Source organism: Bartonella birtlesii IBS 325, from assembly GCF_000273375.1.
Lineage (GTDB): Bacteria > Pseudomonadota > Alphaproteobacteria > Rhizobiales > Rhizobiaceae > Bartonella > Bartonella birtlesii.
Genome location: NZ_CM001557.1, coordinates 1,680,222 through 1,737,892, shown reverse-complemented (window position 1 = coordinate 1,737,892; position 57,671 = coordinate 1,680,222). Strand labels below are relative to the sequence as shown.

The 57,671-nt window shown below is 37.0% G+C and carries 44 protein-coding genes, 1 tRNA gene and 1 other RNA gene (2 of these 46 cut by a window edge); 30 read left to right on the top strand and 16 right to left on the bottom strand.

Annotated features, from left to right (window positions below):
- On the top strand, positions 1-500 hold the 3' end of the coding sequence (locus QWU_RS08320; RefSeq protein WP_006590196.1) for a glycosyltransferase family 4 protein. The gene continues 559 nt to the left of window position 1, outside the view; the window shows 500 of its 1,059 coding nt (coding positions 560-1,059); its start codon lies beyond the left edge, outside the window; its stop codon occupies positions 498-500.
- Between the two features lie 663 nt (positions 501-1,163).
- Here QWU_RS08320 and QWU_RS08315 read toward each other — a convergent pair.
- Positions 1,164-2,558: a TrkH family potassium uptake protein gene (locus QWU_RS08315; protein WP_006590197.1), complete on the bottom strand. Its 1,395-nt coding sequence runs from the start codon at positions 2,556-2,558 to the stop codon at positions 1,164-1,166.
- A 311-nt stretch (positions 2,559-2,869) separates the two neighbouring features.
- Between QWU_RS08315 and trxB the strand changes: the two genes are divergently transcribed.
- Complete coding sequence (trxB, locus tag QWU_RS08310) at positions 2,870-3,823, top strand: thioredoxin-disulfide reductase (protein ID WP_017196582.1); 954 nt, start codon at positions 2,870-2,872, stop codon at positions 3,821-3,823.
- 37 nt (positions 3,824-3,860) lie between these two features.
- Entirely contained in the window at positions 3,861-4,766 is a 906-nt protein-coding gene (locus tag QWU_RS08305) for a LysR family transcriptional regulator (RefSeq protein ID WP_006590199.1), read from the top strand.
- A gap of 603 nt (positions 4,767-5,369) precedes the next feature.
- Here QWU_RS08305 and QWU_RS08300 read toward each other — a convergent pair.
- The 4 genes from QWU_RS08300 to QWU_RS08285 all read right to left on the bottom strand — a co-directional run bounded on the left by QWU_RS08300 (position 5,370) and on the right by QWU_RS08285 (position 12,342).
- Positions 5,370-6,572 carry a pyridoxal phosphate-dependent aminotransferase gene (locus QWU_RS08300; protein WP_017196581.1) on the bottom strand — a complete coding sequence of 401 codons (1,203 nt, stop codon included), beginning with the start codon at positions 6,570-6,572 and terminating at the stop codon, positions 5,370-5,372.
- Positions 6,573-7,259: 687 nt separating this feature from the next.
- The gene (locus QWU_RS08295; protein WP_006590201.1) at positions 7,260-7,469 is read right to left on the bottom strand and encodes a cold-shock protein; all 210 of its coding nucleotides are present in this window, start codon (positions 7,467-7,469) and stop codon (positions 7,260-7,262) included.
- 257 nt (positions 7,470-7,726) lie between these two features.
- Positions 7,727-11,212 (bottom strand): carbamoyl-phosphate synthase large subunit, encoded by a 3,486-nt coding sequence (gene carB / locus QWU_RS08290; RefSeq protein WP_017196580.1) that lies wholly within the window; start codon positions 11,210-11,212, stop codon positions 7,727-7,729.
- Positions 11,213-11,490: 278 nt separating this feature from the next.
- A complete protein-coding gene (locus QWU_RS08285; RefSeq protein WP_017196579.1) occupies positions 11,491-12,342 on the bottom strand; it encodes a DUF1460 domain-containing protein in 852 nt (283 codons plus the stop codon).
- 632 nt (positions 12,343-12,974) lie between these two features.
- Here QWU_RS08285 and QWU_RS08275 point away from each other — a divergent pair.
- Positions 12,975-14,195 carry a tetracycline resistance MFS efflux pump gene (locus tag QWU_RS08275; protein ID WP_026017344.1) on the top strand — a complete coding sequence of 407 codons (1,221 nt, stop codon included), beginning with the start codon at positions 12,975-12,977 and terminating at the stop codon, positions 14,193-14,195.
- A gap of 207 nt (positions 14,196-14,402) precedes the next feature.
- Here QWU_RS08275 and carA read toward each other — a convergent pair whose 3' ends face one another.
- From carA to QWU_RS08240, 5 genes are all read right to left on the bottom strand, one after another.
- Complete coding sequence (carA, locus tag QWU_RS08270) at positions 14,403-15,599, bottom strand: glutamine-hydrolyzing carbamoyl-phosphate synthase small subunit (RefSeq protein ID WP_026017343.1); 1,197 nt, start codon at positions 15,597-15,599, stop codon at positions 14,403-14,405.
- Positions 15,600-16,473: 874 nt separating this feature from the next.
- Complete coding sequence (gene ubiC / locus QWU_RS08260) at positions 16,474-16,989, bottom strand: chorismate lyase (protein WP_006590207.1); 516 nt, start codon at positions 16,987-16,989, stop codon at positions 16,474-16,476.
- 766 nt (positions 16,990-17,755) lie between these two features.
- Positions 17,756-18,007, bottom strand: coding sequence for a GlsB/YeaQ/YmgE family stress response membrane protein (locus QWU_RS08250; protein WP_006590208.1), 252 nt, complete (start codon positions 18,005-18,007; stop codon positions 17,756-17,758).
- A 534-nt stretch (positions 18,008-18,541) separates the two neighbouring features.
- Complete coding sequence (locus QWU_RS08245; RefSeq protein WP_006590209.1) at positions 18,542-20,233, bottom strand: Na/Pi cotransporter family protein; 1,692 nt, start codon at positions 20,231-20,233, stop codon at positions 18,542-18,544.
- A gap of 71 nt (positions 20,234-20,304) precedes the next feature.
- On the bottom strand, positions 20,305-21,522 hold the full coding sequence (locus QWU_RS08240) for a mechanosensitive ion channel family protein (RefSeq protein ID WP_006590210.1): 1,218 nt from the start codon (positions 21,520-21,522) through the stop codon (positions 20,305-20,307).
- 133 nt (positions 21,523-21,655) lie between these two features.
- Between QWU_RS08240 and dnaG the strand changes: the two genes are divergently transcribed.
- The 3 genes from dnaG to QWU_RS08225 all read left to right on the top strand — a co-directional run bounded on the left by dnaG (position 21,656) and on the right by QWU_RS08225 (position 26,944).
- The gene (dnaG, locus tag QWU_RS08235; protein ID WP_017196575.1) at positions 21,656-23,593 is read left to right on the top strand and encodes a DNA primase; all 1,938 of its coding nucleotides are present in this window, start codon (positions 21,656-21,658) and stop codon (positions 23,591-23,593) included.
- A gap of 339 nt (positions 23,594-23,932) precedes the next feature.
- Positions 23,933-25,948 (top strand): RNA polymerase sigma factor RpoD, encoded by a 2,016-nt coding sequence (gene rpoD / locus QWU_RS08230; RefSeq protein ID WP_006590212.1) that lies wholly within the window; start codon positions 23,933-23,935, stop codon positions 25,946-25,948.
- A 522-nt stretch (positions 25,949-26,470) separates the two neighbouring features.
- Positions 26,471-26,944, top strand: a complete 474-nt coding sequence (locus tag QWU_RS08225) for a YcgN family cysteine cluster protein (RefSeq protein WP_006590213.1) — start codon at positions 26,471-26,473, stop codon at positions 26,942-26,944.
- Positions 26,945-26,983: 39 nt separating this feature from the next.
- Here QWU_RS08225 and QWU_RS08220 read toward each other — a convergent pair whose 3' ends face one another.
- Positions 26,984-27,721, bottom strand: a complete 738-nt coding sequence (locus QWU_RS08220) for an SIMPL domain-containing protein (RefSeq protein WP_006590214.1) — start codon at positions 27,719-27,721, stop codon at positions 26,984-26,986.
- A gap of 170 nt (positions 27,722-27,891) precedes the next feature.
- Between QWU_RS08220 and QWU_RS08215 the strand changes: the two genes are divergently transcribed.
- Both QWU_RS08215 and QWU_RS10445 read left to right on the top strand, forming a co-directional pair.
- A tRNA-Ile gene (locus QWU_RS08215) sits at positions 27,892-27,968 on the top strand.
- A 1,085-nt stretch (positions 27,969-29,053) separates the two neighbouring features.
- Complete coding sequence (locus QWU_RS10445; RefSeq protein WP_006590215.1) at positions 29,054-29,236, top strand: hypothetical protein; 183 nt, start codon at positions 29,054-29,056, stop codon at positions 29,234-29,236.
- On the opposite strand, the gene QWU_RS08210 is transcribed toward QWU_RS10445, so the two are convergent.
- Entirely contained in the window at positions 29,160-29,474 is a 315-nt protein-coding gene (locus QWU_RS08210; RefSeq protein WP_006590216.1) for a helix-turn-helix domain-containing protein, read from the bottom strand. The genes QWU_RS10445 and QWU_RS08210 overlap by 77 nt on opposite strands.
- Before the next feature lie 467 nt (positions 29,475-29,941).
- Between QWU_RS08210 and QWU_RS08205 the strand changes: the two genes are divergently transcribed.
- Together QWU_RS08205 and QWU_RS08200 are read left to right on the top strand one after the other, a co-directional pair.
- Positions 29,942-30,808 carry a hypothetical protein gene (locus tag QWU_RS08205; RefSeq protein ID WP_006590217.1) on the top strand — a complete coding sequence of 289 codons (867 nt, stop codon included), beginning with the start codon at positions 29,942-29,944 and terminating at the stop codon, positions 30,806-30,808.
- Positions 30,805-31,119: a hypothetical protein gene (locus QWU_RS08200; RefSeq protein ID WP_006590218.1), complete on the top strand. Its 315-nt coding sequence runs from the start codon at positions 30,805-30,807 to the stop codon at positions 31,117-31,119. The genes QWU_RS08205 and QWU_RS08200 overlap by 4 nt, the downstream gene beginning before the upstream one ends.
- 616 nt (positions 31,120-31,735) lie before the next feature.
- Here QWU_RS08200 and QWU_RS08195 read toward each other — a convergent pair.
- Together QWU_RS08195 and QWU_RS08190 are read right to left on the bottom strand one after the other, a co-directional pair.
- Entirely contained in the window at positions 31,736-31,915 is a 180-nt protein-coding gene (locus tag QWU_RS08195; protein WP_006590219.1) for a YegP family protein, read from the bottom strand.
- 412 nt (positions 31,916-32,327) lie between these two features.
- The gene (locus QWU_RS08190) at positions 32,328-32,867 is read right to left on the bottom strand and encodes a helix-turn-helix domain-containing protein (RefSeq protein ID WP_006590220.1); all 540 of its coding nucleotides are present in this window, start codon (positions 32,865-32,867) and stop codon (positions 32,328-32,330) included.
- A gap of 355 nt (positions 32,868-33,222) precedes the next feature.
- On the opposite strand from QWU_RS08190, the gene QWU_RS08185 reads away from it, so the two are divergent.
- Positions 33,223-34,275, top strand: coding sequence for a DUF475 domain-containing protein (locus tag QWU_RS08185; protein ID WP_006590221.1), 1,053 nt, complete (start codon positions 33,223-33,225; stop codon positions 34,273-34,275).
- Between the two features lie 43 nt (positions 34,276-34,318).
- Here QWU_RS08185 and pncA read toward each other — a convergent pair whose 3' ends face one another.
- Both pncA and QWU_RS08175 read right to left on the bottom strand, forming a co-directional pair.
- A complete protein-coding gene (gene pncA / locus QWU_RS08180; protein ID WP_006590222.1) occupies positions 34,319-34,927 on the bottom strand; it encodes a bifunctional nicotinamidase/pyrazinamidase in 609 nt (202 codons plus the stop codon).
- Positions 34,928-34,987: 60 nt separating this feature from the next.
- Positions 34,988-35,512 carry a hypothetical protein gene (locus tag QWU_RS08175; RefSeq protein ID WP_006590223.1) on the bottom strand — a complete coding sequence of 175 codons (525 nt, stop codon included), beginning with the start codon at positions 35,510-35,512 and terminating at the stop codon, positions 34,988-34,990.
- 239 nt (positions 35,513-35,751) lie between these two features.
- Between QWU_RS08175 and ettA the strand changes: the two genes are divergently transcribed.
- From ettA to QWU_RS08080, 18 genes are all read left to right on the top strand, one after another.
- Complete coding sequence (gene ettA / locus QWU_RS08170; protein WP_017196571.1) at positions 35,752-37,401, top strand: energy-dependent translational throttle protein EttA; 1,650 nt, start codon at positions 35,752-35,754, stop codon at positions 37,399-37,401.
- Between the two features lie 474 nt (positions 37,402-37,875).
- Positions 37,876-38,814 carry an ArsR/SmtB family transcription factor gene (locus QWU_RS08165; protein ID WP_017196570.1) on the top strand — a complete coding sequence of 313 codons (939 nt, stop codon included), beginning with the start codon at positions 37,876-37,878 and terminating at the stop codon, positions 38,812-38,814.
- Positions 38,815-40,099: 1,285 nt separating this feature from the next.
- Complete coding sequence (locus QWU_RS08150; RefSeq protein WP_017196567.1) at positions 40,100-40,477, top strand: hypothetical protein; 378 nt, start codon at positions 40,100-40,102, stop codon at positions 40,475-40,477.
- Between the two features lie 723 nt (positions 40,478-41,200).
- Positions 41,201-41,710, top strand: a complete 510-nt coding sequence (locus QWU_RS08145) for a lytic transglycosylase domain-containing protein (protein ID WP_017196566.1) — start codon at positions 41,201-41,203, stop codon at positions 41,708-41,710.
- Between the two features lie 86 nt (positions 41,711-41,796).
- Positions 41,797-42,189, top strand: an RNA gene (gene rnpB / locus QWU_RS09570) — RNase P RNA component class A.
- Positions 42,190-42,414: 225 nt separating this feature from the next.
- A complete protein-coding gene (gene rsmH / locus QWU_RS08140; RefSeq protein WP_006590228.1) occupies positions 42,415-43,413 on the top strand; it encodes a 16S rRNA (cytosine(1402)-N(4))-methyltransferase RsmH in 999 nt (332 codons plus the stop codon).
- Positions 43,410-43,814 carry a cell division protein FtsL gene (ftsL, locus tag QWU_RS08135; protein WP_006590229.1) on the top strand — a complete coding sequence of 135 codons (405 nt, stop codon included), beginning with the start codon at positions 43,410-43,412 and terminating at the stop codon, positions 43,812-43,814. Before rsmH ends, ftsL begins: the two co-directional genes overlap by 4 nt.
- Positions 43,814-45,556 carry a peptidoglycan D,D-transpeptidase FtsI family protein gene (locus QWU_RS08130; protein ID WP_006590230.1) on the top strand — a complete coding sequence of 581 codons (1,743 nt, stop codon included), beginning with the start codon at positions 43,814-43,816 and terminating at the stop codon, positions 45,554-45,556. The genes ftsL and QWU_RS08130 overlap by 1 nt, the downstream gene beginning before the upstream one ends.
- Positions 45,557-45,579: 23 nt before the next feature.
- The gene (locus QWU_RS08125; RefSeq protein WP_006590231.1) at positions 45,580-47,031 is read left to right on the top strand and encodes a UDP-N-acetylmuramoyl-L-alanyl-D-glutamate--2,6-diaminopimelate ligase; all 1,452 of its coding nucleotides are present in this window, start codon (positions 45,580-45,582) and stop codon (positions 47,029-47,031) included.
- Positions 47,028-48,449, top strand: a complete 1,422-nt coding sequence (locus QWU_RS08120) for a UDP-N-acetylmuramoylalanyl-D-glutamyl-2,6-diaminopimelate--D-alanyl-D-alanine ligase (protein WP_006590232.1) — start codon at positions 47,028-47,030, stop codon at positions 48,447-48,449. The genes QWU_RS08125 and QWU_RS08120 overlap by 4 nt, the downstream gene beginning before the upstream one ends.
- A 22-nt stretch (positions 48,450-48,471) precedes the next feature.
- Positions 48,472-49,542 carry a phospho-N-acetylmuramoyl-pentapeptide-transferase gene (gene mraY / locus QWU_RS08115; protein ID WP_006590233.1) on the top strand — a complete coding sequence of 357 codons (1,071 nt, stop codon included), beginning with the start codon at positions 48,472-48,474 and terminating at the stop codon, positions 49,540-49,542.
- 4 nt (positions 49,543-49,546) lie between these two features.
- Positions 49,547-50,947 carry a UDP-N-acetylmuramoyl-L-alanine--D-glutamate ligase gene (gene murD, locus QWU_RS08110; RefSeq protein WP_006590234.1) on the top strand — a complete coding sequence of 467 codons (1,401 nt, stop codon included), beginning with the start codon at positions 49,547-49,549 and terminating at the stop codon, positions 50,945-50,947.
- 132 nt (positions 50,948-51,079) lie between these two features.
- A complete protein-coding gene (locus QWU_RS08105) occupies positions 51,080-52,231 on the top strand; it encodes an FtsW/RodA/SpoVE family cell cycle protein (RefSeq protein WP_017196565.1) in 1,152 nt (383 codons plus the stop codon).
- Complete coding sequence (locus tag QWU_RS08100) at positions 52,224-53,360, top strand: UDP-N-acetylglucosamine--N-acetylmuramyl-(pentapeptide) pyrophosphoryl-undecaprenol N-acetylglucosamine transferase (protein WP_006590236.1); 1,137 nt, start codon at positions 52,224-52,226, stop codon at positions 53,358-53,360. Before QWU_RS08105 ends, QWU_RS08100 begins: the two co-directional genes overlap by 8 nt.
- Positions 53,344-54,771: a UDP-N-acetylmuramate--L-alanine ligase gene (gene murC / locus QWU_RS08095; RefSeq protein ID WP_017196564.1), complete on the top strand. Its 1,428-nt coding sequence runs from the start codon at positions 53,344-53,346 to the stop codon at positions 54,769-54,771. Before QWU_RS08100 ends, murC begins: the two co-directional genes overlap by 17 nt.
- Positions 54,749-55,726, top strand: coding sequence for a UDP-N-acetylmuramate dehydrogenase (gene murB, locus QWU_RS08090; protein ID WP_017196563.1), 978 nt, complete (start codon positions 54,749-54,751; stop codon positions 55,724-55,726). The genes murC and murB overlap by 23 nt, the downstream gene beginning before the upstream one ends.
- A 241-nt stretch (positions 55,727-55,967) precedes the next feature.
- A complete protein-coding gene (locus QWU_RS08085; protein ID WP_006590239.1) occupies positions 55,968-56,888 on the top strand; it encodes a D-alanine--D-alanine ligase in 921 nt (306 codons plus the stop codon).
- Positions 56,876-57,671, top strand: partial view of a cell division protein FtsQ/DivIB gene (locus tag QWU_RS08080; RefSeq protein WP_006590240.1) — the 5' portion only. The gene runs 113 nt beyond the window's last position; 796 of the gene's 909 nt are visible here — the first part of the coding sequence; it begins with the start codon at positions 56,876-56,878; the stop codon falls past the right edge of the window. Before QWU_RS08085 ends, QWU_RS08080 begins: the two co-directional genes overlap by 13 nt.

Below are 57,671 nucleotides of genomic sequence, written 5' to 3'. Positions count from 1 at the left end.
AGGCAATGATAACATTGTTGCCACGTTATCCTGAGTGGACAGCGCTTATTGCTGGTCGAACAACAGAACAATATTATAACTTTGAAAAAAAATTACGCCAAAGGATTACTGGAGCGGGCTTGGATAATCGTATTATTTTTCTTGGTGAATTGCTTAATACACCTTTGTGGTATCGTCGCCTATCGCTTTATGTCGCACCTTCGCGTACAGAAGGTTTTGGTTTGACACCCTTGGAGGCAATGGCATCACAGACAGCCGTAGTTGCGAGTGATGCGGGAGCTTATAAAGAATTGGTGGTGGAGGGAACAGGAACGGTTGTTAAAGCAGGGGATAGTGATGCTTTAACGGCAGCGATTGAACCTTATTTTGCTGACTTAGAAAAAACAATAGTGGCAGGAGAAAAAGCTTTAGCGCATGTGCGTGCTCATTTCCCTTTGGAAAAGGAAGCAGCAGAAATCGGAAATATTTATAAAGAAATGTTTTTTGAAAAAACACTTTGAATATATTAGAAATCTTCTTGAGAAGGGGAGAGAATGTGTCATCTTTAAAAGTTTCCACAAATAAATATTGCAAATGAATGGCTTAATAATACAAATGTTATTTCGTAGAATCTAGCATGTTTTTAAGGTAATGTAACGATGAGTTATAAAAATCTTTGATAAAAGACTAAAATTTTATATTTTTAGAGTGATGTAAGTACAGGGAAAGGATGATCGTTTCTTACTCAGGTAATGTTTTGGGGAATATAGTGTGATGTTTTTTCTATAAATACTATACTGTTAAAGCTATTCATGTTGCTTTAGTGGTGGAAACGATTATGTATTTTGCAATAATAAAAGTATAAGAAGGATATTGTAATAGAAAAAAATATTTTTGCTAGAAGCCCTTTATGTTTTTTCTTAATTTAAAGACTGTTGATAAGATATATTGAAATATTACATGAAGTCTTTCTGATGAGGAAGGCGCATAAAACAAGAATGCTATAAGCTCCTGTTTGAACGTGAAAAATCTGATACTTGAGAATTCTTGGTGTGTTGTATATTGTAAACAGTTAATACGCCCAAGAATAGAGGTGCAGGTTCCTACTTTAGGGACTATTTTATTAGTTATGTTATAGTATTTATATTGTAAATTTCTTATCGTTTGGAATTAAATGTTATGCATTAAAATTGTTCGCGCCAAAAAGCGGGGATAAAAAGCACGAATATGGTTATAATTTCAAGACGCCCAGCGAGCATGAGAAAACTCAAAATCCATAAAGCGTTATCATTGATTGTAGAGAAATTTCCAGCAGGACCAATAATGTTGCCAAAACCCGGACCGATATTGGAGAGGGCGGTTAAGACACCGGTGAAGGCAGAAGTAAAGTCAAGTCCGGTTGTAAGCAAAAGTGCAGTGCCAATGAGCAGACAAAACATGTAAAGACAGACAAAAAATAAAACTGCTTTTGCAACATCGCTTGAGATGTTTGCATGATCATAGCGCGCTTTTACAATGACATTGGGAAAAAGGAGTTTTTCTATATTTGTTTGTGTAATGCGCCAAAGGATAATAAGGCGATTGATTTTCATTCCACCAGAGGTAGAACCAGCACATCCTCCTGTAAACGAAACAATGAAAAAAATGCCAAGTGCAAAGGGGCCCCAAAGTTGGTAATCTTCGGCGCTATAACCGGTAGTACTAATAATAGATGTGAGATGAAAAATGACATCAAGAAAAATGAGGTGGAAAGCGCGATGGTCATGAAATCTAAGCCATGCTGCTAAGGAAAAGCTGAAAAGAAAAACAATATAGAAAAAAACAATGACTTGTGAATCAATAAAACGTTTGGAGCGTCCAGGAAGTACTAATTTAACATAAAGCACGAAGGGAAGTGCCGAGAGCAACATAAAAATTGTTGAAATGATCAGGATGGCTGGTTTATCAGAAAAATAGCCAAAAGAGGCGTCGTGGGTTGAAAAACCAGCGGTTGCAATGGTGCTCATTGCATGATTAATGGCGTCAAATAAACTCATGCCTGAAGCAAAATAAGAGAGCATACAAGCCAGTGTTAGTCCAACATAAGCTATGATAATTCCGTTGGCAATCTGGTTGATGCGGGGCAATATTTTTTCAGATTTATCTGATGATTCCATATGAAAAAGTTGCACGCCACCAACACGCAAAGAAGGCAAAAGTAAAAGAGCTAAACCAATAAAGCCAATGCCTCCAGTCCAGCATATGAGAGAGCGCCATAACAAAATACTTCGCGATAAATTGTCAAGACCATTAAGCACTGTGGAGCCTGTGGTTGTAATTCCAGAAACTGATTCAAAGATTGCTCCTGCGAGAGAAATTGGAAGAGGAGAAAGATAAAGGGGAAGGGCACCAACAATGCTGCCTGTTAGCCAAAGACAAACAGTGAGCATAAAACCAAGCCGTGCTGAAAAACGACAGGTTGCCCCCTTGGTTGCTAAAAGTATCAGTGTTGCTAACATGGTGGTTATGGCACAGGAGTAAAGAAAGATTATCCAATGATAGTTGTGGTCGTGTAAATCAACCAACATCGGTAGAAGCATTGCTCCTCCCATGATTAAGGCAAAACGCGCACAGACATTGATAATAAATTGAAAAATGACCGTTTCCTATCTTTTGATTTCTTTTTGTTATGATTTTTCGCTTATTTTAAGAGTTTACGTTTTTGGGTTTATACGATAAAGATCAACCCCTATATTAAGCATGCTTTGGTAAATTGACAATTGAACCTTTTTATTAAATTTGAAAAGAGGTACATATACACCATAATTTAGGTTGTTGAGAAATATTTTTTAAAGTCTGCATTTTGTTATAATTTATAGAATAGTTTAAGTAAGAAAAAGAAGGGGACTTTATGCTAGAATCGCGTATTCGCCTGCTTATTATTGGCTCAGGTCCAGCTGGTTATACAGCGGCGATCTATGCGGCAAGAGCAATGCTAAAGCCGGTTGTGATTACTGGCTTGCAACAAGGGGGGCAGTTGACAATTACGACTGATGTTGAAAACTATCCAGGTTTTTCTGATCCAATTCAAGGACCATGGTTAATGGAACAAATGGCAAAACAAGCTGAAAATATGGGGACAAGAATTATCTATGATACTATTACAAAAGTTGATTTATTGAAGTATCCTTTTGTTTTATATGGAGATTCTGGAACACAATATTGTTGTGATGCTCTTATTATTGCAACAGGAGCACAGGCACGTTGGCTTGGATTGGAAAGTGAAAAAACCTTTATGGGAGGAGGTGTTTCTGCTTGTGCTACATGTGATGGCTTTTTTTATCGTGGGAAGGATGTCATTGTGGTGGGAGGAGGAAATACAGCTGTTGAAGAGGCTCTTTATTTATCGCATTTGGCCAGGAGTGTCAGCGTAGTTCATCGACGCGATTATTTTCGGGCAGAGAAAATTTTGCAAGATAGATTGTTTGCTCATGATAATGTGCGTATTTTTTGGGACCATGTGGTAGAAGAAATTGTTGGTTTGCCAGCACAAGATTCAAGAGGAGCTGTTGTAACAGGCGCGCGTCTTAAAAATACTAAAACTGGTCAAGAAATTAAGGTGAATGCGGAGGGGATATTTATTGCTATTGGGCATGACCCAGCGGTTTCTTTGTTTGCAGGGCAATTGAAACAAAAACGAGGTGGTTATTTGTGGACAAAACCAGATTCAACGGCAACAAGTGTTGCTGGTGTTTTTGCTGCAGGCGATGTAACCGATGAGACATTTCGTCAAGCTATAACCGCAGCGGGAAGGGGATGTATGGCCGCATTGGAAGCAGAACATTTTTTAGAGCTGCAAGTGTAAAGTTTATCGAAAAAGTAAAAAAGTCAGAGGTGAAATTGTGTCATCGCCGTTAGATTGGGATAAATTAAGGGTTTTTCATGCTGCGGCAGAAGCAGGGTCTTTTACGCATGCAGCACAAAAGCTTCATTTATCCCAATCAGCAATTTCACGACAAGTTTCAGCTTTAGAACAAGAAGTTGGTGTCTCTCTCTTTCAGCGTCATGCGCGTGGTTTGGTTTTAACAGAGCAGGGTGAAACTCTTTATCGTACAACGCATGATGTTTTAATGAAGCTCGAAAATGTGCGTTCGCAATTAAGTGAAAGTTGTAAAAAACCAACAGGGCATTTGCGTATTACATCAACTTTCGGAATGGGAGCTGGGTGGATTGCAGAGCGTATGCCAGAATTTTTAAGTCTTTATCCTGATATGCAGATTCAGCTTTTGCTTTCTGATGAAGAACTTGATTTGACAATGTGTCGTGCAGATTGTGCTGTACGCCTTCATCAACCTCAACAGCCTGACCTTATACAAAGAAAACTCTTTACAATTCATATGCATGTTTATGCTTCGGAAAACTATATTGCAAATTATGGAAAACCAGAAAAATTGTCTGAACTTGATGCCCACCGTATTATTTCATTTGGTAAACCTGTTCCGCATTATTTGTCTGGTTTAAATTGGTTGGAAAAAGCTGGTAGAAATGATGGTTTCCTTCGTACTCCAGTGTTGCAAATCAATAATATTATTTCAATTAAGAATGCGCTTATGCGTGATCTTGGTATTGCTGTACTGCCTGATTATATTGTGAATAATGATGAACGCCTTGTGCGCCTTTTTCCTGATATGGTTGATATTCCTTCTTTTGATACCTTTTTTTGTTATCCTTATGCTTTAAAGAATTTGGCAAAGCTAAATGCTTTTCGAGATTATATTTTTTTAAAAGCACGCCAATGGTCTTTTTAGTAAAAGGACATTGAAGAGCTATGTGTTTACTGCATAGCAGATACGCATAAGTCTTTATTGTGCTTTTTCTTATAAAATGAGATAGAAAATTATCTCTTGATTATGCTGCCTCCCATTGCGTTTTCTTGAGTGTTCCCTTACGAAGATCTGTCAGATTTATTTTGTCTCTGAGGATTTTCCAAATTTGCCGGGCATTCGTCCGGCTTTTTTTTAAGTTTTGTGCATTGTATCTTAAAATACAGATCTTTTAGAAGATGGTAAAAAATTTAAGTTTTTTATGGATGTCTAACAGTTTTTAGCTCCTTTATGTATGACATAAGAAGCCTTGAAGAATATTTATATTACCATAGACCTTTCCAGAATCAAAAAGGGTTATTGGCTATAGAGTTGGATTGGTGATATAACTATAAGATGATAGAGATTTATTCTAAGGAAGTATCACTTTTTCAATTATTGCTATTTTATTGCTGGAATCAGATAGTTAACATTTTTGATTTTGTTCCCAGCATAGAACTTTTTTATTTGTGCGATAATCCAACAATCAAAAATTTTTCAGATAGACGGATTGGCAACAACATTGTACATATAAGCAAATATAGCGTTTTAACGCAGACTATTACAAAAGCGTTGAATACGTACACAAGCCTCTTCAAGTAGTTCTTCTGATGTTGCGTAGGAGATGCGAAAAGCTGGTCCAAGTCCGAAAGCAGATCCATGGACGACTGCAATTGATTCTGTTTCTAAAAGCGCCATAACAAAGTCTTCGTCATTCGCGATAACCTTGCCTTCAGGTGTTTTTTTCCCAATCAGTTCCGCACAGGAAGGATAAACATAGAAGGCACCTTCGGGTGTTGGGCAGTTAATGCCAGGAGCTTGATTTAACATGGAAACAACAAGATCACGGCGTTTTTGGAAAATACTTTTATTTCGAGCAATAAAATCTTGTGGACCATTGAGTGCTTCGACAGCTGCCCATTGAGAGATAGAGCTTGTACCAGATGTTTGTTGTCCTTGAATGGTATCCATAGCTTTAATCAATTCTTTTGGCCCTCCTGCATAACCAATTCTCCACCCTGTCATGGCATAGGCTTTAGAAACACCGTTCATTGTAAGTGTACGGTTGTAAAGTTTTGGCTCTATCTCTGCTGGAGTGAAAAAGGCAAAATTTTCATATGTTAGATGTTCATAGATATCATCGGTAAGGATATAAACATGAGGGTATTTCACTAAAATATCTGTTAGTCTTTTTAATTCGTCACGCGTATAAGCGGCACCTGATGGATTTGAAGGAGAGTTAAAGATAAACCATTTGGTTTTGGCGGTAATGGCAGCTTCTAATTCTTGGGGTTGAAGTTTATAAGAAAACTCAAATTTTGTTTCTACGAAAATAGGTGTGCCATCATTGAGGGTAACCATTTCTGGATAGCTGACCCAATAAGGAGATGGAATGATAACTTCATCTCCTTTATTTAAAGTTGCCATGAACGCATTAAAAAGGATTTGTTTGCCACCGGTACCAACAATAATTTGCTCTGGTTGATAGGTGAGATTGTTTTCTCTTTTAAACTTTGCCGCAATAGCCTGACGCAATTCTGGAATACCAGATATGGGAGTATATTTTGTTTCTCCACGGCGAAGAGCTTTAATGGCAGCATCTTTAATATTGTCGGGTGTGTCGAAATCCGGTTCCCCAGCACTTAACGCAATAACATCACGACCTAATGCTTTCAAATTACGTGCTTTTTGGGAAGCTGCAATTGTTGCAGAAGGTTTTATATGAGAAAGCCGGTCGGCAATAAAAGCCATAATTTCAAATCCTTATATGATATAAATAAATGATTGTTCATTTGAAAGTATTCTATAAGAGATTATGTTCTATGCAATAAGAAATTGTAGAAAAATTGTTAGGTTTTGTATAGTTAAGTAAAATTTAAGTTCAAAATGAAGAGGTGAAAATGCTACATTTGTAGAGATCTGGATATTACTATAGAGAAAATTTACATTAAGAAGCATTTTTACTGCTTTCTCAAACAGTTTTATTCATAGGCTAATTCGTTTGTGTTGTGTAAGGAAATGATTTTGATTGTTGCAATATAAGAGATCTTGAAATGAAAAAAGCTTACGATAGTTAGTTTTTGTGTTCGTGATGATATTAATAAATGTGTTCGTCGAATGCTCCTTCAACACAATCAATAATTCAGATATATTTTAATCGCGCTTCAAAGAATTTCTCTTCTCTTTTGGCTTAAGGTGCTAGGTGTGTACAGAGCTAAAAAGTTTTATTGCAAATCTGTAATCTCTCTTATTCTTTAAGGTTTTACAGAAAAAATAGTGCACAGTGGTTTTAAAAGATTTTAGGAGATCTTTTAAATTGTTGTACTAGAGTAGCAAATTAATGCCGTTTTATAAAAATTCATTCTATCTGCTTAGATAAAAAAACTCGCCTATAGGAGGCGAGTTTTTTTATTGAAAATGTAGCAGAGTTTAAAAAAATTAAAGCGCGGCAAGATTTCCAGCAGCAAATTTTCCAGAACGACGATCTTGAAGAACATCATAAGAGACTTTTTGCCCTTCATTAAGGTTGCTTAAACCAGAACGTTCAACGGCAGAAATATGTACAAACACATCTGCACTTCCATCACTCGGCTGAATAAAACCAAAGCCTTTTGTTGTATTAAACCACTTAACTGTTCCTGTAGACATAGGAAACTCCTTAGAAGATAAATTAATTATGCATTGAAGCCATAAAAGCCCTCAATACGGTTTTAGATCGAAATTAGGTGGGAGAAGTTTCGCCGAGAATGCAGAATGCACAGGAAAGAAAGTCACATAACCGAAAATTCGATAGCATGTAATATAAAAGTTTTTAGGATAAAAAGCAAGCCTCAATTGGTATTTTGTACAAATAAAAGACCTCAGAGGGTGCATGGGGGGATATGTTTTGCACCATAGTAAAAAATTCAAGTGAAATAACTTTGCAGTGAGCGTACTTCAAGGCAGTTATTTTTGAGTGCTTTGATCGCTTTTGTGGCAGCTTGTGCGCCAGCTATTGTTGTATAATAGGGAACCTTCTGCATGAGTGCGGCATGGCGTAATGATTTGGAATCTGATATAGCACTGGGGGTACTGGTTGTATTGAAAATCAATTGAATTTGTCGATTACGGATGGCATCTTCAATGTGAGGATGCCCTTCTAGAACTTTGTTAATTTTTGTCGCTTCAATATTATGTTCGGCAAGAAACTTTTGTGTTCCACTTGTGGCGAGAACAGAAAAGCCAAGTTGTGTTAAAAGTTTTACGGGATTTAAAATATGGTTTTTGTCTTCATCTCTTACAGAAACGAACAAAGTTCCCTCTTTTGGAAGTTCAACACCAGCTCCAAGTTGGGCTTTAGCAAAAGCAAGAGAAAATTCATAATCAAGTCCCATAACTTCACCGGTTGAGCGCATTTCTGGACCAAGAAGTGTATCTACACCTGAAAAACGGGCAAAGGGAAAAACAGCTTCTTTAATAGCTATATGTTGCTTTTTGGGCTGAGAAGGTAAACCACCATAAGCTTGAAGAGATTTTTGGAGTGTTTCTCCTGCCATAATACGTGCGGCTATTTTAGCAATAGGTAGCCCAATTGTTTTGGCAACGAATGGAACAGTACGTGAAGCACGAGGATTAACTTCTAAAACATAAATTGTGTTATCTTTAATAGCATATTGTACATTCATTAATCCACGAACATGAAGTGCTTGGGCTAATGCTTTGGTTTGACGCTCTAATTCAACAACTATTTTATTTGAGAGCGTATGTACTGGTAGGGAACACGCTGAATCTCCCGAATGGATACCGGCTTCTTCAATATGTTCCATGATGCCAACAACGAGTGTTTCTTCTCCATCGCAGAGACAATCAACATCAACTTCAATAGCTTCGGTGAGATAAGTATCAAATAACAATGGATTCTTATTAAGCAATATATTGATTTGTTGTGTTTTGTCGTTAGGATAACGAGCTTTGATATCTTCTGGAATTAATTCTGTCACACTCTCAAGCAAATAATTTTGCAAACTGCGTTCATCGCGGATAATTTGCATGGCACGACCTCCTAAAACATAAGAAGGGCGCACAACCAATGGAAAGCCTAACTCATGAGCGATGTGGCGTGCTTGTTCAATTGAATGGGCAATACCATTTTGGGGCTGAGTTAAGTTGAGTTTGAATAATAATTTTTGAAAACGATCTCTATCTTCGGCTAAATCAATGGCGTCAGGTGAAGTGCCTAAGATGGGGATATGATGTTTTTCTAGTGCACTTGCCAATTTTAGTGGTGTTTGTCCACCAAATTGGACGATCACGCCAACTAATTCGCCTTTTTTCTGTTCTGTTTTTAAAATAGCAATAACATCTTCTGTTGTTAAAGGTTCAAAATAAAGACGATCAGAGGTATCGTAATCTGTCGAGACGGTTTCAGGATTACAATTAATCATGATAGCTTCAAATCCTGCATCACGAAGTGCAAAAGCAGCGTGGCAGCAACAATAATCAAATTCAATACCTTGCCCAATACGATTGGGGCCACCGCCTAAAATAGCAATTTTTTTGCGCTCAGAAACTTGTGCTTCCGAGTGTTCTACACCTGCAAAGGGAACTTCATATGTCGAATACATGTAGGCTGTAGGTGAAAAAAATTCAGCTGCACAAGTGTCAATTCGTTTGAAAACGTGTTGGACATTAAGCGATTTGCGCAATGTGGCAATATCATCGATTTCTTGTCCTGTTAGGGTAGCTAAACGTGCATCCGAAAAGCCCATCGCTTTTAACATGCGTAAATTATCTGAGTCTTGGGGCAATCCATAGGTGCGGATGCGCTGTTCCATCTCAATAATGGAAGCTATTTGTCCTAAAAACCATGGATCAATTTTGCTAATTTGGTGAATTTCATTTAAAGGTAAGCCAGAACGCATTGCTTGGGCAATGTAGCGCAAACGATCAGGGCTTGGTATTGCAATGGCGGAGCGTATAGAACTTTTTTCATCACCTTCTGCATGTTCAGGAATAGCAATTTCATCAAGACCGGTAAGCCCCGTTTCAAGTCCACGGAGGGCTTTTTGCAACGATTCCTGAAAAGTGCGTCCTATTGCCATAACTTCTCCTACAGATTTCATCGCAGTTGTTAAAACGGATGATGAACCAGGAAATTTTTCAAAGGCAAAACGAGGAATTTTGGTAACGATATAGTCAATAGAAGGCTCAAATGATGCTGGTGTTGCTCCGCCCGTGATATCATTTTTTAATTCATCAAGCGTGTAACCAACTGCTAGTTTCGCTGCTATCTTGGCAATTGGAAATCCTGTTGCTTTTGAGGCAAGTGCTGAAGAACGTGAAACACGCGGATTCATTTCAATAACAATAAGGCGGCCATTTTCAGGATTAACAGCAAATTGTACATTGGAGCCACCCGTTTCAACACCAATTTCGCGCAGAACAGCAAGGGAAGCATTGCGCATAGATTGGTACTCTTTATCTGTTAAGGTGAGAGCAGGAGCTACGGTGATCGAATCACCGGTATGAATGCCCATAGGGTCAAGGTTTTCAATGGAACAAACAATAATACAGTTGTCGTTTTTATCGCGCACAACTTCCATTTCATATTCTTTCCATCCCAAAACACTTTCTTCAATTAAAACTTCTGTTGTTGGCGAAGCTTCAAGTCCTCGTTCAATGATTTCATAGAATTCAGAGCGATTATAAGCGATACCACCGCCTGTACCACCAAGGGTGAAAGAAGGACGAATAATTGCTGGAAGACCAATGGTATCAAGAGCCTGAACGGCTTTTGCCGTTGCATGAGCAATATAATGTTGTTTACGATCGCTTTCTGTTTGTCGCCAATCACGCTCAAGTTTTTCTAGTGCTTGATCAAGCGCATCACCAGAAAGTTTTGCTTTAAGTTCATCGCGTGTTTTTGCATGCAGTCGACGATTTTCTTCTTTAAGTTCTGTAGCATTGGCTAACATAGAACGCGGGGTTTCTAAACCGATGTTTGCCATCGCTTTGCGGAATAAAGCACGATCTTCAGCTTTATCAATTGCATTGGCGTTTGCTCCTATCATTTCAACACGATAGCGGTCTAAGACACCCATACGCTTTAATGATAAAGCAGTATTAAGGGCTGTTTGTCCGCCCATAGTTGGCAAAAGGGCATCGGGACGCTCACGAGCGATAATTTGTGCAACAATTTCAGGCGTAATAGGCTCAATATAAGTCGCATCAGCTAAATCTGGATCTGTCATAATAGTGGCAGGATTAGAGTTTACTAAAATAATGCGATAGCCTTCTTCTTTTAGTGCTTTACAAGCTTGTGTGCCTGAATAGTCAAATTCACATGCCTGACCAATAACAATAGGTCCTGCTCCAATGATAAGAATAGATTTTATATCTGTACGTTTTGGCATGGTTTTTTCCTACGACAAGCATCCTTACGCGACTGCGGCAGACAGAATTAAATTTTAAGATTAAAATAGTTTTATAGGTTAACTGACAGAGAAAGTAAGCACTAAAATGCCTTTTCCCTGTTTTTTTTCATCAAGTTGAAGATAAATATATTCTTCTTAGTGAAGCAATTTTATCTGAATATAAGAGCATTAATTTTGATAAAAACGATAATATACAGTAGTTATATAAATTATAATATATTTGATAGTATGGAGGATATTTTTGTTTACTCTATAGATTATTGGAGAACTCTTAAAACAATAATTCCTGGTATTTTTGTAGCATAATCCATAAAAGGGGAGTCTATGACTTTTTCATTTTCTTTTCGTGAGGAAGCATTACGTAATACAGGACCGTGATCTGTCATGATAAAGAAACCTACATGAGACACATCTAATCCAGGAAAGTTGCTATAGATACCAATGAAGTCACCAGTTTTTAAATGTTTTATAAGTTCTTCATTAATAAAGCGACTTGGAATATAGCTTATAGTGCGTTTAACAACCGGCAATCCAGGAAGATAGTTTCCACCATTTGCTTTTTTATTGAGATATTTTTCAGTACTTATTATATGTGTGCTTATCTGTGTGGTGATGTCAGTGGCGAGTTTATATTTTCTATAAGCCCAGTCTGTAAAAAAATGTTTTCGATTTAAAAAACTCACATGACCGTTAATATAACGCGTTCGTATAATGTTCTTAATGAATTCTGTTTGTGATGTTGATTTTCGTAATGCTTCAACATACTCTAAATAGGTGAAGCAATCTAAGCTTCTAAAGTTAATAATCAGTTTTTCTGCTGTATTTTCTGAGCCATGTAGCATGTTTGCTTGGTAAGGTGTTTCTAAAAAAGCTTCAGAAAGTAAACCAATCATTTTTCCTTTCTCATAATGAGGCGCTTTTGAGCGTTTTTTTAGGAGATCATTCAGTTTATGTAAAGTATACGGGTCTAGGTTTACTTTAGTTGTTTGTTGTATTGCTCCTTTGTTTTTTAGAGTATCTTTGTTTATATCAGAAGCTCGAATATCCCATTTTGTAACTAAGGTTAAGATTAAAATTAAGAAGAATATTTTGGATATTTTATACAGCACTTTTTAAATGAGCAGTTTATCCGCTCCCCCTTATGGACAGTGGTCTTTTTCATGTTGAATGTTTTGTTGTTGTGTCCATGATAAACATATCCTATATCATAACATAATTTGATATAGTTCTTAAGATTATACAAATTATATATGATATGAATATTTTCTAGTCTTGTAGAATAAAACTCTTTTTTTCATAACATTTCTATTTTTTTGAAATGGTAGACTTATTTAACATCGCATTCTCTAATCTTATAGTAGCTACGGATAAGGAAATCAGTGCTAAGAGATTACTTTACAAGGTTGCAATGATTGTACATGATCGCTTATTTTTTTAAGCTGTGTTCTTTAAAAGTGGTAACATTGGAAGGAGCTGCATCATAATATTTCTAAATTCTGAGGTGCTCCCTTTGTTATTGAGGATTTTGTTTATAATTGATGTGCATAATGCAAAAAATAATTTTTATGCCGTTACATTAAAAAATTTGGAAGAAATTTAGTAAAAGATGATTTTCTAGTTTCTTCTTAAGCTATTTTTAGATTTTAGCTTTATGATTATTTTCTGTGAAAACAATTTATGATATGCAATAGCTTTGAAATAGGAGAGATCTAGGGGATAACGGAGAAACAGTGTGGATGCTATGCAAAGTCACAGGTTGAATCCGAAGTTTGTTCAACGTGGGCTGCTTCTTATTTTCCTTATTTTGTTGTTGGATATTATTGCTATCGCAATCGTTAATCCTGTTTTGCCCGAATATTTTGCACAGTTGACCGGAAAAAACATAGGTGCATCGTCTGTAGCAAGAGGAAGATTATTTGTAGCTTATTCGGTAATGCAATTTTTGTTTGCTCCTCTTATTGGTAATCTTTCTGATCGCTATGGTCGCCGTCCTATTTTGCTTATTTCTATTATGTGTTTTGCTTTTGATAATTTCATATGTGCGATAGCGTGGAACTATTCTATGTTATTTATCGGGCGCCTTTTATCAGGAATGAGTGGTGTTAGTTTTGAAACTTGTACGGCTTATCTTGCTGATATGTCTGATGATAAAACACGTACACGGAATTTTAGTTTGTTGGGAATTGCTTCTGGATTGGGATTTATTTTAGGTTCATTACTCGGCGGTTTTTTAGGTCAATTTGGTCCTCGTGTTCCGTTTTATTTTGCTGTTGGCTTTTCAGTTGTTAATTTTATTTTTGCATGGATTATGCTCCCAGAAACGCTTCCTATCTGGAATCGGCGCTCTTTTGATATTAAGCGTGCCAATCCTTTAGGGGCACTTTTGCAACTGAGACAATACCCAATGGTTTTTTGGATGTTGTTAGTCTTTTTTCTTTATTGGTTTGCGGAATCGGTATGGTTAAGTATTTGGCCTTTCATTGCTAAAGAACGTTATAATTGGAGCTCTTTTTCTATTGGGATGTCTTATAGCGTTTTTGGTATAGGTCAGATTATAGTGGTTTCTTTTATTTTGCCTTATTTTTCTAAGAGATGGAGCAATTGGCGTATTGTCATGCTGGGATTTCTTTTTGCATCGGTTGCTATGCTTGGCTATACATTTGCAATGCAAGGGTGGATGGTTTACGTAGTTTTTGCATGTACGATGTTTGAATATCTTATTCATGCACCTATGCGTGCTATCGCTTCAGAACAGGTGCCGGAAAATGTACAAGGGGAACTACAGGGTGCAATGATTTCTGTTGTTTCATTGAGTTTGATATTTGGCTCAATTTTTTATATGTTTCTCTTCGAGTGGTTTACACATGCGGATACAGTATTTTATTTTTCTGGAGCCCCTTTTGTAGGCGGTTTGTGTGTGCTTGTCATTGCTATGATTGTTTTTGCCTTACGGATACGTTAAGCTTTTGAAATTCTAGCTGATAGAGATATTTTGCTAAGATAATGCACGAGGTAAACAAACTTTATAAATCTTTAGCAGTTTCTTCTTTTTTTGTATTTCAACAAAATATTTTATAAAGAAAAAGGATATTGCTATTTTTTATAGCAGAAATCTGGCTTTTTGCGTAAGCAGCAGGAGAATATATTTTGAGGAAAAAGTCTGTTTTAATTAAGCTATTTTTTTATAGTCCATAATAAGATCGCAGAAATGGCGAAAGAGATAGTAACTATCTTGAGGACCTGGGGAAGCTTCAGGGTGATATTGAACAGAAAAAATTGGTTTTCCAATGATTCGAATCCCACAATTTGAACCATCAAAAAGGGAAATATGTGTTTCTTGAACATGTGGAGGTAAAGATTTTGCGTCTACGGCAAAACCATGATTCATTGAAACAATTTCAACTTTTCCAGTATTAAGATCTTTAACTGGATGATTGGCACCATGATGCCCTTGGTGCATTTTGATAGTTTTTGCGCCAACTGTGAGAGCAAGAAGTTGATGACCAAGACATATACCAAAAAGTGGTAAATTACGGTCAATTAATGCCTTAATCGTTGGAAGAGCATACTGCGCTGTAGCAGATGGATCACCTGGTCCATTGGAGAGAAAAATACCATCAGGTTTCAACGCGAGAATTTCTTCTGCATTTGTGTAGGCGGGCACAATAGTAATGCGTGCATTTTGTGTTGCCATAAGACGAAGAATATTGCGCTTAATACCATAATCAATTGCAATGATATGAAGATTTTGGACAGTATTTGTACTATATCCTTTATTCCATATCCATGGCTTTTCATCCCATTGCCTTGACGATTTAGAGCTAACTTCTTTTGTCAGGTCGAGATTAACAAGACCAGACCATTTTTGTGCACGTTTTCTCAAAGAAGGGATATCGAAATTGCCTTGTGGGTTATGGGCAATGACAGCATTTTGTGTACCCTTTTCACGAATAAGAATGGTAAGGGCGCGTGTATCAATACCATAAAGTGCAATAATTTTACGTGCTTTGAGCCATTTATCAAAATTTTCATTGGCACGGTAGTTAGAGGGGCGGCTAATATCTGCCTTAAAAATGGCTCCCACTGCACCATGACAGTTAAGGGGGGTGAGATCCTCAATATCCTCGCCATTGGTACCTACATTTCCTATATGAGGAAATGTAAAATTAATGATTTGTTGGGTATATGATGGATCTGTGAGGATTTCTTCATAACCTGTTATAGCAGTATTGAAGCATATTTCTGCTTCAGCAATACCCGTTGCACCTGCTCCTTTTCCTTCGATAACTGTTCCATCAGCTAATACTAAAAGAGCTGTAGGTTTGTTTACAATCCAAGAATCAAGAGATGGGATAGTTTGTGTCATAGTACGCATCCACAATTTATTCTCTAAACAGTATAAAGCAAAATCATGATAGATGTTGCGTATGTTGTTTTTACAATGCTTTGCTTAAGGCAGAGAGTATAGGTATATTGTGTGAACAGGTAAAGTCCTGTTTTAAGATTTTCTAAGATATATGAAGGTTGCTGAGATACCACTTTTCCGTTTGAATAAAATTAGTTCAACTTATATTATGTCACCAGATTTCAGATTAATGGGGCATCCACAATATTTTGGAGGCACAGGATAGTGCGGACCTTATGTATGTTGTGATGAAAGATTATGATGCTTTTCATCCTGATAAAAGCAATTGAAAAGTTGATAACCATGCCGATAGAGGTCTTTTTTATTAAAAGATTTCAATAGTATTTAGGCATCAAGGCATGTTGATAAAGAATCTTGTCGCGTAAAAATTGGTAGAGAAAAACGAATGGAAACCATACGCGTATTCTTCCTTTATTTGTTTGATGCAAGAAAAATTACAGAAGTGATTTGTAAATTTTGCAATAAACAATGGTTGGAAAATTGTGTGATATCGGTAGAGTTATGGCGTGATTTAAGGAATGTTTTAGCGTAAAATTAAGTTTATGTTTTTTTATTAATGGGAAAACAAAGTCGCTTTTGGAGATGTGTGAGAACAGTTTTTTTATTAAGAAATGCTATATTTAAAAGGGGAATGATTATTTAAATAGAGGATTATTTTTATATGATGCACATCTTCAAAGTTGAGCAAGTATAAGTCTTTATTTGTAATATGCTCTTTAAAAAGGTAGAAAACGTATTTCTCTTGCTTTTTAATCTGATAAAGTTATTAAAAACCAATAAGTTGAGTATAGTAAATAGAGTGTAGATCCTCCATTTATGCAGGATTTTTGGTATAAAGTGGTGAAGCTGTTAAAAACAGTTCGGTTAATAACAATGGTTTGTTTGTTAAGCGCAAACGAGAACGGCGTGCCCATAGTGCTCCTTGTTGGCCGATGTGAATGTAATCGCGGGTTAATTTGCCACTGTTAAATAAGTAATGTCCCAATGGGGTTGTGCCCAAATGCATCAGTGCTTGGTTTTGTTCGAGAAGAGTTTCCTGTGGGATTACAGTGCGTCCAAGAAGCCAAGGTTGCTTATCTCCCGTCAGGATGACTTCTCGCAACCAGTAACGTGAACTTTCAGGAAGATGCTCTGCTTCATCTTGCAATTTATCCCGCGTAATAAAGCATTCACGTTGCGGTTCAACATTTATATGCGTACAGTGTTTTTTGAAACGGAGAGTTATCGAGCCTGATTCCATGAGCCAATCACAGACGTTTTCTGGTATAAGAGGGGCTTGCTCAGAGAACCATTTTAGAGGAGGTATGATGGAATCTCTGAGATTAGACATTATTTCACTCCATATCTAAAACTGTATTTTGTATACTATGTTAGGCGATAAAAACAAATATTTTTCATTATAATAACGAAATATCAAGGCAGCAAGTTTTCAAACGGGAAGATGTTAGCGGGAAAACGGAATGGGGATTATTTAAAAAGCTATTATGAGAGCATGTTATGGATAAAATTTAATATCTTTCATTCATAAAATTACGAAGTTTAATAAATTTAAAGTAAAAAAATATTATGTTTGTGAAATTTTTTGTTTTTATGAATATTATTTTAGAAAAAACTCTTGTTATTATTTACAAAATTCAAGATATTTATTTAATCTTTCTGGTAAGGTGATTTTGTTGATAAAGTATTTTGGGCTTTTAGCTTTAAGCGATAGAGTTTTGCAACATTATTATTTATATTATTACATGTAGATGAGTAAGATTTAAGATTGATGTGTTTTACTAAACAGAATTGTGTTGGTAAGATGCTAGAGCAATGAGTTGTTAAAAACTGTAGAATTTTAGATATGAATTGTAAAGAAGTCATGCCAATATTACACGAGAATAATGCAGTTTTTTCTAGTGCTATAAATAGGCTGCAACATATTGGGCAGCTATGACGCGTTGAGTTCTTCTGCTTCTTGTTCAGTGACATCATGATGGTGATGCCAAAAGCTTATAATTTAAGCATCTAACCATCATTCCCTCCTCGCTGTGACTTTTAAAGTTATTGCGGCAATATTTCATTGTTCCATTTAGCTTCAAGAAGTACTACGCGCTTTATAAGCGAATTTTTTGTCCTATCCATATAAGAACGCAGGCACCTATAAAACCTGAAACAAGATAGCCAAACCAACCAACAAAACTTACACCGAAAAGGCTAAAAAGAAAACTGGCTAATGTGGCCCCAATAATTCCCAAAATAATGTTTAAAAAAAGTCCCGTTTGTTTTTTCATAAGATATTGTGCAGCCCATCCTGCAAGGCCACCGATAATAATAGCTGCAATCCAGCCAATATTTGCATCTTCCATTTTACTCTCCTTTGCCACTGCTAGCTTTAACTAGGGTAAGCTTTGTAAAGGTCAAGATTAACTTTTTACTCGAGGAGAGGACATTACTGGTGAAAACTTTACTATACTTTATCTTTTGCTTTTTTTCAGTTCACGCGAATATATCATGTTTACAATATAAGTAATAAATACATATAATTTTATATATAGTACTAAAAATTATTGCATTTAGTATTTATTTTATGTAAAATTAATACTTATAAAATTATTTTTGGTAAATTAAAATTGTATTTATTAATGTATTTTTTAGAAATTTCTTTTACTATGTTTATAATGATAAATTAATATAATTTAATAAACAAAAAATGAAAAAAATATTTCTGTTTTATACTTTACAGAATATTGTATCGGCTGAGTCTATCAAAATATCCATATCATCATGACAATTCTATAGATATGTGTCTTTTTTACAAGAGCTTTGATTTAGCTAAAACATTTGAATGTTTACGATTTAATAGTCAATGTTTTTTTCTTATTGTTCAAATATTTCAAAGTTTAGGATTTTATTGTTTGTTTTGCAGTGGGATTGCGGAGGCGTGAACTTTGGAGAAGTCCTTGCTCTTCTAAAATTGGATAGATCATTGAGGTTAAAAGGGAGTTTATTTGTTTGAGATCGCGTACTGTATCGAGGTGGAGGCTGGATGACTCTATATTTTTGAGATCACTGTCACGAAGACGTTTAAAATGCTTTAAACTCATCTCTTTTTCTAAATTTCGTAGTTGATCTTTTTTCTGCACCAGTAAATGCGCAGTGTGTGTATCACGCGAGACAAGAACATTAAATGCAATATGTGCATTGGCAAGAACAATGGAGTGAAAACGAAGAAGGTCGTTCCATCCATCGCGGCTAAATTGTAGAGCTTTTTGTTGTTTCTTTTTAACCAGCATAAGCATATTATGAATAATGATATCTCCTGCTTGATCTAATTTTATACAAGCACCTAAAAGTTCCTGTGTTTGAAGGGCTTCTTCATCCGACAACTTTTGTCCAGCTAATCGTGCGAGATAAAGTTTAATTGCGATATGTTTTTTGTCCAATATCGTGTTTAATTGATTGAGTTCACGAATGATATCGGGATCAGGGTTTTCATAAAGTCCCATAATTTTTTCGAGCATGATATCGACAAGATCACAGATATGGATCACTTCACGCATGACATTAGAGAGTGCTAAAGTTGGACGTTCAAGAACACTATCATCAAGAGCTGTTTGATCAGATAAATTAAGCGTTTTATCGGTTTGCGCTTTTTTTGTACTTACATAAACAATTTTCGTGGTCAGTTTTAAAACCCATTTCGAGAGTGGAATTCCAGCAAAGAGAATAAAAATATTGAAGATAATATGGGCGTTGATCACTTGAGCGGAGGGGGTATTGCCAAGCCATGTGATTGGTGGTTGAAAGGAGAGAAATAAAATAAAAACAAGAATTGAACCAGCTCCACGCATGAGCAAATTCCCTAAGGGAACAAGACGGGTATTAGGAGAGGCGCCGCGTGTTAAAAGTGGCGCTATAAGAGAAGAGCCAAAATTCACACCAAGGACCATAATAACACAAAGTTGTGCATGGATAAGATCATAATTAGCAAAATTGACTAGTAAAATGATTCCTGCAATGGATGAGTGCAAGAGATAAGTCAACGCAGCTGCCAATAAAAAAGTGGAAACAGGATCAGTTGAAAGATAACGGATAATGCTGGGTAAAATTGTACTCTCACGTAAAGGTTCTGTGGCTGTGCTTATCATTTGCAAAGATAAAATTAAAAGGCCAATGCCAATAATAATACGCCCTATTTGACGCCAATCACGTTTTTCCGTTGTCATAAAGATACAAGTGCCGATAAAAAGACATAGAGGTACAACGATTGTAAGATCATAGGAGAGAATTTTGACAACTAATGCTGATCCTAATTCTCCTCCACGTACAGCCATAAGTCCTGCTAATCCAGAGACAAAACCAGATTCAACAAAAGAACCAACAAGCAGTGTTATTGCTGTAGAGCTTTGTAAAATCATTGCGGCAAAAAGTCCGAAACTTACAGCAAATAATGGTTTAGAAATGACGTGGCGCATTTTGTATTTAAGCTTGTCACCATAGGCGCGTTCAACACCTGTGCGTACCATGCGTGTAGCCCAAAGAAGTAGAGCAATAGCACCTGCAAGATGAAGGAGTATCAATGAACCATTCATGATACTTTTTTCTTTCTTTGTTGTTATAAATATGGTTAATCTAAAAAATCGGTAAATTGTGTTTTATCGTTTTACTTTTCTTTCAATTCTAATATATGACGAAAATCATAGCCACTTGGATTTTGAAAAATCTTTAGACCAAAGCTAGGAAGAATGGAGTAAAGGTGATCAAAAATATCCGCTTGAATTTGTTCATATTCCAGCCAAACGGTTGTATTAGTAAAGCAATAGATTTCTAAGGGTAAACCATTTGGTGTAGGAGGTAATTGTCGTGCCATCAGTGTCATGTTTTGTTCGATATTGAGATGCTTTCTAAGATAAGCAAAAACATAAGCACGAAAAGTTCCAATATTGGTTAAACGGCGGGTATTGGCTAATACATCGTGGTTTTTATCTAATTGTGTGTTCCATTCATTGATTTCTGGTATTTTTTGGGTAAAATAATTTTCTAACAAGTTAAATCGGGAAAGATGTTTTTGTTCTTCTTCAGTGTGAAAACGGATACTTGATTGGTCAATGAAGAGAGAGCGTTTAATGCGTCGTCCACCAGCTTCTTCCATACCACGCCAATTTTTAAAAGGATCCGTTACCAATTTACGGATGGGCACAGTTGTGATTGTTTTATCGAAATTTTGTACTTTAACAGTATGAAGTGCGATTTCAGTAACATCACCATCGACATCAAGACTGGGGATTTCAATCCAATCGCCAACACGAACCATATCGGTAGATGAAATTTGGATACCTGCGATGAGGGAAAGCAATGTATCTTGAAAGATCAACATGAGAACAGCGGCCATTGCGCCAAGGCTAGATAAGAGAATAAGAGGAGAGCGATCAATTAAGGTGGCAATCATTAAAATTGTAGCTACTGTAAAAAGCGCAATTTTAGCGATTTGAATATAACCTTTTATTGGTTTTAATCGTGCTGTTGGTCGTTGTTCATAAAGAATATTAATAATATTTAGAAAAGAAGAAATGACTAAAACAACCATAAAAATAATGAAGGCATTTGCAACATTACCTATAATAGTGTTGAGTGTGTCAGGAAGTGTTGGGATAAAATTAATACCAACTGAGAGTGTGAAGGCTGCAACAATATTCGCTATGTAATGAATAGTGTTTTCAATATCAACTGTTGTTTCTTTAGGCAGAAAAGAAGAAAGCTGTTTTGCTCCATGATAAAACAAGTTTCGTGCTAAAAAATTGACTAAAAACGCAATGATAATAAGGCTGATGAGCCAAGCAATAGATTCTAGCAGCGGATATTGAACAAAAAATTTGATCACTTTTTCATTCTCCATTTCTGAAAAATTGCGGTTAGGATTTTAATTTTTTAAACCGCTTGAAGAGGAAGTCTTGGAATTATGCTCTAAAGTCGTTAAATATGCAAAAGAGAATTTTAAACCTCTGTGAGAGATAATGCGTTTTCCGCCTGATTTCCTTGATGAGCTTCGCACTAGATTGCCAATTTCAACAGTTATTGGACAAAGGGTGGTGTTTGATCCTCAAAAAAGCAAGCCTTCACGAGGAGATTTTTGGTGCTGTTGTCCATTTCATGGGGAAAAAACGCCAAGTTTTCATTGTGATGATCGTAAAGGTCGTTACTATTGTTTTGGTTGTGGGGTGAGTGGAGATATTTTTACTTTTCTTTGTGAGCTTGATGGGTTGCACTTTTCAGAAAGTGTGGAGCGTTTGGCTGATTTTGCAGGGATAAAATTACCTCTTTTTGATCCACAAAGTCATAAACGTCAAATGGAAAAAGCTGATCTTTATGATATTATGAGAACAGCTACCGATTTTTTTCAACAGAGCTTACATGACAAAGAAGGTATGCAGGTGCGTCGTTATCTTGATGCACGTGGTGTAACGCCAAAACTCATAGAACGCTTTCGGATTGGTTTTGCCCCTATGAGGCGTACAGCTTTAAAAGAAGCTTTAGGCGCGCGTGGTATTTCAATAAAACAAATGGAAGATTGTGGCCTTCTTAAGTGGAGTGAAGATAATACGATTTCTTATGATCGATTTAGAAATCGTATTATGTTTCCTATTGAAGATTTACGCGGCCGTGTAGTGGCTTTTGGAGGGCGTGCATTAGAAAAAGATACGCCAGCAAAATATCTCAATAGCCCAGAAACAATGCTGTTTCATAAAGGAAATATGCTTTACAATGCAGCTTCTGCTCGTAAAAATAGTCGCTCTGTTGGTGATGAAAAAGTTCGCTCTCTTCTTGTCGTTGAAGGATATATGGATGTGATTGCACTGACTAAGGCTGGTTTTGAGGGTGCAGTAGCTCCTTTGGGCACAGCATTAACGGAAGCGCAAATTAGGCTTTTATGGCAGATGGATTCTGATCCCATTTTGTGTTTTGATGGAGATGAGGCTGGTTTAAAAGCTGCTTTTCGTGCTGCTGATCGCGTGTTATCTCTTTTAAAGGCGGGGGTGTCTGTACGCTTTGTTTTGTTGCCACAAGGTAAGGATCCCGATGAAATCATTTCTGCCGGTGGGGCACAACTTTTTTCTACTTTTTTGCAAAAGGCAATTCCGTTGATTGAACTTTTGTGGTGGCGTTCTACTTATGGAAAAAATTTTGAAACTCCAGAGGCACGGGCAGCTCTAGAAAAACAACTGAAACAGCAAATTTTTACGATTAAGGATGAAGATATACGTCGTTATTATTTACAGGATATAAAAAAACGGCTTTTTGATTTTTTTGGTTCCTTTTTTTCGAAAAAAATATCCCCAGGACGTTATCATCAGACTTTTCAAAATAGGATATTCAAAAATCAGTCTTTTTCTGCTTTGGCAAATTCCGATATAGTGCGCAATTCTTCACAATCTATTCCTTTGCGTGAGGTCGTTATTTTATTGGTTTTGGCTTATTATCCTGAGTTATGGTATGAAAATTTTGAGGTTTTGGCTGAGTTGGAATTACAAAACACACAATTGGTATGTTTTCATCAATCCATGTTGGAAATTCTTGGCCATCAGCAGCTACATGATAAAGAGACAATGGTTGCACTCTTAGAAGAAAAAGGACAAAAAGCTTTGTTAGAGCGTATGAAGCATCTTGTACAAAATATTGGTATGCGTACTATCTTTGTTGGAGCACCCATTGAAGATGCTCGTGCTATATTAAAACAGGCTATCTACTTGCATCTTCAGGAATACCACCTACATAAGAGGCTACAAGATATTGAAGAGCAACTCGTAGAAAATCCTAAGAGTGAAGTTTTTGCTCTGCTGCGTGAGATAAAAAGTGAGATAGAGCAAATGCAAGCAACAGAAGCATTAATTGAAGGATTTGGAAGTTGGTTGGATGAAAAAATAGATGGGAATAAACAAGATACGATAAAATGATTCGCTTTTTTGATGCGAATCAGTCACCTAAGGCTTAGTATGAAGAAGTTGTGTAGAATGGCATTTTTATAAAGAATGACGACTAAATTTTAGGAAAAGCGGGAAATTGGTTCTTACTATAGGGTATAGAGATTATCTCAGAAAGGCTGAGAGGTGTCGGGGAAACTTCTAGAGTTTTCCCGTGTTTTTGTGTGAATGAAGGGTGTATACAAAATGTAGTCTTTCAAATAGTAATCTCTCTGAGAAGAAGTATATTATAAGGAATTGTTAGTACGTTTAAGTGAGAGCGCAAAAAGCTGATCACATGAGAGCTGTGGAGTGATCAAGTGGAGTTACGGTATGGCAACAAAGGTTAAACAGAAAGATAATGTGGAAATAACAAGCCAAGCGAGTTTGGATAGTCCTCTTCTTGATTTTTCTGATGATGCCATCAAGAAAATGGTTAAACTTGCCAAAAAAAATGGCTATGTGACGATGGATGAACTGAATGCGGTCCTTCCTTCTAATGAGGTTACATCCGAACAAATTGAAGATATCTTGGCGATGTTCTCTGAAATGGGCATTAATGTCGTGGATGATGAAGATGAAGTTGATTCTGAGCAGTATGATGAAGAAGTGACGGTGGAGGGGGGCGATTTAGTAGAGGCTTCTAGTCATGCAATTGCCACGACAACAAATAAGCGTGAGCTAACAGATCGTACTGATGATCCAGTGCGTATGTATTTACGTGAAATGGGAGCTGTTGAGCTGCTTTCGCGGGAAGGTGAAATTGCCATTGCTAAGCGTATTGAGGCAGGGCGTGAAACAATGATTGCAGGACTTTGTGAGAGTCCTTTGACTTTTCAGGCTCTTATTATCTGGCGTGAGGAATTAAAAGAGCAGCGGATTCTTCTTCGTGAAATTATTGATCTTGAAATGACCTACGCTGGTCCAGAAGCGAAGCAAGCTCCACTTGTTGAACGAAGCGAAGTTGATAAAATCAAAGAGGATAAAATAGCTGCTACTACGCGTAATCTCGAGGGAATCCCCGGTGATAGAGGAGGTATTGAAGATGATGAAGAAGACGAAGATGATGTTAACTTATCTCTTGCTGCAATGGAGAATGAACTCTGCCCTCAAGTCATGGAAACATTGGATTTTATTGCACAAACCTATGTAAAATTGCGAAAACTGCAAGATCAGCATGTTGAGAGCAGTTTAGCAGAACGGAAAGAGGGAGCTCTTTCATCTTCTCAGAAGAAAAAATACATCCAATTAAAGGGTGAGTTGATTCAAGCAGTAAAATCTCTCTCTTTGAATCAAAACCGTATCGAATCTTTGGTTGAGCAGCTTTATGATATTAATAAAAGGTTGATTCACAATGAAGGTAAGCTAAAGCGAATCGCTAATAGTTATGGCATTGGTCATGAGGATTTTTTAAAGGAATACCAAGGTCGTGAGTTGGATGCAGATTGGATGAATTATATTGCTACTTTGCCAAGACCTGGTTGGCAAGAATTTTCAATGCGTGAAGCAAAAGAAATTCAAAATTTGCGTAGCGAAATACAGAATCTTGCTCAAGAAACTGCCATTTCTATTAGTGAGTTTCGTCGGATTGTGACACAGGTGCAAAAAGGTGAGCGCGAATCAACCATTGCTAAAAAAGAAATGGTGGAAGCGAATTTGCGTCTTGTGATTTCAATTGCAAAAAAATACACTAATCGTGGTTTGCAGTTTCTTGATCTTATTCAAGAAGGCAATATTGGCTTGATGAAGGCCGTGGATAAATTTGAATATCGACGTGGTTATAAGTTTTCAACCTATGCAACATGGTGGATTCGTCAAGCAATTACTCGCTCAATTGCTGACCAGGCACGTACTATTCGTATTCCTGTTCATATGATTGAAACAATTAACAAAATTGTACGTACGTCGCGCCAGATTTTACATGAAATTGGACGTGAGCCCACGCCAGAAGAATTGTCTAGCAAGCTTTCTATGCCCTTAGAAAAGGTGCGGAAAGTTCTTAAAATTGCAAAAGAGCCTATTTCACTTGAAACACCTGTTGGTGATGAGGATGATTCTCATTTGGGTGATTTTATTGAGGATAGGAATGCATTATTGCCAATTGATGCAGCTATTCAGGCAAATCTACGGGATACGACGACTCGCGTTCTTGCTTCCCTCACGCCACGTGAAGAGCGTGTTCTACGGATGCGTTTTGGTATCGGAATGAATACCGATCATACGTTGGAAGAAGTTGGCCAACAATTTTCAGTAACGCGCGAGCGAATCCGCCAAATTGAAGCAAAAGCACTTCGTAAATTGAAACATCCTAGCCGTTCACGCAAGTTACGCAGCTTTCTTGATTCTTAAATAGAGGAGTTTTTCTCTTTTCAAAGATGTTCTCTTTTTTGATGAGTGTGGAAAAAAGGTGCGTCATGTTGTTCTTAAAATGTTTTTTTGAAAAAGGGAAAGGGCGAAACAATTCATGCAAAATTGGTGTTGTCTAGCGTTTTTTGTTGCTTTACATTTTGTATGGCTGTTTATAAAAACAACAAAGAGTACGGTAGAGTTATAAGGCTTTTTTTCAAAAAAAGAAGATCTCTGAAGCTGTTATTTGTCTGCAGGGATTAAATATATTCAGGGACATGATATTTAAGCATTGGCTGGTGTTGTGGGAAAGTTTTAACTTTTTTATGATTCAGACGCTTTTTCTTGCGTACTACAAGAATATTTTTATGCGTGATTTATAGGGATGTAGGGAGTTAAAAGATTTCATTTAGGTTATCGAATCTTTTAGTTTGCGTGTTTTGAAACATTATTTTCTGCATATTAGATGTTTTCTAAATAGAATACATCTTTTGTTGATTTTTTTGATAGTTTTTTCAAAAAGATATGGCTGATTTTATGAATAAAGAAATTCCCTTTTGGAAAATAAAAAAACTAGAAGAAATTTCACTTTCTGAGTGGGAAAGTCTCTGTGACGGGTGTGGGTGCTGTTGTTTACACAAAGTAGAAGATGATGATACGGGTGATATTTATGCAACCAGTGTTGCTTGTCGTCTTTTAGATAGAGAAACTTGTCGGTGTAAAAATTATGTTCATCGTCAATCAATTGTTTCAAACTGTATAGCGTTGGATGTTGCAACTGTTAAAACAGCCCGTTGGCTTCCAGAAAGTTGTGCTTATCGGCTTATTAATGAGGGCAAAGACCTTCCATGGTGGCATCCACTGGTATCGGGAAATTGGCAGACGGTGCAACAAACACAATTTTCTGCGCGTGAACAGATAGAAATTTACGAAGATGAATTATCATCTGAAGAAGCTTATCTCCACCATATCACCGGTCTTCTTTGTGAGGGTCGGTGATATGATTGTTTTGTGCAATAACTGATGAGGTCGTATGATTTAGTCTATAGCAAATACTACAGTCACACTGACATTATAACCCAATTCACCTCCTGAAAAATTTGTATCAGCGTAGCTTGCGCGGGATGCACTGCTCATAAGGCGCGGATTTGGATAATAATTATCATTATTTTCATTGATTTCAATGATTTTTCCTAATTTTAAATTTGCTGCTTGTGCTATAGTTTCAGCTTTTTCAATGGCTTCAGTGATAGCTTTTTTACGTGCTTCTTGATAAAATGGCTTTGTATCGGCATTGGTAAAGGTAATACCATTCACTGAGTTAATGCCGAGCGCCATTGCTTGATCAAATATTTTACCAGCATTGGCAAGATCACGAATACGTACTGTTAAAGAATTTGAAACATGATACAGTCTTTCGTTATTCTTTTTTTCGTGATGTTTATCGGGGTGAGATTGATAAATAGATAAGCCCGATGTTTGTAAATCGTTTGCTTGGATACCATTACTTTTAAAGGCATTAACAATGTCATTCATGGACTTATTATTTGCTGCTAATGCTTTTTGAGCAGTTTTATCCTCAGTAACAACGGCGAGATTGATAATTGCCATATCCGGTACTGCTTGGCTTTCGCCAGTTGCAGTAACTGTAATTGTTGCGTTTTTCATTTTGCTTGCTTCAGCGTGTAGGGGGAGTGAACTGACAAGTAGTGCGAGTGCCATAATCGCTATTTTGATTCTATAGTGATTCAACGAGTGGAAAACAGTTTTTTTCATATCTATTCCTTTATATTTAGCAATTTGCTACTTTCTCATTTCTAGGGGGGCTTGTAAAGAAATTAGAGTATTAGAAAAAAAACTAATAGAAAAGAGAAAAAGATGGGTTATAATTTAGCTAGGCCCTTGTATCATTGGGCGTTTTAGTTTAGAGAGAAGCGACCTATGTGGGGCCTGTAGCTCAATTGGTTAGAGCCAGCGGCTCATAACCGCTTGGTTGGGGGTTCGAGTCCCTCCGGGCCCACCATCCCATAAAATAATAGGTTAGGTGAAAATTTCGGGATTAGGAGTTCTGTAATTCTTCTAGTTTGCTTTTCTGTTTATCCTAAATTCTTTTTATTTTTGGTTATTCTTTTGCAAAGGATTTTCTATATGATTTTTGTATAGAGTCATGTTACGCTCTCTTTTTTATTTAGTCAAAAAGGCTTTTATTGATGATAAGTGTCACACTTGTATGAATCAACATGGGTTATTATACACTTGATATTTCTCATGAGATAAGGGATAAATTGTCTTTATTTTTTTGCAAATGTCGTATTGTTTCTAATAGGTTGAATTCTAAGTTTTTTACGTTTTTAGGTAAAATCGGAAGGAAACTTTTATTTTAAATTGGCTTTTATTTGTTTTTTATAAAATATGTTCTATTACGTCTTTGTAGTTAATAATGACGACATCTGTCGTCTTTTCTTTTTTCAAGCTGGGAATCCGTTATTCTTTTGGTAAATATTTGTGCAATGTGCATGCAGGTATCATTAGGGCTTGACCCATTATCTCTTTTTAAGTATTGCCATTTTCGTTCATGATAGATCTCTATGTTAGTATTTCGAAGAGGATTTCAGAGAGAAGACGGCCTTTTTTGAAAGTATATCGTAAAATTGTAGATAGTGCTGTTATTCATGAGGGCTACACGTATCACGTTGTTATGTTCTAGCCTTGCGATATCGTTTAGAAAACATAGATAGTTCAGTGTAAAATAAAATTGTGATATATTTTTCTTTCAAAATAGACTTTTTTGTATTTTTTCACATGGAGACCAGCAAGGTCTTTATAGGTATTTTTGTATCGATTCGCTATTGGTTCGAATCACAAAATTTGCGTAACGTTATTAACGTTGTTGATAAAAGTGATGATGCCAATTTTTTCATAAAAAAGTCTGGACCTTGCGATGTTTTCTGTTTCATCATGGTACATAAACAACAGAATTTTATCTGATTTTATAAAACCTGTTTGTATAAAACTGCTTCCATACTGCCTAATTACATATTTTTTCTAAGGTATGGAATATGTATAAACGCTTTCGCGTTATATAGTTTGACTACATGGAGTATAACTATGAAGAATGACGAAAAATTTGATTCAGCTTTATCTGATATTATTGTCAAATGGGAGGCCTTGTCTACGGCTCAAAAGCAAGAGATATTGAAAATAGTAGAAGATTCTACAGCTTCTGCTCAGTCAACAGAACGTTTAAAGCTTCAATCTTCTTTTTATCTCCAGACGAAATCAAAGCGATAAGTTTTAAATCTTCATCGGAGATGTTAAAACCAGTTATCACATATATGGCGCTAGCATTTCCGAGTGTGTTAAGAATAGCCATAAGCTTATCGACAGAGGGTCTTTTCCCTCCCTTTATCATTTGTTGTACGTAGTTTTGCCCACAGCCTGCTGCTTTACTTATTTGAATCATTGTGCGTCCGTCACTTTCTATTAATTCAATTAAGCGTTGGAACCAATCTTTTTCAGTCTTTTTCATTTTTAGACCTTTACACATTTACGCTATAGCGTTAATATTACGCTGCGAATCTAGGATATATGAAACAAGGAACGTGAAAATACCCATGCGTAGCTTTTCGCTTATGAAGGATACAGAGTTGTTTTTAATTAACAAAATGTCTCCATACACTTTCGGATTCGAAACAATAAAAAATGCTTGCTTAGTTTCACGATTATGACAGAGCGGGCGCGTATAACCAGAGACGGAAATACACTTGGTGTGTTCATGAAATATTACTAATAGTATACGCAGCATCATTATAAATCAAGATATACTCCAACATTGGCTTTTATAAGAAATTTCTGCATTCGGTATGTGGATATAGCGGGGCTTTATGGTCTTAAGAAAAAAGATCATGGCTGTAGGAAGATAAAAATTCATGGGTATGGAGCCCTAGATTTTCTTTTATTTTTAAGAGATTAGATTACTATCAAGTGGTGTATCACATGGGTGGGTTAAGAGAGTTTAGAAATATCAAAAAAAGTAATCTTTATGATTTTTTTAAATATGAAGGCATTTTCAATCATGAAGGTGATTATTGGGGAAAATATCATATAGATAGCAGAGGCTTTATCAAAAATGAACGTGTTTGGGTTGACACTATATTTTTTAATGATGTTTCTATTTGCACAAACAGCTATGTTTATGAAGGTAGACAGATATATTGTATATTACCTGTTTTTAGCATTGTCTCTGTGTGTAGTAGTGCACAGATGTGCGATAGTGGAGGGGTTTGCGGTGGATTGTATGTTTACAAGGAAAAGATTTATTATAATCTTTCGATTTATAGCAATGCACATGCTGACGTTTATGTTCATGTTTATCATTTTGTAGAAATTTTCAAAAGTTCTAAAAGTTATATCGATGTTTTAATTTATGTTTATGCAAAGGTTTGTAATAGAGCAGAGTTTTATGGTTGTATTGTAGGTTATAACCGTGAAGATTTTCGCAATGAAAAAGGTATTTTCATAGGAAGCTATATTTTAGATGGTGCAAAAAATCTAGGCAAAAATGATGTGGGGGAGGGATTTTTTGAGCGAGTCTTATCATTAGCGTTGTTTGAGAACATTTGTGCTTTTGCGTTTTTTATAAACAAGTATGCTGCAAATAGTTTGTATGAGAAGAAGGATTTAGGCAGTTTTTATGAAACTGTTTTTGATCAGTTTTTAGCGTGTTTTGATGAAGTGAATAAAGGGACCAAGCGTGTGTTGTTGCACTTGGCATACAATTTTTTGCATTTTTTTGATGGAGAGCGAGACAAAAGAACTGGTCGAAATAATCAGCTCAATGGTAATAAAAGGAGATCAACATGAGTGTAAATGACATTTTATTAGGAGTGGTGATTGTCGTTTTGTTTTTTAGTGGCATCACATTTCGGTTTTCTCTTTATTATCGTAATCAGGTTAAAGCTCTTAAAGAACATTCAAGAAAGATCAAGCATGAATTTTTAAGAGATTCTATGAAGATGACTGAAGAACGAGATAGAGCGATTAGAGAGCAGAGTATGGTGATTAAAAGACGCGATCAAACAATTGAAAAACTGAAAAAACAAGTTACGCAATACGAGGAAGTTATAAAACAATATCAGGAAGGAATTAAATCTGAAGATCATACAAAAAAGTGATTGTGTTTATTTTTTTGCATTGGAACTGTCTATGAAAGATTTTGAGAGTATTCAGAAAGGAATGCAAGAGGTTAGGGATAACGAGAGAGATAAATTTTTTTAAAAAGTGAATGTTGATTTGGTGATAGGGTTGTATTTTTTATATTATTCAAGCTTATAGCTATGTTAAGATTATTGAGAATTTATATGATTTCATAGCCTTTTATGAAAATGTCATTGTTTTTTGGTGATATATATTGCCTCAAACAATATTTGAGGTCATGTGTTTGTTTAGAAAAGAAAGTATATTATGAAAATGGTTTAAATGAAAAAGGCATGAAAGGAAATAATAGGTAAGCGCAAGAAAGGAGAGCGCCTCTTTTCTAGAAGGCGAAATGGTTAAGGGAAAGAGAAAGTATAATATTTGAAAGCATTTTTGCTTATAGTTTTAATAGTCATTTGATTATTTTTTAAGTGAACATGAAAGCTGCCAGAAGCTTTATCTCATTTTTCTGTATATTAAATTTACATAAAAATTCTCTTTTTGAGGGAAGATCAATCATTTTTCTTTCCCTCATAAAAGGGCAACATAAGGTTCTCTATAACAAAAAATTTTATTTTCAATAATTAATAAACGTTAAGATTGCAATTCTCTAATAAGAGCCTTATGCGTAACTTCTTTTATCTGCTCAATATTTACCAGAATATCTTGCTTTGTTGGATAACCTTTGCTAGAGAAGGCAATTTTTTGTTCATCTCCTGAGATTAAACGCCAATACCATTGATTATGAACACCTTGAAACACCTCAAAATACATGTTTCCCACCTTATAAAATAGCCAATAATTTGCAGGATAAAATTCAAACACTCTGACTATGAGTATTAAGGTATGTCTCTATAATAAGTAGTCAATATATTCCCCTTCGATTTTTTGCTCTTAAACAATAATTTCTATGAGGGTTGTATATTCTTAACAGGAAAATATTTATTGTCAATAATTTATAAATAGGTATTTTATACTATAAAAACAATTTTTTAAATTATAACGATGTTATAGTCTTATTTATATTAGAAAAAATTTCTTTTCATTATTGTTAAGTTAATTATTTACTACCTATCTATGATAGAAATAGAACACACGAAACTTTATCAGTATAGAAGAGCAAGGGTAGTTCTTTCCGCCCTGATAAAGTTTATTTGTATTTTGCTGTTTCTTGTAACAAAAATACTTATTGATTGGCTATAACTTCTTTTTGTGATGCACTTCGAATGAGTAGATCAATGAACAGGCTAAGGGTGTAAGAATTAGCCATTTTTGCTTTCATATCCATAAGAGAACTTGCAGATTTTGGATTAAGACCATTCGACAAGCTCTGTTTTGACAAGTATTGCTGCAATTTTTCGTAAGAACTATCAATTTTTTCTTTATTTAGGTTTTCACTACGATCATTCTTGGCAAGAATTTCTTCAAGTCCTTCGATTTTTTTTATAAAATAGTTCCAATCAAAGTCACCTTTGGTATACTCAGTGTCAAACATTTTTCCTTGTCCGGTTAAAAGCCAATTAATATTGACACCGTATAATGTACGGTATGTTTGTAAAACACTAAGGTTAGGTTCTCTTTCTCCACGTTCATAAAAAGCGATAGAGTTTTTTGTCATACTAAAACTTTTAGCTAAAGTTTCACGTGATGGATCTCCTAAAGCGAGACGTACATAACGTAAACGCTTGCCAAATATAGTTTTCGATTCAGTTTCAGGACGTGCCACGAATTATCTCCCTCAGTAAATCATCATGGTATAGTTTAGCCAATAAAGGCACACTATGTATTAATATCTCACGATGTAATGTCAATATTTATAGTTTTATTTTCCGTTATTTTTTTTAATTTTAGTGGATAGAAAGTAGTTTTTGAATTGTTACGTTGCAATCTTATCTAGGATTCGTGCTTATTTTTTAACAGAATAGTAAAATTACTGATTCTTTTCTTGTTTTTTCTAAAGGGAATTCCATATAAAAATGCCATGTAGATTTTATCTGTTTTTCTATTAATAGTCTATTAATAGATTGCTATCTTTTGGTTTGTGCTACAGTAAATTAAAAAATAAATTTTGAGGAATAATCATGGCCTTATTAGTCTATTTTAAATGGGCCTTTTTTTTCACAGTTGTTGGTATCTTTATGGGAGGTACTCTTGGTTGGTTTGAGACAGGTAGTGTTACCGGTTTTCTTAAATATTTTTTTATTTGCTGTGTTCTTGGTATTTTAGAAATTTCTTTATCTTTTGATAACTCTATTATAAATGCTCGTGTTCTTGGAAAAATGGATCCGTTATGGCGTCGTCGTTTTTTGCTATGGGGTATCTTGGTGGCTGTGTTTGGGATGCGGATTATTTTTCCATTACTGGTGGTGGCTGTTGCTGTTGGGATTAATCCAATTGCGGCAGTAAAATTAGCGATATGGGAGCCATATCGCTATGCTGCAATCTTAACAGATGCGCATGTAGGGATTGCGGCTTTTGGGGGAACTTTCCTCATGATGGTTGGTTTGAAATATTTTTTTGACTCTGAAAAAGAGGTGCATTGGCTTGCTTTTATAGAAAAACCTGCTCAAAAGTTTGGAACGCTTGTTGGCGTCGATATCGCAATCGTTTTGATTTTGATATTATTTTTTTCAATGCAGCTTGCTATAGAAGATAAAATGACTTTTGTGTTTGCTGCTGTTTATGGACTTTTAACATTTATAGGGATTGAAGCTGTCAGCTCGCTTTTGGATACTCCTAAAACAACTCTTGCATCCGTTGCCAAAGGAGGGGCAGGAGCTTTTCTTTATCTAGAGATATTAGATGCGAGTTTTTCTTTTGATGGGGTTATTGGTGCTTTTGCTTTTTCTCACAATCTTTTTATTATTGCAATTGGTCTTGGTATTGGTGCGTTTTATGTTCGTTCTATGACAATTATGTTGGTCGAATCAGGGATATTGTTGCATTATCGTTATTTGGAGCATGGCGCTTTTTATGCAATTTTGCTACTCGCAGTGATTATGTATTTGCAAACTATTGTAGTGATTCCTGAAGTTTTAACAGGGTTGGTGGGGGTTTGTATTATTGGAATAGCGTTTTATTCTTCTCTTCGTTTTAAGCGTTATCATCTCAATAAAGAAGTTAATACAAAGTAAATTGAGAATTTTTTGTGTACTGCAATAGCAAAAACAAGAGATTTTAAGAGACCATTAAGAGTTCTATACCGGATTCGTTCATAAGTTTAAGCATAGTGTTGAGAGAGTCGTTTAGATCAATACCAGCACAGGCGTTTAATGAAACGCTCACTTTAAAGCCACATTGTATGGCGTGAAGAGCAGAAAACCCTACACAAAAATCTGTTGCCAAGCCACACATGGCAAGTTTTGTAAAACCATGTTCTCTGAGGTAAACTTGCAAGCCGGTTGGTGTTTTTTGGTCATTTTCAAAAAAGGCAGAATAGCTATCAATTTTGGGATTATAGCCTTTTCGAAGAATAAGTTGTGCTTTTTCAACTTTGAGAGAAGTATGAAAGTTTGCTCCCTCTGTTCCTTGTATGCAATGATCAGGCCAAAGTATTTGAGGGCCATAGTCAAGCTCAACGGTATCACAGGGCTTTTTATTGGTATAGGAAGAAGCAAAACTGCAATGGTGTCTTGGGTGCCAGTCTTGGGTTAAAATAACATGCTCAAAATGGTCTATGAGATTATTGACAGCCGGTAAAATGATATCGCCTTGTGGTACCGCAAGTGCTCCACCTGGTAAAAAGTCATTTTGAACATCAACGACAATTAAGGCTTTTTTCTCCATGAACATACTCCTGTAGGAGACCTAATTTTTATGGTACCTTTAAAAAAATTATATTTTATTTTAAAGCTTTGAGATGATTTCGTGGATATTGGTGTTATTGTTATAATTATCAAGCCAAAAAAGAGGAATAGATAGGTTCTTGCGATTCATTTTATAATTTTTTACGAATTGTAGCCATTTTCCAATGGGGAGTGAACTGTAGTGGCTCATTGCCACATGTTGGTGCAAAGCTTTCATGATCATCAAACTTGGAACGTCAGATCCCATAAGGCAGCGATCATTTTGTAAACGCAGCTTAAGCCATATCAAGGCAAGGGGAGACACCAATTGTTTTCCGTAACATAAAATTGATGAAAAAAGGGAGGGGTTTTTTACTGCGTAATGCAAAGCCCATAAGGCAAAAAAAGAAGGGGCATAGAGAATTGGTTTTTGGGGTGGTCTCAGATTGCATTGATATGTTGGTTTAATGCGGTAAAAATACAATGTTGTATCTGGTATAGAAAAGAGAGGTGACGTTTGATGACACGTTTCAGGTACAGCTAAAAAAATTTGCTCTTTGCTTTTCGAAGGGATGTTTTTTTGCATTTAAAATTGTCGTAGGGCTTGTGAGATTAAGAAAAATGTATCAATATAGAGTGGAAAGCTTTTGGTATAATGCAAGCACTCTGTTGGCTGCGTAGCTTAAAGTTGGCTGCGTAGCTTAAAGTTGGCTGCGTAGCTTAAAGTTGGCTGCGTAGCTTAAAGTTGGCTGCGTAGCTTAAAAAAAGCGAAAGCATTTTTTCAAAGTCCTAACCTTTAATACCACGCAATATAAAGAGAAATTTATGGTACGTCAATTTATCTATCACATGGCTGGGCTTAACAAGGCTTACGGCAATAAAAAAATTTTAGAAAATATTCATTTGTCTTTTTATCCAGATGCAAAGATTGGTATTTTAGGACCAAATGGTGCAGGTAAATCAACCATTTTGCGTATTATGGCTGGGCTTGATAAGGAATATACAGGGGAAGCATGGCTTTCTGAGGGAGCACGTTGCGGTTATCTTCCTCAAGAACCTCTTCTCGATACAAGTAAAGATGTGCGTGGCAATGTGATGGAAGGAGTTGCAGATAAGCAGGCAATTATCGAGCGTTATAACGAATTGATGATGAATTATAGCGAAGAAACAGCTGATGAAAGTGCACGGCTTCAAGATATGATAGATAGCCAAAATCTTTGGGATTTAGAAAGTCAAGTCGAAATGGCCATGGCTGCTCTTGGTTGCCCCCCTGCCAATGAGAGTGTGGTAAAGCTTTCAGGAGGTGAAAAGCGGCGTGTTGCTCTTTGTAGATTGTTGTTGTCAAAACCTGATTTATTGCTTTTGGATGAACCAACAAATCATTTGGATGCAGAAACGACAGCTTGGCTTGAAAGGCATCTGCGTGAATATCCTGGTGCGGTGCTTTTAGTGACGCATGACCGTTATTTTCTTGATAATGTAACAGGTTGGATTTTAGAAGTAGATCGTGGTAAAGGTATACCTTATGAGGGGAATTATTCTGCTTATTTGGCGGCGAAAGCTAAACGTTTGGCGCAGGAAGGGCGTGAAGAGGCTGCGCGTCAGCGGGCGTTATCCCGTGAGCAAGAGTGGATAGCGGCTAGTCCAAAGGGGCGCCAAGCAAAATCGAAAGCTCGAATTAAAGCTTATGATGAGTTAGTCCAAGCCGCACGTGATCGTCGTCCTGGAGAGGCACAAATCATTATTCCTATTGGGGAAAGATTGGGGCAGGTTGTTATTGAAGTTAATAATCTCTCTAAAGCATATGGTGAGCGTGTATTAATTGATGATCTCTCTTTTAAGCTTCCTGCTGGTGGTATTGTGGGAGTCATTGGTGCTAATGGCATGGGAAAATCTACTTTGTTTAAAATGTTGACGGGGCAGGAACAGCCAGACTCAGGTCAAATCCGTATCGGAGAAACAGTTCATATGAGTTACGTTGATCAGAGTCGTGATGCATTAGCCGGGAGTAAAACCGTCTGGGAAGAGGTTTCTGGTGGAAATGACATTATTAAGTTAGGCAAATATGAGATGAATAGTCGCGCTTATTGTGGTGCTTTTAATTTCAAGGGAACAGATCAACAACAAAAGGTAGCAAATTTGTCAGGAGGGCAGCGTAATCGTGTCCATTTGGCTAAGCTTTTAAAGGAGGGAGGCAATGTTCTTCTCCTGGACGAGCCAACTAATGATCTTGATACTGAAACATTAGCGGCATTGGAAGATGCATTGGAAAATTTTGCTGGTTGTGCGGTAATTATATCACATGATCGGATGTTTCTTGATCGATTGGCAACACATATTCTGGCCTTTGAAGGTGATGGCCATGTAGAATGGTTTGAAGGTAATTTTGCTGAATATGAGACTGATAAGATACGCCGTTTTGGTGCAGAAACCCTCAATTTTAAGCGTGTTAACTACAAGCCACTTACACGCTAGAATTTTTATTAAGCTTAGTCTTAGAAAATGGTGATTGGTGTCTTATAAGAGGATACAATAAAAGAGTTTTGCTATGTTTGTGGATTAATTCTAGTTAAAGGTGATAAATTATCATTTAAATTAGTGTATTGTTTTTTAACAGTGACGTCATGGTGTGAGGTTTTTATTCATCGCATCTAGGATAGAAATAATGTAGAACCTTGATTATATTCTTTACAGAGTGGATATATCATATTGGGTATGCTGAAACGTGTATCAATATCGCATACGCATCAAGTTACAATAGAGCGTTATAAATTTTCATATGTGGCTTTGTGATTAAGGAAATAGAGGGGGGGGAAGCTGTTCGTTTTTTACAAATCTTTCATTTTTATATTATCAGCAAACAATATAAACAATAGTTATGCAACTCTATGCCTCCTGTTTGATTTTCTATTATGCAGAATAAATGTTTATCTGAGTTAAGGAATATTGATGAAAAAAATAGAAAATTTGGATGCAATGATTGGATTGCTGAAAACAATGGCAAAAGCGAGTTGTTTACGTATTTTAGCGCTATTGTGTCATGAAGATTTAACAATCTCCAATCTTAGTTTCATCCTTTGTCAGTCGCAATCGTATGTGTGGCGGCATTTACATTCATTGTGTGAGGCAGGGTTGATTACGTGTTATCAGAAGGGGAAAAAGAATTATTTTAAGTTTTGTCATAGTTGTTGGAGCAAAGACATTGTAATGACTGTTCTTGCGGCTTTGCAAAAGCATGAGGTTATATTAGCACATGATTTAGAACGTTTATTGGATGTAAAAAAAATAGTGCAAAAAAATGAGAAGGAAGATTTTTTACGAAATGCAGCACAATGGGAGAATTTTCGATTATCTTATAGTGCAGATCATGTTGTGGAAAGTGTTTTACTTAAAATCATTGGCGATAAACCATTTGAAACTATGCTAAGCGTTGGTATAAATGCAAGTTCTGTCTTAAAATGGTTTTCAGGTCTTTATAGACGTTCCGTTGAAATTACGCTTGAGAGTGATGTTTTTCAGCTCTCTGTTGGGGAGGAAACTTTTGATTTAGTTTTTCTTAATTGGGCTCTTCACCTTCTTAAGAGTCCTGAGATGTTTCTTCATGAGGCGGCGCGTGTTTTACGCCCTCAGGGGCGTTTACTAATTGTGGATTTTGTTGCGCATGAAGTTGATTTTTTATATTCTGATTATGCTCATATGCAGCGTGGATTTTTAGGCTTACAAGTGGAACAATGGCTTAAAAATGCTGGGCTTGTTCTGGAACAAAAGCTTTGTCTTACTTCTATGCAAAATAAAAATAATGAGGGACATATGGTTGCAGTTTGGCTCGCACGTGATCCGCGTATGCTGATAGATGATATTAAAGATAAAAAAGTTGATTTTGCGTAATTCTATTTGTAACCCTGCTTTATTCTCTGATTTTTTAAAATTACAAGCAGTAGAGATAGCATTTGAGTCAGTCTTTAAAAAGTTATTGTTTTTTACATGCGCATTGTATTTTTTTCATGAAATGTATTGGTGCCTTAATAGGTAGTGTGCAAGCTATATCACTAAAATTCCTATAGAGATGAGGTTATTTAGGGTTTTATGAATGGGTATTGATGCAGTCTTTATAGGGCAATATATTCCTTGTTTTCTAACATACGTTAGAATTCTCAATACAGAAATATTTTCTTATTTTAAGCTTATAATTTTAAAAATCATTTGTTTGTGTGTCATAAGAGACAATCATTTTTAGACATTTGTAGAGAAATTTTTTAGGGGGAAAGAAGTTAATAGGTTTCTTAATGAATCTCTGAAATGCAAAAACATTTACAATATTAAAAACAGGTCAATATGCGGTACTGGCTTGTTGCTTCTCTAAGTATAAAGATGGTTTTTCCAATGGATCTTAAGTTCTATTTTTTATGTAGAGCTAGAAGATCATGGAGAAAGCAAGATAAAATATCTTTTTAAGAAAATAAGTGAACGTGCCGTTTTTGCGACAGATATGATTTCATAAAAAGGGGAAGCAGTAAAAAAATGTTAGTTTGTTATGGCGAAAGCTATCGAATATGTATTTGCTGTTTTTTATACTTTGTCTTTACATTTCAATGATGTTCAAGCAGATCACTTATGTTTTTGAATTTTTATGGTCATAGAAGTTTCTGAAAGACGACTATGCAATTATGATGATGTCAGATCATTATTGATTCTCTTTGGAATAAAATTGCTTCAAATTAGATCATTTTAAATATTTTTTGCCTAAATTTTTCCATTTTTAAACGATTTATAATTTTTTTATGTTTTTTTGCATGAAAGATGATAAGAATTTCTTGTCGTTTAGAACATTTTATTCCATAGCAATGATATTGCATCGGCTATCTTAGTGGTTGATGCGAGAAGACGATCGGGGAACCTCCTCCCCCCCCCCCGCGTGGATCCCCTAGATTGTCTGGCTTGGCTGAGGGTTTCTTCAGCCAAGCTTTTAGGAGGAGATGGTGTTATAGCCTTATGAAATTTTTTAAAGTGCGTGTATGGATGGGGGCGCAACATTTTGTAATGTTTAAGGTGGGGGTAATTGTAGGTTTTTTTAGTTCTTCTGTTGTCTTGTCAATGATAAGAGGAGCTTTTTTATTAAAGCTTTAGTGCATTAGGGGTGTTTATTTTATGTGTTATGAGCTTTAGGTAAGAGATGGTGGAAGATTGTAGGTCTCGTATTATTTTTACTCTATTTGCTTTTTTGGTTTTTTTTACCAGCCTTTTTGCTTTTCGAAATGTTGAGGTTCAGCGGTTTTTGTCTAATCGCTCTTTTTCTTCTTCCCAGGTTAATATTACAGAGGGAATGCTTTTAGAGAGAATGGCAGTGTTTTTTCCAGATATTATTATGCATCTCTCTAAGCTTAATCATGAAGAACAAAAGAAATTGGTTGAGCGAGTGCGTTGTGACATGATTGCAATTGCTTTTGCGAATGGTCACAACAGTGAGCAAGCTCAAAAATTAGGTAGAATTGTTGCTATGGTGTTATCAAAAGCGATTTCTCATCCTTCTATCGCTAGCAGTTATTTTTAGTTGTTTCTTTCAAGAATTGTGCGTTTATGATTTTTAAAGATAGGGATAGGTTATTCTATGAATAAATGGACTTATCATTTTATGCGAATGGTATGTTTTTATACTATCCTTTATCGAACTTTTAAAAAAATAAAAATAATTGTTGAATGGTGCTAAGCAAGAGAAAAATAAGCATTTTGATACACATTTATGTGCATTCCATTAGAATGATTTATTTTGATAAATGGCTTTTTTCGTATAGTTTTTTGTTGCGGGTATTTTCTGCTTCTTTATTACTCATGGGAAAAATTGGTATATTTCTGTTCCTAAAGGTATTTTGGAGTATCTAGAGTGTTTGGTAAAAGATCTTTAATATGTATTGCTTTTGGCGATTGTGAAATTAATCTCAATAAAGGATTTTAGGGAATCTCTATAAGAAATAACAGTGGCATTTTTTATGCTTTTTTTGCTATAAATGAATAACATGGTAGCTTTATTCAGAAATTAGAAAAATATATCACTTATTAAGTAAATTTAAATTGTCTTTATAGTTTCTTTATGTTTTGTTATTTTACGAAATAAATAGATATATATTTTATAACTTAATGGTTTTTCTTCTATTACAAAAAATTATCTTAATATTTTCATTTTTAAGCCGCTTTTTAGCTTTTTTTATTCTGTAAAATACACCTGTAAACTTATTGTGGCTAGGATTTATAAATGTCTTAAATAAAGAGAAAGAAAATGCAATTTTTGAAAATTCTTTTAAGTACAGCGTTTGCTGTATTTTTTATGTTTGGTATAAATTTTGCTTATACCGTCTTAACTGTTGCAGGATCAAATGAAAACTTAGTAAATCTTGCACCTAAGATTTCTGTTCGTCCTTATGAGACCCTTATTCAGAAATTTGCAAATAAATACAATGTTCCTGTTAATTTAGCACATGCTGTTGTAAAAGTTGAAAGTGATTATAAAGCATATACAAAGGGGGCTGCTGGCGAAATAGGTTTGATGCAAATTAAGCCTGCTACAGCACGTGGATTAGGTTTTAATGGTTCTATACAAGACCTTTACGATCCTGCGACTAATCTTGAATATGGTATGCGTTATTTAGCACGGGCTTATAAACTCAGTGGTGGCAATACATGTGGTACAATCCTTAAATATAATGCAGGCCATGCTGCAAAAAAAATGAATTCCATTTCAGCAAAATATTGTTCAAGAGTAAAAACTTATTTAGCTTCATTAAAATAAAAACAGCCTTAAGAGTAATGTATTTGCTATAAAATTTCTAGATGATACTATTTTCACTTGATGAAAAATGTTTTATAAATAGTGTGTCAGTCGGCTGGGCAGCCGCGCTTGTCTCATGTTGAAATGCGGCAAGTGAGGAAAGTCCGGGCTCCACGGAAAAACGGTGCCGGGTAACACCCGGCGGGGGCGACCCTAGGGAAAGTGCCACAGAAAGTAAACCGCCTATTTTTATAGGTAAGGGTGAAAAGGTGGGGTAAGAGCCCACCGCGCATTCAGTAATGAATGCGGCAAGGTAAACCCCACCGGGAGCAAGACCAAATAGAAATGACGTGCAGATTGTATAATTTGCAGCTGATTTCCGAGCGAGTCATTCGGGTGGGTTGCATGAGGCGGATGGTAACAGCCGTCCTAGATGAATGGTTGCCATATAAAGTGTAAGCTTTATTATACAGAACCCGGCTTATAGGCCGACTGATCTTTTATTGCTGCCTACATTATTGGTATTATATATTATTAATTATGCAGAGCTTTTTTAAAAAGCATAACATTTCTTTAATTATAATGCGTTAGGATATGCGCTAGATTAACTTTGGCTTTATTTTTTTACATTGTGAAATGTAAAAGGTAAAGTTTTGGTTATGTCTCATGTAAGTTACTATCAGAGAGCTGTTGATTTTTAAAAATGTAAATCAAGACGGATTATTTTGATAAAACAAGGTCACAGAGCTGAACGCCATATTCCAGTGTTGTTACAGCCAGTTTTAGCTGGACTTGCGCCATTGGTAGGGGCAAAAGTGATTGATGGCACCTTTGGTGCTGGTGGTTATACACGTGCTTTGTTAAATGCAGGTGCAGAGGTTATTGCTCTTGATCGTGATCCTTATGCTATTTCTGTAGGACAGCCGCTTGTTGATGAATTTTTTCCACGACTTCGTTTGGTGCAGATGGAGTTTTCAAAATTGAAATGTGTTGTTGAAGAGAAAGTAGATGCCGTTATTTTGGATATTGGTGTCTCTTCAATGCAGCTTGATGAATCTGAGAGGGGATTTTCTTTTCAAAAAGATGGTCCCTTAGATATGCGAATGGCTCAGGCCGGTTTTACTGCTAGTGATGTTTTAAATCATTTAAAAAGTAATGAGTTAGCAAGAATCTTTAAAATCTTAGGAGAAGAACGCTATGCGAGTCGAATTGCACGAATGATTGAAAAACGCCGCTCTATTCAGCCTTTTTTGCGTACAGGTGATCTTGCTCATGCCATTGAGGTGTTGGTGGGGCGTAAAAGTGGAGAGCGTATTCATCCTGCAACGCGTGTATTTCAAGCTCTTCGTATTTATGTGAATGATGAAATTAGTGAACTTGCACGTGGCTTATTTGCTGCTGAACAGGTTTTGAAACCAGGAGGCCGTTTGGCGGTTGTGAGTTTTCATTCTCTTGAAGATCGTATGGTCAAAAGATTTTTTTCTGCGCGTTCAGGAAAGCATGTAAAATCACGCTATCTACCTGAGATAGAGACAATTCCGGCAACATTTTTTCCTTTGTTTAAAGGTGTGATCACTGCAAATCAAGAAGAAATCCAACAAAATCCTCGTTCACGTTCTGCAAAGTTGCGTATTGGGATACGTACCGAGGCTGAGAGTCTTGCTGCAGATATGAAATTATTTAGTTTAGCAGAAATTGCTCGTTTTGAAGGCAATAAAAAATGACAGTTTTTCGTACATTTGATATGATTTTAGTGATGATTATGATTTGTATGGCAGGCCTTACTTATAAGGTAAAATATGATGTTCAAAAACGAATGAGCGAAATCCGTCGTCTTGAACATGAAATTGCTGCAGCAAAAAATACAGTGAGTTTACTTCATGCTGAATGGGCTGTGATGATAGAGCCCTCACGCATGCAAAAACTTGCAAAACGTTATCAAAAAGAGCTCGGTTTAGAGATTATACAGCCTCATCAAGTTGTGGAATTTAAAGATATTCCAGTGCGTGTATATGATCCCATTGAAGAGGTGATTAAACAAAATATCTTGGAAGATGGTAAGGATATTTTGGCAAATAGCCGTGCTTTTCAGGTAAAACGCGTTATGCAAAAAGGCGTGCGGTAATGAAATCATATTTTCTATTTTCGCAAAAGAAAAAGTGCTTAAATAATAAGTTCGATATTCATAATTTTCCCGTTCGTCGCTCCTTTTCTGGTCGTTTACGTTTGCTCTTTTCTTTGTTTTGTTTCCTTGCTTTATATGGTGTTATGGGGGCATGCCTTATTTCTTATGGACTTGAAGGTGGACAGATTGAAGAAGCGAAAGGGCCAAGTGTGCCTCAATTGACTGCTCGACCTGATATTGTTGATCGTAATAACCGTTTATTGGCAACGGATATTAAAACTTATTCGCTTTTTGCTGAACCGCGACGCATTATTGATGTAGACGAAACTATTGAATTGCTCTCAACGGTTTTGCCTCTTCTCAATTGGCAAGAGGCTTATAAACGTCTTAAAAAAAAATCTAGCTTTTCTTGGATTCAGCGTGGATTAACGCCAAAGCAAAAGACGCAAATTATGGCTCTTGGTATTCCAGGGATTGGTTTTCGTACGGAAATTCGTCGTTTTTATCCAAGTGGATCTGTGGTTTCACATATTCTTGGCATAGTGAATGTTGATAATCAGGGCATAGCTGGCATAGAAAAATATATTGATGATGCTGGTTTGAGTGCTTTGCGTGCTGCTGGTCTTGCAACAGAAGAATCGTTAAATCCAGTGCAGCTTTCAATCGATGTGCGTATTCAAACTATTGTGCATGATGAACTTGTTAAGGCAATGAAGCGTTATAAAGCGATTGCTGCGGGAGCAGTTATTTTAAATATTCACACAGGGGAAATATTGGCTTTGGCATCATTACCAGATTTTGACCCTGGAAATCCTGTTGATGCTTTGAAAAGCGATCGCTTTAATCGAATGACTGCTGGAACTTTTGAAATGGGATCTATTATTAAAAGTTTTACAACTGCAATGGCACTTGATTCAGGTTTTTTTCATTTAAATAGCGTCATTGACGCTTCACAGCCTATTCAGGCAAGTAAAAATTATTTTATTCGTGATTTTCATGGGAAAAATCGTCCTTTAACATTGCAGGAGGTTTTTATTTATTCCTCCAATATTGGTTCTGCTAAGGAGGCTTTGGCGGTAGGAGTTAATGGACATCGTGATTTTTTGAAACGATTTGGTTTACTTGATCGATTGACTATAGAATTGCCAGAAGTTGCTCATCCTGTTGTGCCACATCATTGGAAGGATATTCATTCTATGACGATTTCTTTTGGCCATGGTATGGCAACAACACCTTTGCAAACAGCAGTGGGCGCTGCTGCTTTAATGAATGATGGGTGGTTAATTGCTCCTACCTTTTTAAAACGCACAAAAGAACAGGCTTTGCAACAGGCAAAAAAAGTTTTGCAGACTAAAACGAGTCACAATATGCGTTATCTTTATAAATTAAATAGTGATATTGGTTCGGGACGTAATGCAAAAGTAGAAGGTTATCGCGTTGGTGGTAAGACAGGAACAGCCGAAAAAGTTGAAAATGGAAAATATTCTAAAACAAAAAATTTCAATAGTTTTCTTGCTGCTTTTCCTATTGAGAATCCTTCCTATGTTGTTTTAACAATTATTGATGAACCCCAGCCTGAAGATGGACAGCGTTCAGCAACAGCAGCAATGAATGCAGGGCCGATGCTTGCTAACATTATTCGCCGTTCAGCTAGTTTTTTGGGAATAAAACCAGATTTTGAAAAAGAGTATGAGCCTATTTTGAGCACAAAGAACAGTTCGAGTTTCGTTAAACAACGGTAAAATTAATATAAAGGTGCGCTATCATGTTGTTTGGAAAAGTTTTTACAGAATGTATTGAAGATGAGAACCTTTCTTCAATGGAAATAACAGGAATAAGTGCAGATTCTCGGCAAGTTTTTCCGGGCTATGTTTTTGTCGCTGTTCGAGGAAATCAAGGTGATGGCAGACACTATATAAATGATGCACTAAAGCGTGGTGCACAAGCAATTGTTACAGATCATAATGTTGTTTTTGAAGATTTACCTGTTCCCGTTTTACGTGTTTGTGATGTCCGTCATAGTTTAGCGAGAGCAGCTGCACGTTTTTACGGTTCTCAACCTGAAACGGTTGTGGCTGTGACAGGGACAAGTGGTAAAACATCCGTTGTCTCTTTTGTCCGGCAAATTTGGAATCATGTTGGTTTATGTGCTGCTAGTATAGGGACGGTGGGTGTTGTTTCTCCTAACCGGAATGATTATGGTTCTCTTACAACACCTGATCCGGTAATCTTGCAACGTTTACTTTCTGAAATTGCTCATGAAGGAGTTACACATGCAGCCCTTGAAGCATCTTCGCATGGACTTGATCAAAGCCGACTTGACGGGGTACGTTTAACTGCTGGTGCTTTTACCAATTTAGGGCGTGATCATATGGACTATCACACGTGCGTAGAGGACTATTTGCGTGCTAAAATGAGGTTGTTTGATACGCTTTTACCTCAAGATGCGCCTGCTCTTATTTTTGCCGATGATATTTATTCGCAAAAGGTTATTGATATTGTTATGAAAGCGCGCCGTCGTGTTTTAACAATTGGGCGCAAGGGCCAATTTATTACCATTAATCGTATTGAACACCAACGTTCGAAACAGTGTGTTGAATGTCGTCTTGAAAACAATATTTATACATTTGATTTGCCACTAGCTGGAGATTTTCAAGTGACCAATGCGCTTATAGCAGCGGGATTAGCAATTGTGACAGGAGTCTCTCCTGATAAGGTTTTTCATTCGCTTGAAACTTTGCAGGGAGCACCTGGGCGGTTGGAATTGGTTGGAAAAACAGAAAGTAATGCTCCTGTTTATATAGACTATGCGCATAAACCAGAAGCTTTAGAGCAGGTCTTACTTTCTGTTCGTCCCTTTACGCAAGGACGTTTAATCCTTGTTTTTGGTTGCGGAGGTGATCGAGATCAAGGCAAAAGGCCTTTGATGGGAAAAATTGCAGAAAATAAGGCTGATATTGTTATTGTAACGGATGATAATCCTCGCACCGAAATGCCAGAAAAAATCCGCGAAGATATTTTACAAGCAATACCAAGCGCGATAGAAATAGCAGATCGCGGTGAAGCTATTTCTCATGCAGTGGGGCTTTTAAAAGCTGGGGATACACTTATTATTGCTGGAAAAGGTCATGAGGATGGTCAAATTATAGGGGAAAAAACATATCCTTTTTCAGATCGCTTGAAAGTAATTGATGCGTTGCAGGAACGTAATAGATGACAGCTTTGTGGGATAAACAAACACTTGTTGCCGCAGTAAATGGCTTTGTCGTAGGGTGTATACCAGAAAATTTTTCTGGGGTTTCTATTGATAGTCGTACTTTAGAAGCAGGTGATATTTTTTTCTGTATTAAGGGGTATCATCTTGATGGCCATGATTTTGCTCAGCAAGCTTATGAACGAGGTGCAGGTGTTCTTATCGTTGCGGAAGATCGTTTGGCTGAAATGGAAAAAATATCCGCTCCATTGATTGTTGTTCCTGATGCTTTACAAGCTTTAGAAAAACTTGCAAAAGCCGCGCGTAAGCGTTCAAAAGCTAAGATTATCGCAATAACAGGTTCCGTGGGAAAAACAACGACCAAAGAAGCTCTCAAACAAGTACTTGCAACTATTGGAAAAGTTCATGCTAATATTGCTTCTTTAAATAATCACTGGGGTGTGCCGCTTACTTTGGCACGAATGCCTGCAGAGAGTGATTATGGCATCTTTGAAATTGGTATGAATCATAAAGATGAAATTCGCCCTCTGGTTAAGTTGGTTCATCCACATGTTGTTCTCATTACACATATTTCTGCGGCACATATGGGGTTCTTTAAAAATCTTGAAGAAATAGCGGATGCAAAAGCTGAAATTTTTGAAGGATTAGATGATGAAGGTGTAGCCCTTTTAAATGCTGATAATGATTTTTTCTCTTATTTAGTCCAAAAGGCAAAGCAATGTGGTGTGAAAAAAATCTTAAGCTTTGGTGAGAATGAAAGTTCTGATTATCAGGTTAAAAATATACGTCTTTTAACAGATTCTTCGTCTATGGTTGTATGTATTTTGGGGAAAGATAGGGAAATTAAAATCGGTGCTCCTGGACGACATAGTGTACAAAATAGTTTAGCTGTTCTTGCTGTTTGTGATGCCATTGGTGTTGATTTGGAGCCTATTGTGCTTTCTTTGAGCCATTTTTCTCTTCAAAAGGGGCGGGGTGTTCGTTACCGATTGGCTTTGCCAAGTGGAGGCGAATTTCATTTAATTGATGAAAGCTATAATGCTAATCCCGCATCTATGCGTGCTGCTCTTAATTTGCTTGCTACAGGGCCAGTAGGAAAGAATGGTCGGCGAATTGCTATTTTAGGTGATATGCTCGAATTAGGCGTTTATAGTGAAAAGCTTCATCGTGATTTAGTAAATCCCGTGCATCTTTCTGGTGCTAATCTCGTTTTTTTGTTTGGTGAGGTAATGAGGTTTTTAGCCACTGATCTGTCTGCATATGTTAAGGTTCATTATGCTGAAAATGTTGAAAAAATTTTACCGCTTGTTTTTGCAGAAATTTCCGCTGGTGATCTTCTTATGGTTAAGTCGTCCAATAGTCTTTATTCATCAGATATTGTGAGGGCATTGCTTGATCATTTTAAGGTGGTTTCTCCATAATTTATATAGGTTTTTTTATACCATGATGCTATTTTTATCTTTGTTTAGTGATTGGCTTCCAGGAGTTAATGTTTTTCGTTATATTACTTTTCGCACGATAGCAGCGATGCTTACATCGGGACTTATTGTGTTTTTGTTTGGTCCTAGCATTATTGCCTCCCTCAAATTGCGGCAAGGAAAAGGACAACCCATTCGCGCTGATGGTCCTCAGACACATTTTAAAAAAGCGGGAACGCCTACCATGGGTGGATTGATGATTTTAACCGGTACTGTAGTATCGTCGCTTTTGTGGTGTAATTTATCGAATATTTATTTTTGGGTATCACTGCTTGTTATGCTTTCTTTTGGAGCGATTGGTTTTTATGATGACTATCTTAAGGTTACAAAACAGACACATAAAGGATTTTCTGGTAAGGCGCGGTTAAGTTTAGAGTTTTTGGTTGCAGCAACTGCTGCTTTTGTACTCTTACGAGTTGGTTCGCCTGGATTAGCTTTACCCTTTGTGAAAGAGTATTTTATCAATCTGAGTTGGTTTTTTCTTCCTTTTTCTGCTCTTGTGATTGTGGCAACGGGTAATGCGGTTAATTTGACGGATGGTCTTGATGGTCTTGCTATTGTTCCTGTGATGGTTGTGGCTTTGTCTTTTGCCTTAATTGCTTATCTATCTGGTAATATCAATTTTGCTGATTATCTACAAATTCGTTATGTATCGGGGACAGGAGAGTTAGCTGTTTTATTGGGAGCTGTTGTTGGTGCTGGGCTTGGATTTTTATGGTTTAATGCACCACCGGCAGCTATTTTTATGGGAGATACAGGTTCGTTAGCTCTTGGAGGACTTTTGGGTGTTGTTGCTGTGGCAACCAAGCATGAAATTGTTTTGGCTCTTATTGGTGGGCTTTTTGTTCTGGAAGGATTTTCTGTTGTTATCCAGGTTGGTTATTTCAAATTAACAAAAAAACGTGTATTTTTGATGGCGCCTATACACCATCATTTCGAGAAAAAAGGCTGGACTGAAAGCCAAATCGTGATACGCTTTTGGATTATTTCGATTGTTCTTGCTCTTATTGGTCTTTCAACACTTAAATTGCGGTGAAAGAGTGATTTCTGTTACATGCTATAAAGGTCAGAAAGTTGCTTTGTTTGGATTAGGACAGTCAGGATTAGCTGCTGCGCAAGCCTTGATGCGTGGTGGTGCGGAAGTAGTTGCTTGGGATGATAAGCCTTCCAGTGTACAAGAAGCATTCCAGCTAGATATTCCAATAAGTGATTTTCGTCAAGAGAATTGGTCTGAGTTTGTTGCATTGATCTTAGCCCCTGGCGTTCCTTTAACTTATCCTCATCCGCATTGGGTTGTTGAGAAAGCACGTCAAGCGAATATAGAAATTGTCGGTGATATTGAGTTATTTGTTCGGGCACGCAACCATTTTTTACAACATCATGGTTTTTGCGATAGGGACGTTCCTTTTATTGCTATTACCGGCACGAATGGGAAGTCAACAACGACAGTTTTACTTGCTTATTTATTAGAGCAAATGGGTTATGATGTGCAGGTGGGCGGAAATATTGGAACAGCAATATTGACGCTTAAGCCATTTGTTAAAAAACGTATTTATGTGATTGAATGTTCATCTTTTCAAATTGATCTTACTCCCTCTCTTCAACCTACTATCGGAGTTTTATTGAATTTAACACCTGATCATATTGATCGTCATGGCAATTTTGCGCATTATGTGCAAGCTAAAAAGCGTCTCGTTTTTGGTGCTGCTCATGCTGTTATTTCAGTGGATGATGCGGTTTGTCAGGATTTGTATCAACAATTGCTTGATGAAGGGCATTCTGTTGAGGCTGTTTCCAAGAAAAATTTTGTTGAAAGTGGTTTCTACGCGGATGAAGCGAAGCTTTTTTCTGTTCGTCAAGGACGGCGTCAAATGCTTGCAGATCTTGCCTCGATGCCTGCATTACGCGGTAGTCACAATGCGCAAAATGCTCTTATGGCGTTAGCTACATTGCAGGTTTTAAAAATAACTAGTCCATATATGAACAAGCATTTAGCAAGTTATAAAGGGTTGGCGCATCGTATGCAGCAGGTACATAAAATGGGATCAGTTTTGTTTATCAATGATAGCAAGGCTACTAATGCAGATGCAACAGCTCCTGCACTTTCTGCTTTTCATGATATTTTTTGGATTGTTGGGGGACAGGCAAAAGAAGGTGGGATTGATTCTCTTAGAGTTTTTTTTCATAAAATTCATAAAGCTTACTTAATTGGGAGTGCCGCAGAAGAATTTGCGGATGTTATTGGTTCTTCTTTTCCTTTCTCTATGAGCTTAACTTTGGAAAATGCGGTACATGAAGCTTTTGTTGATGCGATGCGTTGCCAAGCAAAAGAAGTTGTTGTGCTTTTTTCACCTGCTTGTGCAAGTTATGATCAATTCAAAAATTTTGAAGAGCGTGGAGAAGCATTTGTTTCTTTGGTTATGCAGTTAAAAGAAACATGAATTTTAAAAAAGCTTTTTCATGTTAATATTCCAGAATCTTTTTTCGTGTAATTCAGTCTTTGAAGTGTTTTGCTAGAAGAGAGGGGAACCATATCACTCTGCGTCGAATTATGAAAAAATAAGGTGGATATGATGGCTACGCGTGCAGATAGAGATCCAATTGCGAATTGGTGGTGGACAATTGATCGTTCTATTTTTGCTGCTTGTTTGATTTTAATGGGGATTGGCATTATGCTGTCTTTTGCTGCTAGTCCTACCATTGCAAAAAAGATTGGAATTGCTGATAGTTTTTATTTTGTTCGCTGGCATATTATTTTTAGTATTCCGGCATTTTTTACAATGGTAACCATTTCTTTTTTCTCGCTTCGTAATATTCGCCGTTTATGTGCTCTTTTGCTCATTGTAACGCTTGTTCTTATGGTAGCGACCTTATTCTTTGGTCCAGAATTAAAGGGAGCACGGAGATGGATTTCGCTATTTGGTTTTTCTATACAAGCTTCAGAGTTTATGAAACCAGCTTTTGCAGTGATGTCCGCTTGGCTTTTTTCAGAACAGATACGGCGTAGGGGGATTCCTGGCTACACACTTGCTACTGTACTTTATGCTTTTTGTTGTGTGCTCCTTGTTCTACAGCCTGATATTGGTCAAACAATTCTAATAAGTGCAACATGGGGTGGTCTATTTTTTGTTGCTGGTGTGCCCCTTGCTGTTATTTTCCTCTTTGTCATGCTAGGTATTGCAGGAATTGTTTTTGCCTATTTTTCCCTTCATCATGTACGAGAACGTATTAATGGCTTTTTGACAGGTGAAGGTGATACCTTTCAAGTAGACGTCGGACGTGAGGCTATTTTGAATGGAGGATGGTTTGGGCAAGGACCGGGTGAGGGAACGGTGAAACGTATCATTCCTGATAGCCATACGGATTTTGTGTTTTCTGTTGCTGCTGAAGAATATGGTATTATCCTCTGTCTCTTCATTATGATGCTTTTTGGTTTTATTGTTATACGTTCCTTGTATATAGCATCAAATACACGTGATTCATTTATACGTCTTGGCATTACTGGTATAGCGATGATGATAGGTTTTCAATCAGCGATTAATATGGCTGTTAATCTTCATTTGATACCTCCAAAAGGTATGACATTGCCATTTATTTCTTATGGTGGTTCTTCTATGGTGGCGATTGCATTTTCTATGGGAATTTTGCTTAGTTTGACACGTCGCTGGCCAGAAGCCCGCCTTTCAGCTTTTTCTTCTTCTATTTTGGATATTTCCTATGACTGATAAAAAAGTTATTGTTTTGGTGGCTGGTGGTACAGGTGGGCATCTTTTTCCTGCAGAAGCGCTTGCTGTTGAATTAAAGGAGCGTGGATATGATGTTCATTTGGCAACGGATAAAAGGGCTCAATGTTTTGTACGCTACTTTGATGAAGAGCATACACATATACTTTCATCGGCAACATTTACAGGACGCCATCCTTTTGCTCTTATAAAAACATTTTGGGCTTTGTTAAAAGGAATGGGGCAATCGTTGATGCTTTTTTATAGGCTTCGTCCTGTTCTTGTTGGTGGGTTTGGAGGGTATCCTACCTTTCCTCCTCTTATTGTTGCTGTTTTAACGCGGCGCGTGACGTTTATTCATGAGCAAAATGCTATTATGGGGCGTGCCAATCGAGCGTTGGCAGCTTTTGTGCGTGCAATAGCAGGTGGTTTATTATCGCAAGATAATAGTTATGCTCATAAAACATTTTTGACTGGAAATCCTGTGCGTGAGGCTGTTCTCAAAGCAGCAGAAATTCCCTATCATCCTTCTATAGGCGACGAGCCATTTCATTTTTTGGTTTTTGGTGGTAGCCAAGGAGCTTCTGCTTTTTCACGAATTGTTCCAGCAGCGATTGCTTTGTTGGATGATGAGAACCGTAAACGCTTGCGGATTGTGCAGCAAGTTCGAGGTGAAGCTGGAGAGTTAATAAAAACCTATCATCAGATGGGTGTAAAAGCAGAAGTTGCCTCTTTTTTTGATGATATGGCTGAGCGCATGGCGAGGGCTCATTTCATTTTATCCCGTGCTGGTGCTTCATCTGTTTGTGAAATTGCCGTGATTGGTCGACCTGCTTTGCTTGTCCCGTATCCTTATGCTCTTGATCATGATCAGGCAAAAAATGCAGCATTACTTGCTGCTGTGGGAGGTGCTCAAATTATATCAGAAAAAGATTTAGACGCACAAAGACTTGCTTCTCTCTTAACAGAAGCTTGTTGTGCGCCATATTTATTGAGAGAACAAGCACTTGCTGCAAAAAAAGTTGGACAACCTTATGCAACAAGTCGTCTTGCTGATATGATTGAAGGGTTGATTGCAGGGCGATCATTGTCAGATGTAAAAAAGGAGTTTTTTGATGAAAATGCCGCTTAATATAGGTGTTATCCATTTTGTTGGAATCGGTGGTATCGGCATGAGTGGAATTGCGGAGGTTTTTCATAATTTTGGCTATCAAATTCAAGGATCAGATCAAGTTGAGAGTGCAAATGTTGAACGTTTACGGAGAAAAGGGATTAACATTTATATAGGTCATAGCTCTAAAAATTTAGGGGATGCAGAGGTTGTTGTTTTTTCTACTGCCATTAAAAAAACAAATCCTGAATATATTGCTGCAAAAGAAAGGCATTTGCCGCTTGTGAGGCGTGCAGAAATGCTAGCGGAGCTCATGCGGTTTCGTCGTGCGATTGCTGTTGGTGGTACGCACGGTAAGACAACGACTACATCAATGATAGCTGCACTTCTTGATGCAGGTCATTTTGATCCGGTGGTGATTAATGGCGGTATTATTAATGCTTATGGTACAAATGCACGTATGGGTGAAGGTGATTGGATGGTTGTTGAAGCCGATGAAAGTGATGGGACATTTTTGAAGTTGCCTGCTGATATTGCTGTTGTTACCAATATTGATGCTGAGCATTTGGATCATTACGGGAATTTTTCTGCTTTGCGCCAAGCTTTTCGAAAATTTGTAGAGAATGTTCCTTTTTATGGTTTTGCTGTTTTATGTCTTGATCATCCAGAGGTTCAGTCTTTAGCCAGCCGTATTGATGATCGTTGGGTGATTACTTATGGTGCAAATCCACAAGCGGATGTTCGTTTTCTTAATCTTTCGATGGATGGTCAAAAAACGCATTTTGATGTTTTTATTCGTTCACGCAAGACGGGGAGAGAGACTGAGTTGAAAAATTTGATCTTGCCAATGTCTGGTCAGCACAATGTTTCTAATGCGACGGCGGCGATTGCTATTGCCCATGAACTTGGTATTTCAAATGAGTCTATAAAAAAAGGTTTAGCAAAATTTGGTGGAGTAAAACGACGTTTTACACAAACAGGAAGTTGGCATGGTGTTGAAATATTTGATGATTATGGGCATCATCCTGTTGAAATAAAGGCTGTTTTACGTGCAGCGCGTGAAAGTGCAAAAGGACGCGTGATTGCCATTGCACAACCACATCGTTATTCACGTTTGTATCATTTGTTTGATGGGTTTGCTGCTTGTTTTAATGATGCAGATACAGTGCTGATTACGCCTGTTTATGCAGCTGGTGAAGAGCCAATTACTGGTTTTGGTGCTAGAGAATTGGTAGAGCATATTAAAATGGCAGGGCACCGTGATGTACGTTTGATTCATTGTTTAGAAGATGTTGTTTCAATTGTCTCTACGTTTGCTAAATCAGGTGATTATGTTGTTTTTCTTGGTGCTGGCAATATCACGCAGTGGGCTTGTGCATTGCCTCATCAGTTAGCGGTACTTGATAGCGATGATAAATTTTCAACTCATTAATGGTGAAGCGCTGTTGGCGCGATTGCAACCGCTGCTTTGCGGAATAAAAGGCAAACTTATGCCTAATGTCAATATGCGTAAGGTGACATGGTTTCGCACTGGCGGGCTGGCAGAACTTTTTTATCAGCCTGCTGATGAAGCAGACTTAGCTCTTTTTTTACAAAATCTTCCTGAATCTATTCCTGTAACAATTGTGGGGATTGGTTCTAATCTTCTGGTGCGTGATGGTGGGATTCCTGGTGTGGTTATTCGTCTTTCGGCTAAGAGCTTTGGGAAAATACAGCAAGTTTCTCCGAAGTGTTTTTTGGTTGGTGCTGCTGCGGCGGATAAACATTTAGCGATGGCAGCGTTAGAGGCTGAAATTGCAGGTTTTCATTTCTATTATGGCATTCCTGGTGGTCTTGGAGGGGCACTCAAAATGAATGCGGGGGCTAATGGTGTTGAAACAGCTGCGCGTGTCGTTGAGGTTTATGCACTTGATCGTCAAGGACAGCGTCATATCTTGAGTTTAAAAGATATGCACTATTCTTATCGTCGTTGTGATGTTCCTGAAGATTTTATTTTTACAGCTGCTTTATTGGAAGGACATCTAGGAAATAAAGACAATATTCGTGCGGCCATGGATGAAGTTGCTCTTCATCGAGAAACAGTGCAGCCTATTCGTGAGAAAACGGGTGGATCAACTTTTAAAAATCCTGAAAATACATCTGCATGGCGTGTTATTGATGAAGCAGGATGCCGTGGTTTGCGGATTGGTGGAGCTCAAATGAGCGAAATGCACTGTAATTTTATGATCAATGCGGGGCAAGCAACAGGCTATGATCTTGAGATGTTAGGAGAAACAGTACGTGCGCGTGTTTTTGCGCATTCAGCTCATCTTTTACAGTGGGAAATACAACGCATTGGCCAATTTGAACAAGGCCGTATTGTTGCTTCTTTTGACCCATTTCATTGATTGATTCAGAGACATAAAAAAGTACAAATAAAAAATTGAGTCATTTCAAAGAGATAATGAAAAAAATCCATTAAGAATCAATAAATTAACAAAGAAACTCTTGCATCATGTGCTTGAGTCTGATTCATTATGTAAAACGCTAGGTTATTGATTCGTAAGGATAAATCTTAGTATTTTCCGTATATGGTGTTTGTTATTTCTATGTGATCTATATATAGTATGCATAAGGGGATAAGTTGTTATGAAAGATAAGCATATAGCTGTTTTAATGGGAGGCTTCTCTTCTGAACGGTCTGTAAGTTTGTCTTCAGGTACTGCTTGTGCTGATGTTCTTGAAGCGCAGGGATATCGCGTGAGCCGCATAGATGTTGATGGTCATATTGCTTCTATTCTTGAACAATTGCGGCCTGATATCGCTTTTAATGCGTTACATGGGCCATTTGGCGAAGATGGACGTATTCAGGGCATTCTTGAATATTTGAAAATTCCCTATACTCATTCTGGAGTGATGGCGTCGGCGCTGGCAATGGATAAAGGGCGCGCAAAAATTATTGTTGCAAGTGTTGGAGTTTCTGTTGCGCCTTCTTTTGTTATGAGTCGCTTTGCTATTGGGTTATCGCATCCTATGGAGCCTCCTTATGTGATTAAGCCCGTGTGCGAAGGGTCAAGTTTTGGTGTTGTGATTGTAAAAGACGATGCATCTACGCCGCTACGCAATGTTGTAGGAGATGAGTGGGTTTATACAGATGAGGTTATGATTGAAAAATATATTCCTGGTCGCGAACTTACTTGTGCTGTGTTAGGAAATGAAGTGCTCGATGTTTGTGAAGTTCTTCCCGATAAGCATTTTCAATTTTATAATTATGACTCAAAATATAAAACTGGTGGCTCTCTTCACATTTGTCCTGCAAAACTTTCATCAAATATTTACCAAAAGGTGCAAAGAATGTCTTTAGCAGCGCATCAGGCGATAGGTTGTCGAGGTGTTAGCCGTTCTGATTTTCGTTTTGATGAAGAAATAGGAGAATTGGTTTGGCTTGAAATTAATACACAGCCGGGTATGACATCTACCTCTCTTTTTCCTGATATTGCAAAAGCGAGTGGTCGTAGTTATGGCGATCTTGTTCAGTGGATGGTGGAGGACGCGTCATGTATGCGTTGAGTATTAATAAGACAAATGTTCTGATGGAGGTGCCGTTAGTGCCAGTCTTGCCACGACTTTATCGTCGCTTTCTTCGGTTTGTATTTGAGTTTTTCTTTATTAGTGTTCATGTTCCACGTCATTTGGGTTCTTTCGCTGTTGTACTGTTTTTCTTTGTTACGGTTTTTTATGGGCTTTCATCAAGTGGTCAGATGGCAATGATTATGAAGGCCACGGTATCCGATATTGGTTTTGTGGTTACTGATGTTGAGATCAGTGGTAATAAACGTTTGCTAAAACAGGAGATTGTAAAAAAATTAAGACTTGATACTGCTCCATCTATATTCATTTTTAATGTTGATAAGGCGCGTTCCCTTTTAGAAAAGCAAGCTTGGGTTCAATTAGCTAATATTCAGAAGATTTATCCCAACAAAGTGCGTATTTCAGTTGTGGAGCGTGAGCCCTATGCAGTTTGGCAACATGATGGTGTGATGGATATTGTTGATCATACAGGGCGTGTTATTGTGCCCTTTAAAGGAGGGATTGTTCAGGGGCTGCCTCTTATCGTTGGGAGGGGTGCACAAAATTCTGCAAAAATGTTTTTTCAAGCGCTGTCAATATATCCAAAATTGTATAGTCGTGTTCGTGCGTTTGTACGTGTAGGTGATCGGCGTTGGGATCTTGTTTTGGATAATGGGGTCCGTGTTATGTTACCTGAGCAGGGGGCGCTTGAAAGAATTTCTTCTTTGATTGAGACAGATACAGCGCAAAATCTTCTTTCTCGTGATATTTTGACTGTTGATT

Excerpts from the sequence above, each read along its gene's own strand:
- QWU_RS08315 (WP_006590197.1), bottom strand. The coding sequence starts at position 2,558 with ATGCTTCTACCGATGTTGGTTGATTTACACGACCACAACTATCATTGG.
- trxB (WP_017196582.1), top strand. The coding sequence starts at position 2,870 with ATGCTAGAATCGCGTATTCGCCTGCTTATTATTGGCTCAGGTCCAGCT.
- QWU_RS08300 (WP_017196581.1), bottom strand. The coding sequence starts at position 6,572 with ATGGCTTTTATTGCCGACCGGCTTTCTCATATAAAACCTTCTGCAACA.
- QWU_RS08295 (WP_006590201.1), bottom strand. The coding sequence starts at position 7,469 with ATGTCTACAGGAACAGTTAAGTGGTTTAATACAACAAAAGGCTTTGGT.
- carB (WP_017196580.1), bottom strand. The coding sequence starts at position 11,212 with ATGCCAAAACGTACAGATATAAAATCTATTCTTATCATTGGAGCAGGA.
- QWU_RS08275 (WP_026017344.1), top strand. The coding sequence starts at position 12,975 with ATGCAAAGTCACAGGTTGAATCCGAAGTTTGTTCAACGTGGGCTGCTT.
- carA (WP_026017343.1), bottom strand. The coding sequence starts at position 15,599 with ATGACACAAACTATCCCATCTCTTGATTCTTGGATTGTAAACAAACCT.
- ubiC (WP_006590207.1), bottom strand. The coding sequence starts at position 16,989 with ATGTCTAATCTCAGAGATTCCATCATACCTCCTCTAAAATGGTTCTCT.
- QWU_RS08250 (WP_006590208.1), bottom strand. The coding sequence starts at position 18,007 with ATGGAAGATGCAAATATTGGCTGGATTGCAGCTATTATTATCGGTGGC.
- QWU_RS08245 (WP_006590209.1), bottom strand. The coding sequence starts at position 20,233 with ATGAATGGTTCATTGATACTCCTTCATCTTGCAGGTGCTATTGCTCTA.
- dnaG (WP_017196575.1), top strand. The coding sequence starts at position 21,656 with ATGCGTTTTCCGCCTGATTTCCTTGATGAGCTTCGCACTAGATTGCCA.
- rpoD (WP_006590212.1), top strand. The coding sequence starts at position 23,933 with ATGGCAACAAAGGTTAAACAGAAAGATAATGTGGAAATAACAAGCCAA.
- QWU_RS08225 (WP_006590213.1), top strand. The coding sequence starts at position 26,471 with ATGGCTGATTTTATGAATAAAGAAATTCCCTTTTGGAAAATAAAAAAA.
- QWU_RS08220 (WP_006590214.1), bottom strand. The coding sequence starts at position 27,721 with ATGAAAAAAACTGTTTTCCACTCGTTGAATCACTATAGAATCAAAATA.
- QWU_RS10445 (WP_006590215.1), top strand. The coding sequence starts at position 29,054 with ATGAAGAATGACGAAAAATTTGATTCAGCTTTATCTGATATTATTGTC.
- QWU_RS08210 (WP_006590216.1), bottom strand. The coding sequence starts at position 29,474 with ATGAAAAAGACTGAAAAAGATTGGTTCCAACGCTTAATTGAATTAATA.
- QWU_RS08205 (WP_006590217.1), top strand. The coding sequence starts at position 29,942 with ATGGGTGGGTTAAGAGAGTTTAGAAATATCAAAAAAAGTAATCTTTAT.
- QWU_RS08200 (WP_006590218.1), top strand. The coding sequence starts at position 30,805 with ATGAGTGTAAATGACATTTTATTAGGAGTGGTGATTGTCGTTTTGTTT.
- QWU_RS08195 (WP_006590219.1), bottom strand. The coding sequence starts at position 31,915 with ATGTATTTTGAGGTGTTTCAAGGTGTTCATAATCAATGGTATTGGCGT.
- QWU_RS08185 (WP_006590221.1), top strand. The coding sequence starts at position 33,223 with ATGGCCTTATTAGTCTATTTTAAATGGGCCTTTTTTTTCACAGTTGTT.
- pncA (WP_006590222.1), bottom strand. The coding sequence starts at position 34,927 with ATGGAGAAAAAAGCCTTAATTGTCGTTGATGTTCAAAATGACTTTTTA.
- QWU_RS08175 (WP_006590223.1), bottom strand. The coding sequence starts at position 35,512 with ATGCAAAAAAACATCCCTTCGAAAAGCAAAGAGCAAATTTTTTTAGCT.
- ettA (WP_017196571.1), top strand. The coding sequence starts at position 35,752 with ATGGTACGTCAATTTATCTATCACATGGCTGGGCTTAACAAGGCTTAC.
- QWU_RS08165 (WP_017196570.1), top strand. The coding sequence starts at position 37,876 with ATGAAAAAAATAGAAAATTTGGATGCAATGATTGGATTGCTGAAAACA.
- QWU_RS08150 (WP_017196567.1), top strand. The coding sequence starts at position 40,100 with ATGGTGGAAGATTGTAGGTCTCGTATTATTTTTACTCTATTTGCTTTT.
- QWU_RS08145 (WP_017196566.1), top strand. The coding sequence starts at position 41,201 with ATGCAATTTTTGAAAATTCTTTTAAGTACAGCGTTTGCTGTATTTTTT.
- ftsL (WP_006590229.1), top strand. The coding sequence starts at position 43,410 with ATGACAGTTTTTCGTACATTTGATATGATTTTAGTGATGATTATGATT.
- QWU_RS08130 (WP_006590230.1), top strand. The coding sequence starts at position 43,814 with ATGAAATCATATTTTCTATTTTCGCAAAAGAAAAAGTGCTTAAATAAT.
- QWU_RS08125 (WP_006590231.1), top strand. The coding sequence starts at position 45,580 with ATGTTGTTTGGAAAAGTTTTTACAGAATGTATTGAAGATGAGAACCTT.
- QWU_RS08120 (WP_006590232.1), top strand. The coding sequence starts at position 47,028 with ATGACAGCTTTGTGGGATAAACAAACACTTGTTGCCGCAGTAAATGGC.
- mraY (WP_006590233.1), top strand. The coding sequence starts at position 48,472 with ATGATGCTATTTTTATCTTTGTTTAGTGATTGGCTTCCAGGAGTTAAT.
- QWU_RS08105 (WP_017196565.1), top strand. The coding sequence starts at position 51,080 with ATGGCTACGCGTGCAGATAGAGATCCAATTGCGAATTGGTGGTGGACA.
- QWU_RS08100 (WP_006590236.1), top strand. The coding sequence starts at position 52,224 with ATGACTGATAAAAAAGTTATTGTTTTGGTGGCTGGTGGTACAGGTGGG.
- murC (WP_017196564.1), top strand. The coding sequence starts at position 53,344 with ATGAAAATGCCGCTTAATATAGGTGTTATCCATTTTGTTGGAATCGGT.
- murB (WP_017196563.1), top strand. The coding sequence starts at position 54,749 with ATGATAAATTTTCAACTCATTAATGGTGAAGCGCTGTTGGCGCGATTG.
- QWU_RS08085 (WP_006590239.1), top strand. The coding sequence starts at position 55,968 with ATGAAAGATAAGCATATAGCTGTTTTAATGGGAGGCTTCTCTTCTGAA.